The sequence below is a fragment of the Pseudomonas sp. R28(2017) genome (genome assembly GCF_002112505.1).
In the GTDB taxonomy this organism is placed as follows: Bacteria; Pseudomonadota; Gammaproteobacteria; order Pseudomonadales; family Pseudomonadaceae; genus Aquipseudomonas.
The window spans coordinates 168,208-223,736 of record NZ_NEHW01000009.1 but is presented as its reverse complement, the minus strand read 5'-3'; the positions used below and the strand labels follow the sequence as shown (position 1 = coordinate 223,736).

Below are 55,529 nucleotides of genomic sequence, written 5' to 3'. Positions count from 1 at the left end.
CTGATGCCGGCGAACTGCAGGGTGGCGATGGCAGTGACCAGGTACAGGCCGAGGATCAGCAGCACCGTCCAGGTTGCCGCCTTGCCCGGCACTTCGTCGCTGCCGATCGACTCTTCGCTGACGGTCAGGCAGACGTCCCAGCCCCAGAAAATGAAGATCGACAGTGACAGCCCGGCGGCAAAGGCCGAGAACGACTCGACACCGAACGGGTTGAACCAGGCGAAATCGAACTCCAGCGGTGGCGGCGCGGTGGTGCCGCCGAATGCCGCGAAGGCGAAGCCGAGCAATACCATGAGCTGCAGCGCCACCAGGCCGTACTGCACAGTCATGGTGGTGGCCATGCCACGGCAGCAGATCCACACGGCCATGGCAATGAACACGCAGCAGGTGGTGATATTGATCAACAGGTTGTCGGCCAGGGCCGCCAGTTCATGGTGGCCGGTGATCTGGCTGAGGAACAGATAGAAGAAGTCGACGGCGACACCCGCCAGGTTGGACAGCACGATGGTGGTGGCAACGACCAGCCCCCAACCACCGATCCAGCCGATCATCGGGCCAAAGGCACGGGCCGACCAGGTAAACGAAGTGCCGCTGTCCGGCTCCGCCGAATTCAGCTCGCGGTAGCCCAGGGCAACCAGCAGCATCGGCAGGAAGCCGACGATGAACACGGCGGGAAGGTGAGCACCGACCTCACGTACTGTCGGGCCAAGGGCGCCGGTCAGGGTGTAGACCGGGGCGATGGTGGAAATGCCCAGCACCACGCTGGCCAGCAGGCCAAGGCGGCCCTTGGCCAGGCCTTTGCTGCGCTGAGTGCTGCCCGAGTCGGCCACGTCGGGTGGGCGGCCGGCTTCTGTGTAATTGCTCATGAGTTTTTGCCGTAACTATTGGAATTGTTTTCACAGGCCCTGTTCCCAGGGCCTGCTTCCACTCATTGAAAGCGCGCTGCCGGGGGTGAGTCATCCCGGACTTTTGGCTGACGTGCTGTCAGGCCTCCCGTGCAGCATGGGCGATGCAGGCCTCGCGGAACGCCTGGAACAGGCTCCGGGAGACCGGGTTGTCGGCGAAACGCCATTCCGGGTGCCACTGCACGCCAAGCACAAAGCCCGGCGCGTCAGGCATCGACACGGCTTCGATCAGGCCATCCGGGGCCCTTGCTTCGACCCGCAGGCCAGGGGCCAGGCGGTCGATGCCCTGGCTGTGCAACGAGTTGACCTCGAATTGCGCAGCCAGGCCCAGGCGCTCGAACAGCCCGCCAGGCGCAACGCTGACGGGATGACGAGGGCCATATTGCACCTCCAGGGGTGCGTCCTCCGGTTCACGGTGGTCTTGGTAGCCGGGCAGTTCCTGCACGCGCTGGTGCAGGCTGCCGCCCAGGGCCACGTTCAGTTCCTGGAAGCCACGGCAGATGCAGAATACCGGCACACCGGCGGCAATCGCCGCCTGCAGCAGCGGCAGGGTCAGGCGGTCACGGGCAAGGTCGTGCCGGGTCCCTTCGACGCTGGCGGCGCCATTGTAATGATGCGGCTCGATATTTGAAGGCGAGCCGGTAAAAACAATGCCGTCGAGCCGGCCCAGAAGCGCACGGGTGTCGCTGCCGCCATCGCGGGCAGGCAGTATCAGTGGCAATCCGGCGAAGCCGGCGGCCTCCACATACTTGTCGCCCACCGTGTGCGACGAATTCTTCCCCACCTGCTGGCGGCAGGCGCTGATACCGATCAAGGGGACCGCAATTGCGCTCATGGGCTTACACCGTGTGCAGGTACCAGTTGTACTCGAGGTCGGAAATCGAAACTTCGAACTCGGCCAGCTCGCTTTCCTTGCAGGCCACGAAGATATCGATGTAGTCCGGGCTGATGTATTGGTTGAGGACTTCGCTGTCATCCAGCGCACGCAGGGCGTCGCGCAGGTTGTTCGGCAGGCTCTGCTCCAGCTGCTCGTAGGAGTTGCCTTCGATCGGAGCACCCGGCTCGATCTGGCTGGTCAGGCCGTGGTGGATGCCGGCCAGGATCGCCGCCAGCATCAGGTACGGGTTGGCATCGGCGCCGGCCACGCGGTGCTCGATGCGCACGTTGTCGCTGCTGTCGGTCGGTACGCGCACGGCTACGGTGCGGTTGTCCAGGCCCCAGCTCGGCGCGTTCGGCACGTAGAACTGCGCACCGAAGCGGCGGTAGGAGTTGATGTTCGGGCACAGGAAGGCCATCGATGCCGGCATGGTCTCCAGCACGCCGCCAATGGCGTGGCGCAGGGCGTCGCTTTGCAGCGGGTCTTCGTGGGCGAAGATGTTCTTGCCGGTTTTCTTGTCGAGCAGCGAGATGTGCACGTGCAGGCCATTACCCGCCTGACCCGGATAGGGCTTGGCCATGAACGTGGTGTCCATTTCATGGTCGTAGGCGACGTTCTTGATCAGGCGCTTGAGCAGGATCGCGTAGTCGCAGGCCTTCATCGGGTCGGCAACGTGGTGCAGGTTGACCTCGAACTGCGCCGGGGCGCTTTCCTTGACGATGGCATCGGCTGGCAGGCCTTGCTCCTTGGCCGCTTCGAGCATGTCCTGCAGGCAGTCGGCGTATTCGTCGAGGTCGTCGATCAGGTACACCTGGGTCGACTGCGGGCGCTTGCCCGAAGTGGGCGAGCGTGGCGGTTGCGGGCGGCCGTTGAGGTTGTCCTGGTCGATCAGGTAGAACTCCAGCTCGAACGCGGCGCAGATATCCAGGCCCATGGCGTCGAACTTGCTCACCACCTGGCGCAGCACTTCGCGCGGGTCGGCGAAGAACGGCTCACCGTCCAGCTCGTGCATGGTCATCAGCAACTGCGCGGTCGGGCGCTTCTGCCATGGCTCGTCGCACAGCGTGCCGGCAATCGGGTAGCAGATGCGGTCGGCGTCGCCGATGTCCAGGCCAAGGCCAGTGCTTTCCACGGTCGAGCCATTGATGTCGAGGGCGAACAACGAGGCCGGCAGGTTGATGCCCTTCTCGTACACCTTGTGCAGGCTGGCGCGCTCGATGCGCTTGCCGCGTACCACGCCGTTCATGTCGGAAATCAGCAGATCGACGTACTGCGTATCCGGATGGGCCTGAAGGAAGTCATTCATCTCGCTGGAAGTACTGGCGCACGGGGTGACCGACGTCATGGCTTACATCCTATGATTTGCTGCGGCGATGTGGGGGATACGGCTGGCGCCTCACGGGCGACGATGGTTGCAGCTGTTGTTTTTTTCACTTTCCCATCGTGGGGATTGGTTACCCGACCGGGCGCATTGATTCCCGGGGGCCGTTTCACTATAAAATGGCCCTCACGCAACAGACATTGGCAATTCGGCAAGCAGAGCGTGCACCAATGCAATATCAAATTACCCACGCCGACCTCTCCCTGGTCCTGGCACTGGAACGCGGGCGCTCACTGGCCAAGGCCGCCGAACTGCTCAAGGTCGACGTTTCGACCGTGTTCCGCTCGATCCGCCGGCTGGAGTCGGCGCTCGGCACCGCGCTGTTCGTGAAAAGCCGCAAAGGCTACCTGCCAACCGACACTGCCCAGGCCCTGGCCGAGCAGGCCGAGCGTGCCGAGCAGGCGCTGGATGCCGCACGCATCGCCATGACCAGCGGCGAGCAGGTGGTCAGCGGCACCGTGCGCCTGACCTGCACCGAGGCGGTGATGCACAGCCTGCTGCTGCCGGCGCTGGCGGCGTTCATGCCGAACTACCCGGCGTTGTCGCTGGAAATGGGCACCTCCAACACCTTCGCCAACCTCAGCCGGCGCGATGCCGACATCGCCCTGCGCCTGACCAATACGCCGCCGGAACATCTGGTGGGGCGTTGCCTGGGCTCCACCTCTTATGTGATCTGCGGTCAGCCGCAGTGGCGCGAGCGCTTGAACGCATCCGCCAGCAGCGTGCCGTGGATCGCCCCGGACGACTCGATGCAGGACCACCCCACCGTGGTCTGGCGCAATCAGCAGTACCCGGGGCTGAGCCCGCGCTATCAGTGCAGCGGCATGTCGACCATCGCCCAGCTGGTGAGCACCGGGCTGGGCGTGGCGGCGCTGCCTGACTATATGGTGGACGCGCTGCCGGGTGTTGACGCCTTGAGCGGGCCGCTGCCGGGCTGCGATACCCAGTTGTGGCTGCTGACCCGGCCGGATTGCCGGGCGTTGCGTTCGGTGCAGACGCTGTTCGAGGAGCTGACGCCGCGGTTGCGGGATGCGATGCTCTGAGGTTATCGTCGGGGTCATGTATCGAGGGCGTCTGTTGCGGCCCTTTCGCGGGCAAGCCCGCTCCCACATGGTGAGCGCTGCTGATGAGAAATGCCATCATTCCTGTGGGAGCGGGCTTGCCCGCGAACAAACCAACACAGGGCTCGAAGGCGACCACCCGGTAAAACAGCGCTTCCCTATTGGCTGGTGATTTTTTAAACTATCGAGTCCGCCTGCCCATATTGGGCTGCACGCCTACCGCATTTGCTACTGAGGAAGACCATGGCCCGCGTAACTGTTGAAGACTGCCTGGAACACGTGGATAACCGTTTTGAGCTGGTCATGCTCTCGACCAAGCGCGCCCGTCAGCTGGCTACCGGCGGCAAAGAGCCACGCGTAGCGTGGGAAAACGACAAACCGACCGTGGTCGCCCTGCGCGAAATCGCCGAAGGTATCGTAACCCCTGAGTTCATCGCCGCCGAAGAGATCGTCACCGAGGATCCGGTCTTCGCCGCGTTCGAGGACGAGTCCAACGAGGCTGTCTGATCGATGCCCTGTCGACGTCGCGCGGCACAAGGCCCTCTTCCTCGGCAAGAGGTGAAACCATGCCGGGCATAGAAGCCTTAGCCGAACGGCTGTCGACCTACCTGGGCCCCGAACAGGTCAACCTGGTTCGCCGTGCCTATTTCTACGCCGAACAGGCACACGACGGGCAGCGCCGCCGCAGCGGCGAGCCCTACGTGACCCATCCGCTGGCAGTGGCCAGCATCCTCGCTGACATGCACATGGACCATCAGAGCCTGATGGCGGCCATGCTGCACGACGTGATCGAAGACACCGGCATCGCCAAGGAAGCCCTCTGCCAGCAGTTTGGCGAGACCGTGGCCGAACTGGTCGACGGGGTCAGCAAGCTGACCCAGATGAACTTCGAGACCAAGGCCGAGGCGCAGGCCGAAAACTTCCAGAAGATGGCCATGGCCATGGCCCGCGATATTCGCGTGATCCTGGTCAAGCTGGCCGACCGCCTGCACAACATGCGCACCCTGGAAGTGCTGTCGGGCGAAAAACGCCGGCGCATCGCCAAGGAAACCCTCGAGATCTACGCCCCCATCGCCAACCGCCTGGGCATGCACACCGTGCGCGTGGAGTTCGAGGACCTTGGCTTCAAGGCCATGCACCCGATGCGTTCGTCGCTGATCCACCGGGCGGTGAAGAGCGCACGTGGCAACCGTAAAGAGATCGTCGCCAAGATCGAGCACTCGCTGGCCAACTGCCTGGCCGCCGACGGCATCGAGGGCGAGGTCAGCGGCCGGCAGAAACACCTCTATGGCATCTACAAGAAGATGCGTGGCAAGCGCCGCGCCTTCAACGAGATCATGGACGTGTACGCCTTCCGCATCATCGTCGACAAGGTCGACACCTGCTACCGCGTGCTCGGCGCCGTGCACAACCTGTACAAACCGCTGCCCGGCCGCTTCAAGGATTACATCGCGATCCCCAAGGCCAACGGCTACCAGTCGTTGCACACCACGCTGTTCGGCATGCACGGCGTGCCCATCGAAATCCAGATCCGCACCCGCGAGATGGAAGAGATGGCCAACAACGGCATCGCCGCGCACTGGCTGTACAAGTCCAACGAGGACGAGCAGCCCAAGGGCAGCCATGCCCGGGCGCGTCAGTGGGTCAAGGGCATCCTCGAGCTGCAGCAGCGCGCTGGCAACTCGCTGGAATTCATCGAAAGCGTGAAGATCGACCTGTTCCCGGACGAGGTCTACGTGTTCACGCCCAAGGGCCGGATCATGGAGCTGCCCAAAGGCTCCACCGCCGTCGACTTCGCCTATGCGGTGCACACCGACGTCGGCAACAGCTGCATTGCCTGCCGTATCAACCGCCGCCTGGCACCACTGTCCGAACCGCTGCAGAGCGGCTCGACGGTGGAGATCGTCAGCGCCCCGGGCGCTCGGCCGAACCCGGCCTGGCTCAACTTCGTGGTCACCGGCAAGGCACGTACGCACATTCGCCACGCCCTCAAGCAGCAGCGCCGCTCCGAGTCGATCAGCCTTGGCGAGCGCCTGTTGAACAAGGTGCTGACCGGCTTCGACAGCAGCCTGGAGAAGATCCCGCAGGAACGTATCCAGGGCATTCTCGCCGAGTACCGCCTGGAGCTCATCGAGGACCTGCTCGAAGACATCGGCCTGGGCAACCGCATGGCCTACGTGGTCGCCCGCCGCCTGTTGTCGGCCGAAGGCGAACAGCTGCCGGCGCCGGAAGGCCCGCTGGCGATCCGCGGTACCGAAGGCCTGGTGCTGAGCTACGCCAAGTGCTGCACACCGATCCCGGGCGACCCGATCGTCGGCCACCTGTCAGCGGGCAAGGGCATGGTCGTGCACCTGGAAAACTGCCGCAACATCAGCGAAATCCGCCACAACCCGGAGAAGTGCGTGCAGCTCTCCTGGGCCAAGGACATCGCTGGCGAATTCAACGTCGAGCTGCGTGTCGAGCTTGAACACCAGCGCGGCCTGATCGCCTTGCTGGCCAGCAGCGTCAACGCTGCCGACGGTAACATCGAGAAGATCAGCATGGACGAACGCGACGGCCGTATCAGCGTGGTCCAACTGGTGGTCAGCGTGCACGACCGTGTGCACCTGGCGCGTGTGATCAAGAAGCTGCGTACCTTGACCGGCGTGGTCCGCATCACCCGCATGCGTACGTAGTCCGCCAACCGCAAGGAGTCATCATGAGCAAGACCGTCATCAACAGCGACAAGGCCCCTGCCGCTATCGGCACCTACTCCCAGGCGATCAAGGCCGGCAACACCGTCTACATGTCGGGCCAGATCCCGCTGGACCCGAAGACCATGGAGCTGGTCGAAGGCTTCGAAGCCCAGACCGTACAGGTGTTCGAGAACCTCAAGTCCGTGGCTGAAGCCGCTGGCGGTTCGTTCAAGGACATCGTCAAGCTGAACATCTTCCTCACCGACCTGAGCCACTTCGCCAAGGTCAACGAGGTGATGGGCCGCTACTTCGAACAGCCATACCCAGCCCGCGCCGCCATCGGCGTCGCCGCGCTGCCAAAAGGCGCCCAGGTCGAAATGGACGCCATCCTGGTCATCGAATGATGCCCCTGGTGACGGGCGCCCTGCCCGTCACCCTCCTCTGCAAGGTTATCCCGTCATGCGTCAAGCACTGCCCCTCGCGCTGGCAGCCCTGCTTCTGGGCGGCTGCGCCAGCCACAAACCCGAAGATTTCAACGGCACCTGGATCAACCAGGCTGCCATCAAGGCCGCCAGCAAAGGCGGCAGCCTGCGCCAGGCCCTGAACGAGCATGGCCCGGTGTTCGAGTGGAAGCTCGATGTCGCCCACCAGCAGGCCAGCTTCAGCAATGGCTTCGAAGCGGCCGACGGCCAGCTGAGCGCCAACCAGAAACAATGGCAGGCCAGCTTCGAAGGCGGCCAGACCGAACAGCTCGAACTTGATGGCGATGAACTGAAAGCCACCACCCAGAGCGGTGCCGAGCAGACCTTTGTACGCGCCAAGCAGCCCGGCAACGCGCCATTGGGCGGTAGCTTCGAGAAGGCGCTGTACCAGGCGTACCTCGGTGGCGACTGGAAGATCATCGAAGGCCAGGGCAAAGGCGGCACCGTACGCTTCAGCGATACCGGCAACGTCACCGGCCTGCCAGGCCCTGACCGTTTCGCCCTGTGCCTGGCCGGCGACTGCGCCAGCATGGGTGGCAACAACGACAGCCTGTGGCTTGAGCGCAACCAGCGCGGCGCGCCGTTCATCTTCAAGCGTGATGGCGACAAGCTGGCGATCTTCCAGGCGGTGAACACTGCCCAGGCAGACGAGATTCCGCAATTGGCGGCGGGTACTCAGCAGTGGGTGCTGGAGCGCGACTGAAGCCCGCCCCCAGGCGTACGCTGTACTTGTAGGAGCGGGCTTGCCCGCGAACACGGGCGAAGCCCGTGCCATACACCGCGGTGTCTTCTTCGCGGGTAAACCCGCTCCCACAGAAGATCACCGCGCGGGCCTATGGATCAGTGCTTGCCTTCCAAGATGGCCGCATAGCCTTCCTTGTAGCTCGGATACGCCGGCGCCCAACCCAACGCCCGCACCCGTGCATTGCTGCAACGCTTGCTGCCGGTACGCCGCACCCGCTGGTCTTCGGACCACTCGCTAACGCCCATGTACGCCCGCAGCCAGGCCACCACGTCGGCCAGCGGCGCCGGATCGTCATCGACGCCGATGTAGCAATCCTCCAGCGCCACGCCATCGGCATCGGCCTGCAGCAGGTACGCCATCAGGCTTGCAGCATCCTCGGCATGAATCCGGTTGCCATACAGCGGCGGCTCCTCGGCCACCCGATAGCCTTGTCGCACCTGGCTCAGCAGCCACTCGCGACCTGGGCCGTAGATGCCGGTCAGGCGAATCACGCTGGCAGGTAAGCCGCTCGCCAGCGCCAACCTTTCGGCCTCCAGCATCACCTTCCCGGAATAACCTTCAGGCTCGGTGACGGCGGTTTCGTCGATCCATTCGCCATCCTTTTGCGCGAACACGCTGCTGCTGGAGACGAACAGCAAGCGCCGCGGGCGCTGGCCGCGCTCGGCAAGCCACGCCAGCACGTGGCGCAAGCCGTCGACGTAAGCGGCCTGATAGCCCGCCTCGTCATGCTGGCTGGCGGCTACGCAATACACCAGATAGTCCGGCGAGCGCTGCGGCCAGGCTTGCGGGATGGCAGGGTCGGACAGCTCGGCAGCGATGGGCGCGACCCCCTCGGGCAGCTGCCCGACCGAGCGACGCAAGCCGCTGACTTGCCAGCCTTTGGCCAGCAGCTGGCGGGCCAAACGGCCGCCTACATCACCACATCCCACGATAATTGCGGAAAGGTCTGACATCACAAAACTCCCTAGACCAAAGGATCAGGCTAGCCGTATTACACGATAGGCGGCTAGACCATAGGTGAAAAAAGCAACAAGATTACTTTTGTTAACAAGAATTACTTGCAATAATGGCACCCCTATCTGTTCTCGGCCTATCTCGAGGCCTTGGAGAACGCTCACTTTCTTCTTCATCAGGTCCGGCCAGCATGACACGTACTCAACCTTCCGCTTCGCCAAACCCGTCGCGCGCCTGGCGCGCCATCGCCGCGCTGATGTTCAGCCTGGTGCTGGCCCCGATGGCCATGGCCGATGAGCCTGCTGCCCAAGCCGCCACCCCGGCTGCTGCAGCCGCCCCGGCCTCCCCGGCTCCGGCTGCTGCCGAAGGCCAGGCCGCTACCCCGGTCGATGCACCTGCTGCCACCGACCCGGCCGTTCAGGAACTGGTTGAAGACACCTCGCTGGGCATGGCCCACGACCTGTCCCCGTGGGGCATGTACAAGAACGCCGACATCGTCGTGAAAATCGTGATGATCGGCCTGGCCATCGCCTCGATCATCACCTGGACCATCTGGATCGCCAAGGGCTTCGAGCTGATGGGTGCCAAGCGCCGCCTGCGTGGCGAAATCGCCGCGCTGAAGCAGTCGGTAAGCCTGAAGGAAGCCAGCGCCGTCTCCAATAAAGAAGGCACCCTGGCCCACACCCTGGTCCACGATGCCCTCGAAGAGATGCGCCTGTCGGCCAACGCCCGTGAGAAAGAAGGCATCAAGGAACGCGTCAGCTTCCGCCTGGAGCGCCTGGTGGCCGCCAGCGGCCGCACCATGAGCAGCGGCACCGGCGTGCTTGCCACCATCGGCTCCACCGCACCGTTCGTGGGCCTGTTCGGTACCGTATGGGGCATCATGAACAGCTTCATCGGCATCGCCAAGACCCAGACCACCAACCTGGCCGTGGTCGCCCCGGGCATCGCCGAAGCCCTGCTGGCCACCGCCCTGGGCCTGGTCGCGGCAATCCCGGCCGTGGTCATCTACAACGTCTTCGCCCGCTCCATTGCCGGTTACAAGGCACAGGTGTCCGACGCCTCCGCCCAGGTACTGCTGCTGGTCAGCCGTGACCTGGACCACCAGGGCAGCGACCGCGCCGCCCCGCACATGGTGAAAGTGGGGTAAACCATGGGCCTGCATCTCAACGAAGGTGGCGACGACCTCGCCGAGAACCACGAAATCAACGTTACGCCGTTCATCGACGTGATGCTGGTGCTGCTGATCATCTTCATGGTCGCAGCCCCGCTGGCCACGGTCGACATCAAGGTCGACCTGCCGGCCTCGACTGCCAAGCCGGCACCGAGGCCCGAGAAACCGGTGTTCGTCAGCGTCAAGGCCGACCAGAAGCTGTATGTCGGCGACGATCAGGTAGCGACCCCTGAACAGCTTGGCCCGATGCTCGACGCCAAGACCAAGGGCGACAAGGAAACCACCATCTTCTTCCAGGCCGACAAGGGCGTGGATTACGGTGACCTGATGGAAGTGATGAACAACATGCGCGCGGCCGGCTACCTCAAGGTCGGTCTGGTAGGTCTCGAGACGGCAGCCAAGAAATGACGAAACCGCGCTCAAACGTGGCGCGCTACGGTGGCAGCCTGGCGATCGTGCTGGGCGTGCACGTGGTCGCCGTGCTGCTGACGCTCAACTGGTCGGTACCTCAGGCCATCGAGCTGCCCCCGGCAGCCATGATGGTCGAGCTGGCACCCCTGCCCGAGCCCGCGCCGCCGCCACCACCGAAAGCCGCCCCACAGCCACCGGCACCGGTCGAAGAACCGCCGCTGCCGAAGCTGGTCGAGGCGCCAAAACCGAAGATCGCCATCGCCAAGCCGCCCAAGCCGAAGCCCAAGCCTCAGCCACCGAAGCCTGAGAAGAAGCCTGAGCCGCCGAAGGATGAGCCGGCCAAGGAACAGGTAGCCGACACACCGCCAAGCAACACGCCACCGCAGAAGTCGGCGGCACCGGCGCCAAGCATCGCCGCCAACAGCCAGGCGCTGCCCACCTGGCAGAGCGACCTGCTGCGCCACCTGGCGAAGTACAAGCGCTACCCCGAGGACGCTCGCCGTCGTGGCCTGCAAGGCATCAACCGTCTGCGCTTCGTGGTCGACGCCGAAGGCAAGGTGGTGTCGTACTCCATGGCAGGCGGCTCCGGCAGTGCGGCCCTGGACCGTGCGACCATGGAAATGATCCGCCGCGCCGGCACGGTACCCAAGCCGCCAGCCGAGTTGCTGACCAATGGCACGATCGAAGTAGTGGCACCGTTCGTCTACTCGCTGGACCGTCGCTGATACTTTTGTTTCTGTCACAAATCGGCAAGTCTGATAACGTGCGTCTATCGATTGCAGCCGCTATGCTGGGCCCGCAACTTCATGGACGCACGTTATGACCCTCACAGAATTACGCTACATCGTCACGCTCGCCCAGGAGCAGCACTTCGGCCATGCTGCCGAGCGCTGCCACGTCAGCCAGCCGACCCTGTCGGTCGGGGTGAAGAAGCTTGAGGACGAGCTTGGCGTGTTGATCTTCGAGCGCAGCAAGAGCGCGGTGCGCCTGACCCCGGTCGGTGAAAGCATCGTGGCCCAGGCGCAGAAGGTGCTGGAGCAGGCCCAGGGCATTCGCGAACTGGCCCAGGCCGGCAAGAACCAGCTGACCGCCCCGCTCAAGGTCGGCGCCATCTATACCGTCGGCCCGTATCTGTTCCCGCACCTGATCCCGCAGTTGCATCGGGTGGCGCCGCAGATGCCGCTGTACATCGAAGAAAACTTCACCCATGTGCTGCGCGAAAAACTGCGCAACGGCGAACTGGACGCGGTGATCATCGCCTTGCCGTTCAACGAAGCCGACGTGCTGACCCTGCCGCTGTACGACGAGCCCTTCTGTGCGTTGATGCCGGCCGACCACCCGTGGACGGCGAAGAAGACCATCGACACCGCCATGCTCAATGACAAGAGCCTGCTGCTGCTCGGCGAGGGCCACTGCTTCCGTGACCAGGTGCTGGAAGCCTGCCCGACGCTGAACAAAGGTGGCGAAGGCTCCAAGCACACCACGGTCGAATCCAGCTCGCTGGAAACCATCCGCCACATGGTCGCGTCCGGCCTGGGTGTGTCGATCCTGCCGCTGTCGGCCGTACACAGCCATCACTATGCGCCAGGGGTGATCGAAGTGCGGCCGCTGACCCCGCCTGCACCGTTCCGCACCGTGGCCATTGCCTGGCGCGCCAGCTTCCCGCGGCCGAAGGCGATCGAGATCCTTGCCGACTCGATCCGCCTCTGCTCGGTGGCCAAGCCGGCCGTGGAACAAACGGCCTGATCCATGACTGAGCTGTCGAAGGTCTCGGTCACGGCGCTCAAGGGCGTAGGCGATGCCATGGCGGAGAAGCTCGCCAAGGTCGGCCTGGAGAACCTCCAGGACGTGCTGTTCCACCTGCCCCTGCGCTACCAGGATCGCACCCGTGTGGTACCGATCGGCCAGCTGCGCCCGGGCCAGGACGCGGTGATCGAGGGCGTGGTCAGCGGTGCCGACGTGACCATGGGCAAGCGCCGCAGCCTGGTGGTGCGCCTGGGTGACGGCACCGGCGTGCTGAGCCTGCGTTTCTATCATTTCAGCAATGCGCAGAAGGAAGGCCTCAAGCGTGGCACCCACCTGCGCTGCTACGGCGAAGCCCGCCCCGGCGCCTCGGGCCTGGAGATCTACCACCCGGAGTACCGAGCGCTCAATGGCGACGAGCCCGCGCCACCGGTCGAACAGACACTGACGCCGATCTACCCCTCCACCGAAGGCCTCACCCAGCAGCGCCTGCGCCTGCTCTGCCAGCAGAGCCTGGGCATGCTCGGCCCGCGCAGCCTGCCAGACTGGCTGCCCGACGAGCTGGCCCGCGACTACCACCTGGCGCCGTTGGACGATGCCATCCGCTACCTGCACAACCCGCCCGCCGATGCCGACCTCGACGAGCTCGCCGAAGGCCAGCACTGGGCCCAGCACCGCCTGGCCTTCGAAGAGCTGCTGACCCACCAGCTGTCGCAGCAACGCCTGCGCGAGAGCCTGCGCAGCCTGCGGGCGCCGGTATTGCCCAAGGCCAGGCGCCTGCAGGCGCAATACCTGGCCAACCTGGGTTTCCAGCCGACCGGGGCGCAGCAGCGGGTGGCCAACGAAATCGCCTATGACCTCAGCCAGCACGAGCCCATGATGCGCCTGGTGCAGGGCGATGTCGGTGCCGGCAAGACCGTGGTCGCCGCCCTTGCCGCACTGCAGGCCCTGGAAGCCGGCTACCAGGTGGCGCTGATGGCGCCTACCGAGATCCTTGCCGAACAGCACTACATCACCTTCAAGCGCTGGCTGGAGCCGCTGGGCATCGAAGTCGCCTGGCTGGCCGGCAAGCTCAAGGGCAAGGCCCGCGCCAGCGCCCTGGAGCAGATTGCCGGCGGCGCGCCCATGGTGGTCGGCACCCACGCGCTGTTCCAGGAAGAAGTCCGCTTCAAGCACCTGGCCCTGGCGATCATCGACGAGCAGCACCGCTTCGGCGTACAGCAGCGCCTGGCCCTGCGCAAGAAAGGCGTGGCCGGCGAACTGTGCCCGCACCAGCTGATCATGACCGCCACGCCAATCCCGCGCACCCTGGCCATGAGCGCCTATGCCGACCTCGATACCTCGGTGCTCGACGAGCTGCCACCAGGGCGCACGCCGGTGAACACCGTGCTGGTCGCCGACAGCCGTCGCTTCGAAGTGGTCGAGCGGGTCCGCGCTGCCTGCGCCGAGGGGCGCCAGGCCTACTGGGTGTGCACGCTGATCGAAGAATCCGAAGAACTGACCTGCCAGGCGGCCGAGAGCACCTTCGAGGAGCTGGGCAGCGCACTTGGCGAACTGCGCGTGGGCCTGATCCACGGCCGCATGAAGCCTGCCGAAAAGGCCGAGGTCATGGCCGAGTTCAAGCAAGGCAACCTGCAACTGCTGGTCGCCACCACGGTGATCGAGGTCGGCGTGGATGTGCCCAACGCCAGCCTGATGATCATCGAGAACCCCGAGCGCCTGGGCCTGGCCCAGCTGCACCAGCTGCGTGGCCGGGTTGGCCGGGGCAGCGCGGTAAGCCACTGCGTGCTGCTGTATCACCCACCGCTGTCGCAGATCGGCCGGGAACGCCTGGGTATCATGCGGGAAACCAACGATGGCTTCATCATCGCGGAGAAAGACCTGGAGTTGCGTGGCCCGGGCGAGATGCTTGGCACGCGTCAGACCGGCCTGTTGCAGTTCAAGGTCGCCGACCTGATGCGCGATGCCGACCTGCTGCCCGCCGTACGCGACGCGGCACAGGCACTGCTGGCACGCTGGCCGGATCATGTCAGCCCGCTGCTCGATCGATGGCTGCGCCACGGCCAGCAATATGGCCAAGTGTGACGACAGTCCCAGAATGGATCCAGTCTTGCCAACAGACTGGTTATACTTCGCATTTAAAAGAATTTGTGGATACAGACCATGACTGAAGTTGCCCTGGACACCGCAACCCCCCACGCACCGTCTGTCATCCGGCTGTTGCTCGAAAAACTGCACGTGGCCTTTGAAGAGGTAGCGGAACATCCAGAGCTGCCAGCCGCGTCGCGGGTACAGGCGATCCTGCTCGATGACGAAATTGGCGCTTTGCTGGTGCTGTTCCCGCAGAGCAAGCTACTGGACCTCAATCGCCTCGAAGAGCTGACCGGCCGCAAGCTCAAGGCAGTGCCGTTGCCACGCCTCAGGCAGATGCTCGACAAGCACCAGCTGAAGGCCTTGCCGGCCATTCCGGCGCTGACCAGCTCGCCCTGCCTGTACGAAGGCAAGCTGCTCGAGGCCGAACACCTGCTTATCCAGTCCGGCGAAGCCGGCCTGCTGCTGAAGGTGCACCGTGATGATTTCAAGCGCATGCTCGCCAAGGCCAGCGCCGGCAGTTTCGGCCAGCCTGTGCGCGACATTCGCCCCAACCTCGATCGCCCGGATGACGACCCCAAGGAAATCACCCTGGCGGTCCAGGCCTTTACGGCCCGGCGCATCCAGAAACGCCTGGAAGAGACCATCGAGATCCCGCCACTGGCCGACACCGCGCAGAAGATCATCAAGCTGCGGGTCGACCCCAACGCCAGCATCGACGACATCACCGGCGTGGTCGAAACCGACCCGGCCCTGGCCGCCCAGGTGGTCAGCTGGGCCGCTTCGCCCTACTACGCCTCACCCGGCAAGATCCGCTCGGTGGAGGACGCCATCGTCCGCGTACTGGGCTTCGACCTGGTGATCAACCTGGCCCTGGGCCTGGCGCTGGGCAAGACCCTGAGCCTGCCCAAGGACCATCCGCAGCAAGCCACGCCGTACTGGCAGCAGTCGATCTACACCGCCGCCATCATCGAAGGCCTGACCCGCGCCATGCCGCGCGCCGAACGCCCGGAGGCCGGCCTGACCTACCTGGCCGGGCTGCTGCACAACTTCGGCTACCTGCTGCTGGCGCACGTATTCCCGCCGCACTTCTCGCTGATCTGCCGCCATCTGGAGGTCAACCCGCACCTGTGCCACACCTACGTGGAACAGCACCTGCTGGGCATCAGCCGCGAGCAGATCGGCGCCTGGCTGATGAAGCTGTGGGACATGCCTGAAGAACTCTCGACTGCGCTGCGCTTCCAGCATGACCCCGCGTATGACGGCGAGTTTTCGGCCTACCCCAACCTGGTGTGCCTGGCGACCCGCCTGCTGCGCTCGCGGGGCATTGGCTCGGGGCCACAGGAGCAGATTCCGGATGAGCTGCTGGAGCGTCTGGGGATCACCCGGGACAAGGCCGAGGACGTGGTGAACAAGGTGCTCGAGGCCGAAGCCTTGCTGCGGGACCTGGCTTCGCAGCTCAACGCCCCGCATTAAGGCGGCCGACTAACCTGTGGGAGCGGGCTCGCCCGCGAAGCGGATATAGCGGTGCATGGCACCGGCTGCGCCGGTGTTCGCGGGCAAGCCCGCTCCCACAAAGTCGCGGATCAACCCAGGGAATGCATCAGCCTTTCTTCTTTGGTTTCAGGTACTTCATCAGCCCCTGGAACCACATCACCAGCGCCGGATTGCCCTTGATCTGGATGTGCTTGTCCTGAATGCCCTGCATGAACGCCAGCTGTTTGTTGCCTGCCTGCATCGTGGCAAAGCCGTAAGCCGCATCCTTGAAGGCAATGGCAAAGGCCGGCTGCGGATGGCTGCCTCCCTTGCTGCTGATGCGCTCGCCGCTGACGATGAAGTGCCGCGCCACCTTGCCGTCCAGCGTCTGCATCTGGAACACCAGGTCCTTGCCCTTGAGTTGCTGCTGGAACGCCGGGTTGTTGCGGCTGGCCCTGGCCATCAGCAGCCCCATGGCCCAGAGAAGAAAGCGAAACTTCATCAACGCGCCTCGAATGAAAAATGACTGAAGCGCGCAGTTTATCCTTTTCCTGAACTATTTACGCAAGTTCGCAACACTTCCCCTCCAGAATGCATAACGGGCGCCCTGGGGCGCCCGCTTGGATGACACTGGGGTCAGCAGTCGATCACTTTTTCTTGGCTGGCTTGGCGGGTGCGTTGACGCTGTCGCGCAGGTTCTTGCCAGGCTTGAAGGCAACGGTGTTGCTGGCCTTGATCTTCACCGGCTGACCGGTTTGCGGGTTCTTGCCAGTGCGGGCACCACGATGACGTTTTTCAAAGGTCCCGAAACCGACCAGGGTGACCGTGTCCTTGTCCAGGGCACCGGTGATGCTGTCGAGAATGGCGTTCAGCACCTGGTTGGCCTTTTCCTTGGTCAGGTCGGCCTTTTCGGCGATGACAGCGGCGAGTTCTGGTTTACGCATAGTGAAGCCTCTTTGACGGGATTTCTTGTTGTTATGCCGTGCTGCCATTGAAGCAGCGTTCAAGGCACCGCAGGCTCTAATCTGCGGCAGACGGAAGTGAGAATGGCACGCCCACCGAGGCCGCGCCAGTATCAGGGCGGCCATTGTGCTGGCAACAACAGGATAAATCCGACAGAACGCCCGCTATTCACGCCATCAGGGCGGGTAACTGCCGATTCAGCGCGAGTTTTTCCATGACCGCGCTGCCGGTCAGGGCATAGCCGAGCAACTGCCCGTCGGCGGCGTGGCAGAGCACTTTCAGGTCGCTGCCCTGCCCTTCGACCTGCCAGTTGCCTTCGCGGCCTGCTGGCGGCGGTGAGACCACCAGCGGGCACGCCGGGGTCTTCACGGTGATCGGCATCGGCCCGTAGCTGACCTGGGTCGGGTTGCCGGCCAGGGTCTGCGCCAAGGCACGGGCGCAGGCCATCAAGGGCATCACATACAGCAGGTTGATGCCGTCGACTTCGGCGCAGTCGCCCAGGGCGAAGATGTTGCTGTGCGAGGTGCGCAGCTGGCGGTCAACCACCACGCCGCGGTTGGTCTGCAACCCGGCGGCGGCGGCGAGGTCGGTTCGTGGACGCAGGCCGATGGCCGACACCACCAGATCGCAGGCGATCACTTGCCCATCGGACAGGTGTGCCTCTAGCCCTTCACCCGCCTGTTGCAAGCGGGTCAGCACCGGGCCGAGGTGAAAACGCACGCCCAGCCCTTCCAGGCCGCCTTGCACGGCAGCGGCGGCAGCCGGGTGCAGCAAGGTCGGCATGACCTGTTCGCAAGGCGCCACCACATCGACCTGGAAGCCGCCCAGGCGAATGTCGTTGGCAAATTCGCAGCCGATCAGGCCGGCGCCGAGAATCAGCACACGTTGCTTGCCCGCGGCAGCGGCACGGAAACGCGCATAGTCTTCCAGGTCGTTGATCGGGAACACTCGCTCGGCACCCTCGCCTTCGACCGGCACCTGCACGGTCTGCGCGCCCCAGGCCAGCACCAGGTCGCGATACTCGATCGCCTCTTCCCCGACCCACAGGCGCTTGTGGCCCGGATCGATGCCGCTGATGCGGGTATGGGTGCGGATCTCGGCCTTGAGCTGCTCGGCCATCACGCCAGGTTCGGCCATGCACAGGCCATCGGCATCCTTGTGTTTGGCAAAGCCGGTGGAAAGCATGGGCTTGGAATAGGAGCGGCCGTCATCGGCGGTAATCAGCAGCAGCGGCGTGTCGCCATCGAGCTTGCGAAATTCACGGGCCAGGTTATAGCCGGCCAGGCCGGTACCGATAATTACCACGGGGGACGTCATGCGCTGCATTCCTTTTTCAGCCAATGGCGATCATTTCGAAGTCGCTCTTGCCCACGCCGCAGTCAGGGCACAGCCAGTCTGCCGGCACATCTTCCCAGCGGGTACCCGGTGGGATGCCGTCGTCCGGCCAACCTTCGGCTTCGTCGTAGATCAGGCCACAGACAATACACTGCCACTTTTTCATCAGGTCTTCTTCCTCGGTGTTGCTCAGGCTTTGTTGTAGCCCGGCATTATGCAAGCAGTGAGGGCAATCATGCTAAGCTCGCCGCCTCTCTGGCTGTCATCAAGCATACCGACGTGTCGTACGAATCCCCGCAAGCAGCCGCTGTCGCGTGGCTGCCGTATTCACAGCTGGCCACTGAAATCGACCAGCCAACCCTGGACTGGCTGTTCGACGAAGGCTCCCTGACTCGCCGCCTCACCCGGCTGTCCCGGGACCACTTCAGTGTCACCCCCCTGTTCGAAGGCTGGCAACCGCTGCGCGAAGATGAATGCCTGGCCCTGAACATCGCACCGGGCGCCGAAGGCTGGGTGCGCGAGGTGTTCCTGCGCGGGCATGGGGAGCCTTGGGTATTCGCCCGCAGCGTGGCCAGCCGCAGCGCCCTGGAACGAGGTGGCCTGGACCTGGAAACCCTGGGCAGCCGCTCGCTGGGCGAGTTGCTGTTCTGCGACCAGGCGTTCATCCGCCACCCGATCGAGGTGTGCCGTTATCCACAGGCCTGGCTGCCGGCCAATGCCGCGCAAGACGCACTGTGGGGGCGGCGCTCACGCTTCGCCCGCGACGGTCTCGACCTGCTGGTGGCCGAGGTTTTCCTGCCTACCCTGTGGCAAGCGGCCAAGGAGGAAAACCGCTGATGTACCTGCAACTGCTCAAGTCGCTCAACCGCCTGCACCCTCGGGCCTGGGACTTCGTCCAGCTCAGCCGCATGGACCGGCCGATCGGCATCTATCTGCTGCTGTGGCCGACTCTGGCAGCGGTCTGGATCGCCGGGCACGGCTCGCCGACCCTGGCCAACGTGCTGATCTTCGGCCTGGGCGTGGTGCTGATGCGCGCCGCCGGCTGCTGCATCAACGATTTCGCCGACCGCAAGGTCGATGGCCACGTCAAACGTACCGCCGACCGCCCGCTTGCCAGTGGCCGGGTCGGACCGCGCGAGGCGCTGGCGTTGTTCGCCATCCTGGTCGGCGTCAGTTTTCTGCTGGTGCTGTGCACCAACAGCCGGACCGTGTGGCTGTCGTTCGGCGCGGTGGCGCTGGCGTCCTGCTACCCGTTCATGAAGCGCTACACCTACTACCCGCAGGTGGTGCTGGGTGCGGCGTATTCCTGGGGCATTCCCATGGCCTTCACTGCCGCCGGCGGCGAGCTGCCGGCCAGTGCCTGGCTGCTGTACATCGCCAACCTGCTGTGGACGGTGGGTTACGACACCTATTACGCCATGGTCGACCGCGATGACGACCTGAAGATCGGGGTGAAATCGACTGCGATCCTGTTCGGCGAGGCGGACCGGGCGATCATTCTGACCTTGCAGATGCTGTCGCTGGGCTGCCTGCTGCTGGCGGGTAGCCGCTTCGAGCTGGGTGGCTGGTTCCACCTGGGCTTGCTGGGGGCTGCGGTGTGCTTTGCCTGGGAATACTGGTCGACGCGCAAACTGGACCGCGAGTCGTGCTTCAAGGCGTTTCTGCACAATCACTGGGCGGGGTTGCTGGTGTTCATCGGGGTGGTGCTGGATTACGCCATGCGCTGACACTTGCCTCCCCTGTGGGAGCGGGTTCACCCGCGAATGCTGCGGTGCAGCCACCATCGCATTCGCGGGTGAACCCGCTCCCACAGGGTCAGACGGCGTTCTTACGGCTTGGCGACGTGCCAGACGTCCTTCATGCCGTCACCGGTCATGTCACCGGCTTTCTTGTCCTTGACGAAGGTGTACAGCGGCTTGCCGTCATAGGCCCACTGCATCTTGCCGTCGTCACGCTTGATCTGCGTCCACTTGCCTTCAGCCTTCTCGCCCTTCTCGACCATCAGTGGCGGCCAGTTCATCGCACAATCACCGTTGCACATCGACTTGCCACCGGCATCCTTGTCGAAGGTGTACAAGGTCATGCCTTTGTGATCGACCCACATGCCGTCTTTTTCCATGGCATGGTGGGCGGACGCCACCCCCGGCAGCGCCAGTGCAGCGAAAAGGGCCATCCAGCTCAGCGTGTGTCGTGTCATTGGAATCACCATGAATTCGGGGGTGGATTTGCATTCTGTTTACCGCCGTGGCGGCCCTGTGAAGCCTAGCCCAGTCATGGAATGTCGCCAGAACGGCCAACGCCCTGTCACACAGCTGCAATAATTCCGTTATCTAATGCGGGCCAAGACACGATTCCTGGGAGAGGTTTTGAGCATGGTTGGCAGAAACATTCTGATCGTCGACGACGAAGCACCTATTCGCGAGATGATCGCCGTTGCCTTGGAAATGGCCGGCTATGACTGCCTCGAAGCGGAGAATTCCCAGCAGGCCCACGCGATCATCGTCGACCGCAAACCGGACCTGATCCTGCTCGACTGGATGCTCCCTGGCACCTCCGGCATCGAGCTGGCACGCCGCCTCAAGCGCGACGAGCTGACCGGCGACATTCCGATCATCATGCTCACCGCCAAGGGTGAAGAGGACAACAAGATCCAGGGCCTGGAAGTCGGCGCCGACGACTACATCACCAAGCCGTTCTCGCCCCGCGAGCTGGTCGCCCGCCTGAAGGCCGTGCTGCGTCGCACCGGCCCGAGCGACAGCGAAGCGCCGATCGAAGTCGGCGGCCTGCTGCTCGACCCGATCAGCCACCGCGTGACCATCGACGGCAAACCAGCCGAGATGGGCCCCACCGAATACCGCCTGCTGCAGTTCTTCATGACTCACCAGGAGCGTGCCTACACCCGCGGCCAGCTGCTCGACCAGGTGTGGGGCGGCAACGTGTATGTCGAGGAGCGCACCGTCGACGTGCACATCCGTCGCCTGCGCAAGGCACTGGGTGAAGCCTACGAAAATCTGGTACAAACCGTCCGGGGCACTGGCTACCGCTTCTCGACCAAGAGCTGATCGAGCCTACAAGCGCCAAGCTGCACGTCGTTGTACAAGGACCGTCAATTGAACCAGAACTGGCACGCGACCCTGATTCGCCACCTGTTGCTGCTGATCACCGTCTGCCTGATCGGCGGCCTGGTGAGCGGCTATTACGGCTGGAGCCTGGCCATCGGCCTGGCGCTCTACCTGGGCTGGACCCTCAAGCAGCTGCTGCGCCTGCACGACTGGCTGCGCAACCACCAACCCGACGAAGCACCGCCCGATGGCTATGGCCTGTGGGGTGAAGTATTCGACAGCATCTACCACCTGCAGCGCCGCGACCAGCGCGTACGCGGGCGCCTGCAGGCCGTCATCGACCGGGTCCAGGAGTCCACTGCGGCGCTGCGGGACGCGGTGATCATGCTCGACAGCGACGGCAACCTGGAATGGTGGAACCGCGCCGCAGAAACGCTGCTGGGCTTCAAGACCCCACAGGACGGCGGCCAGCCGGTGACCAACCTGGTGCGCCACCCGCGCTTCAAGGAATACTTCGAGGCGGAGAACTACGTCGAACCGCTGGAAATCCCCTCGCCGATCAACGACCGCCTGCGCGTGCAGTTGCACATCACCCGCTACGGCAACAACGAGCACCTGATGCTGGTGCGCGATGTCACCCGCATTCACCAGCTCGAGCAGATGCGCAAGGACTTCGTCGCCAACGTCTCCCACGAGCTGCGCACGCCGCTGACGGTGATCACCGGTTACCTGGAAACCTTGCTGGACAACGTCGAGGACGTGAACCCACGCTGGGCCCGGGCGCTGCAGCAGATGACCCAGCAAGGCTCGCGCATGCAGACGCTGCTCAACGACCTGTTGCTGCTGGCCAAGCTGGAGGCCACTGACTACCCCTCCGACAACCAGCCGGTGGCGGTCGATGCCTTGCTCACCGCGATCAAGCACGATGCCCAGGCACTGTCCGGGCCGCGCAACCAGAAGATCACCCTGGAAGCCGCGCCGGGCCTGCGCCTGAAAGGCAGCGAGTCGGAACTGCGCAGCGCCTTCTCCAACCTGGTGTTCAATGCGGTCAAGTACACCCAGGATGAAGGCAGCATCCGTATCCGCTGGTGGGGCGATGAACACGGCGCGCACCTGTCGGTGCAGGATTCCGGGGTCGGTATCGACGCCAAGCACCTGCCGCGGCTGACCGAACGCTTCTACCGGGTCGACTCGAGCCGCGCGTCGAATACCGGCGGCACCGGCCTGGGGCTGGCGATCGTCAAGCACGTGCTCATGCGCCACCGCGGCAAGCTGGAAATCAGCAGCGTGCCGGGGCATGGCAGTACCTTTACCTGCCACTTTGGGCCGGCACAATTGGCCAACGGCAAGGCCTGAGGTACCAGGGGCTGCTTTGCAGCCCTTTGCTTTTGCTGCACCAGCCGCTACATTGGATCCCCTGTGCCAGCAAGAGCTGGCACTTTTTTTCTCTCTATCTCAAAGACGGACCCCGTAAAAACTCCATCATGGACCCTTCCCCTGGTATCAGCCTCGCCTCGTTATTCGCCGATTTCGGCATGATCATCTTTGCCTTCCTGCTGGTGCTGCTCAACGGCTTCTTCGTTGCCGCCGAGTTCGCCATGGTCAAACTGCGCGCCACCCGCGTCGAGTCCATCGCCGAACTGCATGGCTGGCGCGGCAGCATCCTGCGCAAGGTGCACAACCAGCTCGACGCCTACCTGTCGGCCTGCCAGCTGGGCATCACCCTCGCCTCGCTGGGCCTGGGCTGGGTCGGTGAGCCGGCCTTCGCCCACCTGCTCGAGCCGCTGCTGGCCTACCTGGGCGTGGACAGCGCCGAACTGGTCAAGGCGGTGTCGTTCTTCGTCGCCTTCTTCGTCATTTCGTACCTGCACATCGTGGTCGGCGAACTGGCGCCCAAGTCGTGGGCGATCCGCAAACCCGAACTGCTGTCGCTGTGGACCGCCGTGCCGCTGTACCTGTTCTACTGGGTGATGTACCCGGCCATCTACCTGCTCAACGCCAGCGCCAACACCATCCTGCGCATCGCCGGCCAGGGTGAGCCCGGGCCGCACCATGAGCACCACTACAGCCGCGAAGAGCTCAAGCTGATCCTGCACTCCAGCCGTGGCCAGGACCCGAGCGACCAGGGCATGCGCGTGCTCGCTTCGGCCGTGGAGATGGGCGAACTGGAAGTGGTGGACTGGGCCAACTCGCGTGAGGACATGGTCAGCATCGACGCCCATGCGCCGCTCAAAGAGATCCTGGCGCTGGTGCGCCGGCACAAGTTCAGCCGCTACCCGGTGTACGACGCCGAGCGCGAGGAATTCACCGGCCTGCTGCACATCAAGGATTTGCTGCTGGAGCTGGCCGAACTCGAACACCTGCCCGAAACCATCGACCTCGACGACCTGGCCCGCCCGCTGGAGCGTGTTTCGCGGCACATGCCGCTGTCGCAGCTGCTGGAGCAGTTCCGCAAGGGTGGCGCGCACTTCGTGCTGGTGGAGGAAGCCGATGGCAAGGTGATCGGCTACCTGACCATGGAAGACGTGCTGGAAGTATTGGTGGGCGACATCCAGGACGAACACCGCAAGACCGAACGCGGCATCCTCGCCTACCAGCCGGGCAAGCTGCTGGTACGGGGCGATACGCCACTGTTCAAGGTCGAGCGCCTGCTCGGTGTCGACCTCGACCACATCGAGGCAGAAACCCTCGCCGGCCTGGTCTACGAGACGCTCAAGCGCGTACCTGAAGAAGAGGAAGTGCTGGAGGTCGAAGGCCTGCGCATCATCATCAAGAAGATGAAAGGGCCGAAGATCGTCCTGGCCAAGGTGCTCAAGCTCGATTGAACCTACGGGTTGCCGGCAGTGAAGTCCGGCAGCCCGCCAAGCGGCCGGTCGAACTGGAACGGTATCGACTCCAGCGCCAGCCCCACATTGCGCTGCACCACGAAGTGCAGGTGGGGCCCGGTGCTGTTACCGGTATTGCCCGACTTGGCCAGAGCCTGCCCGACCACCACCTGCTGGCCTTCGCGCACCACCACCGAACCGCGCATCAGGTGCAGGTACACACCCATGGTGCCGTCGGGGTGCAGGACCCGCACGAAATTTCCCCCCGGGTTGCTGCCCCGACCAGTCTGGCCATTCTCGACCTTCACCACCATCCCGCCTCGCGCAGCAATGATCGGCGTGCCCTCCGGCATGGCGATGTCCATCGCATAGCGGCTTCTGGGGCCGAAGTGGCTGAAGCGGCCGTTGGGCCCCTGGGTCAGGCGGAACGGCCCACCCTTCCAGGGAAACGGGTAGCGGTAAGCCAACGAGCGCTGGCCAGGGTCGCCCATGGCGTACTGGAAACGGGTGGCGTATTGCAGCTGGCCACCGGGCGCAGCCAGCACCGAACTCAGCACCTTGCTTGAACGCGGCCCCACCACGGTGCGGATGTTGCGCGGCTGGTTGCCACCGAAGGCGTTGGTCAGCTTGTCGATGCGCAACTCGACCTGCATCGGCACGTACAAATCGTTGCGCACCATGAAGCGCACACCGCCAGGGAAGGTTTCGGCCTGCAGGCGCACCTTGCCATCGATGTGATCGAGGATCGGCTCGCTGAGCTCGAAGGTTTTCGCCCCCGGGCTGTAGCGATCCGAGTACGAGACCACGCCGGTGTTGTCGACGGTCTTGTAGATAGTCATGCCCATGCTCGACGCCGAGGCCGAAAGCAAGGCACAGAAAAGCAGCAAGCGGGCGGCGGCTGGCATGATGGTGGCTTTTTGACAGGTATGGTCTGTCGAAGACTAGCAGCGGGATTGGCGGGGGGTATTGCAGCTGGTCGGAAGAACCCGGCAGGTTGATGCGAACCTTGTGGGAGCGGGCAAGCCCGCGAACACCGGCGGAGCCGGTGCCATGCACCGCGGTGCCAGCTTCGCGGGCAAGCCCGCTCCCACAGGGTTCTGTGTATGGCTTTGATCAGGCGCCGGGGGTGAAGTGCTTCTGCTGGGTACCACGGGCGATCAGGCGCGACAGGTAGTCGAGTTTCTGTGCATCCTGGTCGACGAACTTGAAGGTCAGCTGCAGCCAGTCGCTTTCTGGTTTGGGCTCCAGCGCCGCGATGGCGTGCAGATAGCCGTTCAGGCGCGCCACTTCGGCATTCTCACCCTGCTCCAGGTCGAGCACTGCGCCCTCCAGCACCTGTGGCAGCGCCGCGCTGCGACGCACCACCAACAATGCTTCCTTGAGGCTCAGCGCCTTGATCACGCAGGGCTGGGTACCGCTGGCCAGGCGCAACTGGCCCTGCCCCCGCCCCACCTGGGCCGCAGCCGCCGCAGTCTGCGGCTTCGGTGCATTGAGCAAAGGCTTGGTCGGCGCAGCGGCAGCAGGCGCCGCCACCTTGGCCGCTTCAGGCTTGCCGCCGGTCAGCGCACTCAGCGAGTCGTTGGCGAACGCCGAATTCACCCGTGCCGGCGCACCGGCCATCAGGCTTTCCAGCTTGCCGATCTTGCTAAGGGCTTTCTTCACCTTGGTCAGTAACTGCTCATTGGTGAACGGCTTGCCGACGAAGTCGGAGACGCCGGCCTGGATGGCCTGGATGACGTTCTCCTTGTCACCACGGCTGGTCACCATGATGAATTGCAGGTCCTTCATCTCGGGCTGCTGACGGCACCAGGTCAGCAATTCCAGGCCGGACATTTCCGGCATCTCCCAGTCGCACAGGACCAGGTCGAACGGCTCCTTGGCCAGCATGGCCATGGCCTTGCGGCCGTTGACCGCGTCTTCGATGACCATGCCCGGGAAGGCATTGCGCAGGCACTTCCTTACCAGGTCACGAATGAACGGCGCGTCATCCACGACCAGCACATTGACTTTACTCATCGATACTCCTCTTGAACCCGACTAGCCTACCGCGCAATGGTGGCCACTTGCCAACTCTAGGGTCACGCCGGGACTTCTTCGCATCGTTCGCGGGTGCCTGCTGATGCTCTGCCACACACGAAAACGCCCGGCACAGGCCGGGCGTCGATGCTCGCGAGCAATCTTATTTATCGTCAGGTTTGCCCGGAACATTAGCGTTTTCGGCCAGTTCGCCCGCGGTGCCTTCGACTTCTGCCTTCATGCGCTTGAGGCCCATGTGACGTACGTCGGTACCGCGCACCAGGTAGATCACCAGCTCCGAGATGTTGCGCGCGTGGTCGCCAATCCGCTCCAGCGAGCGCAGCACCCAGATCACGCTGAGCACACGCGAGATCGAACGCGGGTCTTCCATCATGTAGGTGACCAGTTCGCGCAGGGCAGTCTTGTACTCGCGGTCGATGGTCTTGTCGTACTGGGCCACCGCCAGCGCCAGGTCGGCGTCGAAGCGGGCGAAGGCATCGAGGGCGTCGCGCACCATGTTGCGCACCTGGTCGCCGATGTGGCGCACCTCGACATAGCCACGCGGCGACTCGCCTTCCTCGCACAGCTGGATGGCGCGGCGGGCGATCTTGGTCGATTCGTCACCAATACGCTCAAGGTCGATCACCGACTTGGAGATGCTGATGATCAGGCGCAGGTCGGAGGCCGCCGGCTGGCGGCGGGCGAGGATGCGCAGGCATTCCTCGTCGATGTTGCGCTCCATCTGGTTGATCTGCTCGTCGACTTCACGCACCTGCTGGGCCAGGCCCGAGTCGGCTTCGATCAGCGCGGTCACGGCATCGTTGACCTGCTTCTCGACCAGGCCACCCATGGCCAGCAAGTGGCTGCGCACCTCTTCGAGTTCGGCGTTGAACTGCTGGGAAATATGGTGCGTCAGGCTTTCTTTGTTGATCATCGTTTCGCTCCGCGAAGCTGCAAGCTGCAAGCTTCAAGTGGTTCGTGTCATTCCCTGTGGGTGCGGGCATGCCCGCGAACACCGGCAAAGCCGGTGCCACACACCGCAGCGCCTGCTTCGCGGGCACGCCCGCTCCCACAGGGGCCGCAGGCTGCTAGCCGTAACGACCGGTGATGTAGTCTTCGGTCTGTTTCTTCGCCGGGTTGGTGAACAGGGTGTCGGTATCACCGAATTCGACCAGTTTGCCCATGTACATGAACGCGGTGTAGTCCGAAACACGGGCTGCCTGCTGCATGTTGTGGGTCACGATGACGATGGTGTACTTGGATTTCAGTTCGTAGATCAGCTCTTCGACCTTCAGCGTCGAGATCGGGTCCAGCGCCGAGCACGGTTCGTCGAGCAGCAGTACCTCAGGCTCGACGGCGATGGTACGGGCGATCACCAGACGCTGCTGCTGGCCACCAGACAGGCCCAGGGCAGACTCATGCAGGCGGTCCTTGACCTCGTCCCACAGGGCAGCGCCCTTCAGTGCCCACTCCACGGCTTCATCGAGCACGCGTTTCTTGTTGATGCCCTGGATACGCAGGCCGTAGACCACGTTCTCGTAGATGGTCTTGGGGAACGGGTTGGGCTTCTGGAACACCATGCCCACCCGGCGACGCAGCTCGGCCACGTCTTCGCCCTTGCGGTAGATGTTGTTGCCATACAGGTTGATGGCGCCCTCCACGCGGCAGCCGTCGACCAGGTCGTTCATGCGGTTGAAGGTGCGCAGCAAGGTCGACTTGCCGCAGCCGGACGGGCCGATGAAGGCGGTCACGCGCTGCTTGGGAATGTTCATCTGCACGTCGAACAGCGCTTGTTTGTCGCCGTAGAACAGGCTCAGGCCCGGCACTTCGATGGCCACGGTTTCTTCGGCCAGGCGCAGGCCCTGCTTGTCGCGACCCAGGGCAGACATGTCGATGCCGTGGGTATGGGAATCATGCTGCATGGTCAACTCCATACGCTATCAATACGTTTCAAAGGGCCGCCCGGCTGGCAGGCGGCACGCTTGCAAGTCAGGCTCAGCTGTCGAGCGCCTTGTACTTCTCGCGCAGGTGGTTACGGATCCACACCGCCGACAGGTTGAGGGTGGCGATCACCAGCACCAGCAGCAGCGCGGTGGCGTACACCAGCGGTCGCGCGGCTTCGACGTTCGGGCTCTGGAAGCCGACGTCGTAGATGTGGAAGCCCAGGTGCATGATCTTCTGGTCCAGGTGCAGGTACGGGTAGTTGCCGTCCAGCGGCAGCGATGGCGCCAGCTTCACCACACCCACCAGCATCAGCGGCGCCACTTCACCGGCGGCGCGGGCCACGGCGAGGATCATGCCGGTCATCATGGCCGGGCTGGCCATCGGCAGGACGATCTTCCACAGGGTTTCGGCCTTGGTCGCGCCCAGGGCCAGGGAGCCTTCGCGCACGGTCCGCGGAATCCGCGCCAGGCCTTCTTCGGTGGCCACGATCACCACCGGCACGGCCAGCAGCGCCAGGGTCAGCGAAGCCCACAGCAAGCCTGGGGTGCCCAGGGTCGGTGCCGGCAGCGCTTCGGGGAAGAACAGGCGGTCGATCGAACCGCCCAGCACGTAGACGAAGAAGCCCAGGCCGAACACGCCGTAGACGATCGCCGGTACGCCTGCCAGGTTGTTCACCGCAATGCGGATCAGGCGGGTCACCGGGCCCTGGCGGGCGTACTCGCGCAGGTAGACCGCGGCCAGCACGCCGAATGGCGTGACGATAACGGCCATGATCAGGGTCATCATCACGGTACCGAAGATGGCCGGGAAGATACCGCCCTCGGTGTTGGCTTCACGCGGGTCGTCGCTGAGGAATTCCCAGACCTTGGCGAAGTAGGTACCCAGCTTGCTCATGCCGGACATGCCGTTCGGCTGGACGGCATGCACCACCTTGCTCAGGTTGATTTCCACTTCGCGGCCGTTGCCGTCGCGGGCCACCAGGCTGTCGCGGGCAAAGGCCTGGTGCAGGCCCAGCAGGCGGTCTTCGATGGCCTTGTAACGGCTGTTCAGCTCGGCGCGCTCGGCGTCCATGTCGGCCTGGGCAGTGGCGTCCAGCTTGCCGTCCAGCTCCAGCTTGCGGCCGTGCAGGCGCAGGCGCTCGAGGCCATGGTTGATGGCACCGATGTCCTTCTTCTCGAGGGTTTGCAGTTCGCTGTTGAGCTGGCTGGCGCGCTTGAGACGGGCTTGCAGCTCGTTCCAGGCCGCCGGGCCTTGGGCAACCACCCGGCCTTCTTCCTTGACGCTGACCAGGTAGCCGTAGAAGTTGCCCCACTCGCGGCGCTCCAGGGCGATCAGGTCGGCCGGGCGCTGCTCATCGACCAGCCAGTCGCCGACCACCCAGGTGAAGTCGCTGCCGTTGAGGTCGCGGTTACCCACCTTGACCAGCTCGCGGGTCATGAACTCCGGGCCATCGTCCGGTACCGGCAGGCCGGCGCCCTTGAGGCGGGCACGCGGGACCTCTTCCTTCTGCACCACTTCGCCGATGACCACGTGGTCGGCCTGGCCCGGCACCTTGTAGGTGGCCTGGATCAGGTCGGCCGGCCAGAAGTGGCCCAGGCCGCGCACGGCGATCACCGCCAGCAGGCCAACGGTCATGATCACCGCCATGGCCACCGCGCCACCGCTGATCCAGACGCCTGGGGCGCCGCTCTTGAACCAGCCTTTGAGGGAATCCTTTTTCACGGATCGCTACCTTTCTATCAAAGCGACGAGTATTTCTTGCGCAGACGCTGGCGAATCAGCTCGGCCAAGGTGTTCATGACGAAGGTGAACATCAGCAGCACGAGGGCGGCGAGGAACAGCACACGATAGTGGCTGCCGCCGACTTCCGATTCGGGCATTTCCACCGCCACGTTGGCGGCCAGGGTGCGCATGCCTTCGAACAGGTTCAGTTCCATCACCGGGGTGTTGCCGGTGGCCATCAGCACGATCATGGTTTCGCCCACCGCACGCCCCATGCCGATCATCAGCGCCGAGAAGATACCCGGGCTGGCGGTGAGGATGACCACGCGGGTCAGGGTCTGCCACGGCGTTGCCCCCAGGGCCAGGGAGCCCAGGGTCAGGCTGCGCGGCACGCTGAACACGGCGTCTTCGGCGATCGAGTAGATGTTCGGGATGACCGCAAAGCCCATGGCAATACCCACCACCAGGGCGTTGCGCTGGTCGTAGCGCAGGCCGAGCGTGTGCTCGATCCACAGTCGCATGTCGCCACCGAAGAACCAGCTTTCGAGGTACGGGCTGACCGACAGAGCAAACCAGCCGATGGCGAGGATCACCGGGATCAGTATCGCCGCTTCCCAGCCATCCGGGACACGCAGGCGGATCGACTCCGGCAGGCGGCTCCAGGTGAAGCCCGTGAGCAAGATACCGATGGGCATGATCAGGAACAGGCTGAACACGCCTGGCAGGTGGCCTTCCAGGTAGGGTGCGAGGAACAGGCCGGCGAAGAAGCCGAGGATCACCGTCGGCATCGCTTCCATCAGTTCGATCACCGGCTTGACCTTGCGGCGCATGCCCGGCGCCATGAAATAGGCGGTGTAGATGGCGGCGGCAATGGCCAGCGGGGCGGCCAGGATCATCGCGTAGAACGCCGCCTTGAGGGTACCGAAGGTCAGCGGCGAGAGGCTCAGCTTGGGTTCGAAGTCAGTGTTCGAGGCGGTCGACTGCCAGACGTACTTGGGCTCGTCGTAGTTTTCGTACCAGACCTTGCCCCACAGCGCGCTGAAGGAGATTTCCGGGTGCGGGTTGCGCAGGCTCAACGGCAGCAGCTTGCCGCCTTCTTCGATGATGATGCGGTTGGCGCGTGGCGACAGGGCCAGGATGCCTGGGCCTTCGGCGGCCTGTTCGACCAGCAGGGTACGGTGCGCGGTGCTGTGGAACACGCCGAGCTTGCCGTCGCTATCCAAGGCGATGAAGCCCTTGCGGCGCTCTTCGGCATCGATCTGGACGATAGGCGCCTTGCCCAGCTGGAAGGTACGGATCTGCTTGAGGCGCTGCTCGCCATCCGGGTCACGGGCCATGAACCACTGGGCGAGGCCGCCCTTGGAGTCACCGATGATCAGCGAAATGCCACCCACCAGCTGGGCGGTGGCGGTGATTTCGGTGTCGGCACTCTCGGCCAGCTTGTAGCGGCCATTGAGGCTCTTGTCGCGGAGGCTGAAGACATCCGCAGTGGCGCGCCCGTTGATCACGTACAGCCACTGCTGGCGCGGGTCGATGAAGATGTTCTTCACCACTTCGGTCATCTGCGGCAATTCGATGCGGTTCTGCTCGGTGCTGGTCTCGCCGGTCAGCATGTTTTCCGTACGCGACAGCTCGACCACCTGCAGGTGCGCACCCGTGGAGCCGGCCAGCACCAGGGTATCGCCATTGACGTTAACGCTCACGTGCTCAAGCGCGCGGCCCTGCTCATCGAGCACGAACGGCGACTGGCCGTACGGGTAGTCGATGCCTGGGGTGATGGTCTTCTTGTTGTCCGGGTAGGTGATCTTGTAGGTGTGGTGGAACACCAGCGCCTGACCATTGGACAAACCGAGCACAACCAGCGGGCTGCCCGGCTGGTCGGCGCTGATTGAAGTGACCTCGGTGCCTGCCGGCAGTGGCAAGTCGACACGGCTGAGCTCGTTACCGCGCTTGGTGTCGAAGAAAATGGCCTGCCCCTTGTCCGAAACGCGCATGCCGACCAGGTTCTGCTCTTCAAGGGCGATCATCAGTGGCTTGCCGGCATCCTGTTGCAGCCAGGTCGGCTCCAGGGCCTTCTTGCTGGTCAGTTCGGCGCCCTGGAACAGCGGCAGCACCACGTAAGCCAGGTAGAAGAAGATCAGCGTAATGGCTGCCAATACAGCCAGCCCGCCCACCAGTACGTACCAGCGGGTCAGGCGATCCTTGAGGGCGCGCATCCGGCGCTTGCGTTGCAACTCGGGCGTATTGAAGTCAATCCGCACGGGAGGGGAGTTTGGGGTCATTGTGGAATTGGCCAGATCATTCATGCGCACACCCTAGCGGTCCCGTATGACAAAAACATGACAGTGAGTTGACGCAAAAAAGCCCGCCGCTCAGGAACCCTGGCACCGGACTGGAAAGTCGTGGAAGAGGCCGGGCATCAGCACCGGCCTCATCCTCAGTCAGTTACTTCTTTGCAACGTTACCCGCGTGGGACAGGCCCAGGTCAGCCAGGGTCTTGTCGACCACTTTGGCTGGCAGCGGGATGTAGCCATCCTTCACCACGACCTGCTGGCCCGCTTGCGACAGCACCAGCTTGACGAACTCGGCTTCCAGCGGGGCTAGAGGCTTGTTCGGCGCCTTGTTGACGTAGACGTACAGGAAGCGCGACAGCGGGTAGGTGCCGTTCAAGGCGTTGGTTTCGTTGTCTTCAACGAACTCGCCGCCTTCTTTCTTGGCCAGGGCCACGGTCTTGACGCTGGCCGTCTTGTAGCCGATGCCCGAGTAGCCGATGCCGTTCAGCGAGGAGCTGATCGACTGCACGACCGAAGCCGAGCCGGGCTGTTCGTTGACGCTAGGCTTGAAGTCGCCTTTGCACAGGGCTTCTTCCTTGAAGTAGCCGTAGGTACCCGATACCGAGTTGCGGCCGAACAGCTGAACCGGCTTGTTGGCCAGGTCGCCGGTCACGCCCAGGTCGCCCCAGGTCTTGACGTCGGCTTTGGCGCCGCACAGGCGGGTGGACGAGAAGATGGCATCGACCTGGGCCATGGTCAGGCCCTTGATCGGGTTGTCCTTGTGCACGAACACGGCCAGGGCGTCGACGGCGACCGGGATGGCGGTCGGCTTGTAGCCGTACTTCTGCTCGAAGGCCTGCAGCTCGACGTCCTTCATCTTGCGGCTCATCGGGCCGAGGTTGGCGGTGCCTTCGGTCAGCGCGGGTGGCGCGGTGGAGGAGCCGGCCGCCTGGATCTGGATGTTTACGTTCGGATATTCCTTCTTGTAGGCCTCGGCCCACAGAGTCATCAGGTTCGCGAGGGTGTCGGAACCGACGCTGGAGAGGTTGCCCGACACACCGGTGGTCTTGGTGTAGGTCGGGATCGCAGGGTCGACAGCGGCTACCGCGTTGGCGGCTGCAACGCCAGCGGCGGCAAAGGTGAGGGCCGCCATCAAACGCTTCAGTTTCATGCCTTGCTCCTAGCAGGAATATGGGGGTGTTGGATGGAACGGGGCCAAGTATCTGCAGGCCGCATGAATACGATATGACTTGAATGTGACAAATGGATGAAAGGCCATCATGAGTTGCTGGCATCCAATCAGCAGCCAGCACCCATCCCTGTGGGAGCGGGCTAGCCCGCGAACACGGGCGAAGCCCGTGCCATGCACCGCGGCGCCTGCTTCGCGGGCTCGCCCGCTCCCACAGGGATCATGCCAGCCGTCAGATCAGCGCTTGTTGGCGAGCAGGTACAGGCCCACGGCCAGACCGACGGCGCACAGGCCTGCCACGTAGTAGGCAGGCGCCATCGGGCTCACCTTGAGCAGCGCCGTCACCACCATCGGCGTGAGGCCGCCGAAGATGGCGTAGGCAACGTTGTAGGAAAACGACAGCCCGCTGAAGCGCACCACCGCCGGGAAAGCCTTGACCATCACGTATGGCACAGCGCCGATGACACCCACGCACAACCCGGTCACCGCATACAGCGGGAACAACAGCTCAGGATGGGTCGGCAGGCTGTGGTAGAAGGTCCAGGAACTGGCCAGCAGCAGCAGGCTGCCGATCACGAACACCCGGCCCGCCCCGAAGCGGTCGGCCAGGCTGCCGGCACCGATGCAGCCGAAGCTGAGCAGCACGATCGCCAGGCTGTTGGCCTTGAGCGAATCGGTGGGGCTGACGTGGTAGAGGCTCTGCAGCAGTGCCGGGGTCATCAGGATCACCACCACGATGCCTGCTGAAAGCATCCAGGTCAGCAGCATCGACAGGATGATCGGGCCACGGTGGTCACGCAGCACCGCGCGCAGCGGCAGCTCTTCGGCCAGGGCCTTGCGCTGCTGCATCTCGGCGAACACCGGGGTTTCATGCAGCCAGCGGCGCAGGTACACCGAGAACAGGCCGAACACACCGCCAAGCAGGAACGGGATCCGCCAGGCGTAGTCAGCCACTTCTTCAGCGCTGTAAAGGGTGTTGATCAGGGTCGCCACCAGCGAACCGAGCAGGATGCCCGCCGTCAGGCCGGCGGTCAGGGTGCCGCAGGCGTAGCCGGTGTTGCGCGCCGGCACGTGCTCGGAGACGAACACCCAGGCGCCCGGCACTTCACCACCGATGGCCGCGCCCTGGATCACCCGCATCAGCAGCAACAGGATCGGCGCCAACAGGCCGACCTGTGCATACGTCGGCAGCAGGCCCATGATCAGGGTCGGCAGGGCCATCATGAAGATGCTCAGTGTGAACATCTTCTTGCGCCCGAGCAGGTCACCAAAGTGGGCCATGACGATGCCACCCAGCGGCCGGGCCAGGTAACCGGCGGCGAAGATGCCGAAGGTCTGCATCAGGCGTAGCCATTCCGGCATGTCGGCGGGGAAGAACAGCTTGCCGACCACCGTGGCGAAGAACACGAAGATGATGAAGTCGTAGAACTCAAGGGCTCCGCCCAGCGCGGACAGTGAGAGGGTCTTGTAGTCACTGCGGGTCAGCGGCCGCGAGGGCTGCTCGATACTGCTCGGCACGGAGGTCATCGCTCGTCGTTCTCTTGTAGGGCATGCAGGCCGCTTGTTGCGCGGCTTCTGGATTGGGGCGAGGAGCGAAGATAGCAAATTGCCGAGCTGCGCTGAAAGCGATACAAAATCCATACAGATATTCATGAATGCGCGGTCGTCGCGTAGCGATTGGCTATATATACTGGCCGCTCGTAGGAAAAGGTTGCTTTAACCGCGGGAAGTTGTGCGAAAACGCCGGTCGTGATGTCAGACGGTTTCGCAGAGTTTCCCTATGGCCGCCCAGCAAAGCGGAATCAGCGTAGTATGTTGTCAGCTGAATCGTTTTCCCGGCCTTGAGCCACACCAACGAAAGCGTCACGGGTCAGAGGCCCCATCGCATGATTGAGCTCGAACAAGAAGATCCTATCCCGCAAGGCGACCTGGCCTTGCAGATCACCGCGCTACCGCGCGAAACCAACGGCTTCGGCGACATCTTCGGCGGCTGGCTGGTCGCGCAGATGGACCTGGCCGGCACCGCCATGGCCAGCCGCGTCGCGGGCGGCCGGGTGGCCACGGTATCCATCGACCGCATGGCATTCCTGGTGCCGGTGGCCGTGGGCGCGCAGCTGTCGTTCTATACCCAGACCCTGGAAATCGGCCGCAGCTCGATCCGCATGATGGTCGAGGTGTGGAGCGACGACCCGCTGTCCAGCGAATGGCGCAAGGTCACCGAAGCGACGTTCGTGTTCGTCGCCATCGACGGCAGCGGCCGCACCCGCTCGGTGCCTCGTCGCTGAGCCTCGCGAGCGGTAAACTCATTGCACGTCATCGGGTCCAAGGGCCCACAGGCAATCAATGAGACGAGCGCAATGGCTACCTTCAAGGTCGAATCCGAGCAACACGGCGAACTCAACTGCTGGCGCATCAGCAGCGGCCACGCCGAACTACTGATCGCCCAGCAAGGCGCGCAGATTCTCAGCTACCAACGTGTTGGCGAACCACCGCTGCTGTGGCTGAGCGACCAGGCCATCTTCCGCCAGGGCAAATCGGTACGTGCCGGTGTGCCGGTGTGCTGGCCGTGGTTTGGCAACCTGCAGCGCAACCCCGCATCGGTGCAGGCCATGTACCGTGGCGAGCAGGCGCCCGCCCACGGCCTGGCGCGCACGCGTGACTGGCAGCTGCTGGGCGTCGAAGAAAAAGGCGATGACCTGTACATCGAATTCGAGCTGCCGGAGGCCCAGGGCGATCTGCCGGGCTGGCCGCATGATGTCGAGCTGAAGCTGCAGATCGTGCTCGGTTGCGAGCTCACCGTGTCCCTGAACAGCCGCAACATGGGCAACAGCCTCGTGACCATCAGCCAGGCGCTGCACAGTTACTTCGCCGTCAGCGACGTGCGCCAGGCGCGGGTCGAAGGGGTCGAGGGGCTGCAGTACATCGAGACACTGGCGGATTGGGAACAGCGCAAGCAGCAGGGTGCATTGGCGTTTGCCGGGGAAACCGACCGGATCTACCTGGGTACGCCGCAGACGCTGAGCATTGTCGACCCGCACTGGGAGCGGCGGATCATCCTGACCTGCAGCGGGTCGCGTTCAGCGGTGATCTGGAACCCCTGGACCGAGCGGGCCAAGGAGCTGGCAGACATGGCCGATGATGGCTGGCAGCGAATGCTGTGCATCGAAACGGCGAATGTCTGGGATGATGTGGTGGAACTCAAGCCGGGCTCCAGCCATTCGTTGCAGGTCAGGATTGGCAGCGAAAAGATCTGAACCTGGCGGCAGCCTCTTCGCGGGCAAGCCCGCTCTCACAGGTACTTCACAGCATTCAGAACCGTGCAGATCCTGTGGGAGAGGGCTTGCCCGCGAAGAGGCCGGCACAGGCGATCAGAGGTCGGCGTCTTCCACCACCCTCACCTGCCCCGCATCCAGCGCATAGGCCGCATCGGCCAGGTCGTTGCTGACCTTCTCCACCTTCAGCTTGCCGCTGACCCACAGCGGTGTGTAGATGTCATCGATCTTCAACCCCTTCGGATAACGCACCAGTACCAACTGGTTGGGCGGCGGCGGCGGCACGTGGATGCAGGCGCCAGGGTAAGGCACCAGGAAGAACAAGGTGCTGTTGCCCTTGGCATCGCTCTCCAGCGGCACCGGGTAGCCACCCAGGCGGATGTCCTTGCCGTTCATGGTGGCCACGGTCTTGGTCGAATACATCACCGCCGGCAGGCCTTTGCTCTGCTTCAGGCCGCCCTTGGCAGTGAAGGTGCCATTGGCTTCCGGCGAGTTGTGATCGATTTCGGGCATCTCTTCGAGGGCCTTCTGGTCCGACTTGGGCATCAGCTCCAGCCAGTCGGTCTCGGGCAGTTCGGCATGGGCCAGGGTGCTGGCCAGAAGCAACGGAATGAGAAAAAAGGCACGCATGAAAATGCTCGGCAACTCGGGATGAATTGCCGGGCATTCTAACCAGTATTCAGCGTTTCTTGATGAATCCGTAGATCACCAGAAGGATGATCGCACCGATCAGCGCACCGATGAATCCAGCAGCCTGGCCCGCCTGGTAGATCCCCAGAGCCTGGCCGCCATAAGTGGCGAGCAGGGAGCCGGCAATACCCAGCAGAATGGTCATGATCCAGCCCATGCTGTCGTCGCCCGGCTTGAGGAAGCGGGCCAGCAGGCCGACGATGAGGCCGATGAAGATGGTTCCAATGATGCCCATGGCAGTCCCTCTGAAGTGAAGATGGAACACGCCAAAGCCTAGACGGGCTTTGGCGTGTTGCCATGTTCAGAGGGCAAGCTGCTTGCAGAAGTTCGATCCGGCGCTCGATCAGTTGCTGATCAGAGCCTCTACTTCAGCAATCTTGCGCTCGAGGGTGGCCATGTCCGGGCAGCGCAGGGTGGCGTGGCCGACCTTGCGCCCGACCTTGAAGGCCTTGCCGTAGTGGTGCAGGTGGCAGCCCTCGATGGCCACGACCTTGTCCACCGCCGGCACTTCGCCGATGAAGTTGAGCATGGCGCTCTCGCCGACCTTGGCGGTCGAACCCAGCGGCAGGCCGGCTACGGCGCGCAGGTGGTTCTCGAACTGGCTGCACTCGGCGCCTTCGATGGTCCAGTGCCCGGAATTGTGCACACGCGGGGCGATTTCGTTGGCCTTCAGGCCACCGTCGACTTCGAAGAACTCGAAGGCCATCACGCCGACGTAATCCAGCTGCTTGAGCACACGGCCGACGTAGTCTTCGGCCAGGCCCTGCAGCGGATGCGCTTCGCTGGCCACCGACAGGCGCAGAATGCCGCTCTCGTGGGTGTTGTGCACCAGCGGGTAGAAGCGGGTTTCGCCATCACGGGCACGCACGGCCACCAGCGACACTTCGCCCGTGAACGGTACGAAGCCTTCCAGCAGGCAAGGCACGCTGCCCAGTTCGGCGAAGGTACCCACCACGTCTTCCGGCGTGCGCAAAACCTTCTGGCCCTTGCCGTCGTAGCCCAGGGTGCGGGTCTTGAGCACGGCCGGCAGGCCAATGCTGGCAACCGCTGCGTCGAGGTCTGCCTGCGAGAGGATGTCGGCGAAGGCTGGGGTCGGGATGCCCAGGTCGCGGAACATGCTTTTTTCGAACAGGCGGTCGCGGGCGATGCGCAGCGCTTCGGCACTCGGATAGACCGGGACGAATTGCGACAGGAACGCCACGGTTTCGGCCGGGACGCTTTCGAATTCGAAGGTCACCAGATCGACTTCGTCGGCCAGCTGGCGCAGGTGGTCCTGATCGCCGTAGTCGGCACGCAGGTGCTCGCCCAGTGGGGCGGCACAGGCGTCTGGCGCCGGGTCGAGGAAGGCGAAGTTCATGCCCAGCGGGGTACCCGCCAGGGCCAGCATGCGGCCCAGTTGGCCGCCACCGATTACACCGATCTTCATGGGTTCAACCTCAAGCCTGGCGCGGGTCTGGATTGTCCAGCACGGTGTCGGTCTGCTCGGTGCGGAACTGCTTGAGCGCCGCGTGGTACTGCGGGTACTTGGCGCCCAGGATGCTCGCCGACAGCAGTGCGGCGTTGACGGCGCCAGCGCGGCCGATGGCCAGGGTGGCAACCGGCACACCGGCAGGCATCTGCACGATCGACAGCAGCGAATCGACGCCCGACAGCATCGACGACTGCACGGGTACGCCCAGCACCGGCAGGTGGGTCTTGGCGGCACACATGCCTGGCAGGTGGGCAGCGCCACCGGCACCCGCAATGATCACCTCGATGCCACGCCCTTCGGCCTCTTCGGCGTACTGGAACAGCAAGTCCGGGGTGCGGTGGGCGGAAACCACCTTCACTTCGTAGGGAATGCCGAGTTTTTCCAGCATATCGGCGGTGTGGCTAAGGGTGGACCAATCGGACTTGGAGCCCATGATCACGCCAACCAGTGCACTCATCGTCGAGCCTCTCCTGCAAGCGCCTTCTGGCGCGCTAAAAGCAACAAGCCACGCAGGTGGACCGGCGTGGCTTGTCATACGGATTCTGAATCGACCGGGTCGGCCGAAGGCGCGGGATTGTAGCGTATTTCTGGGCGGGCCGCCCACCCCTGCAAGCACATGTCGGATCAAAGGGCAAGCTGTCTCGCGGGACAACTTTTCCTGCTGGTCGAAGGCATGCCCACGCCAGAGAATCCGCACCCTGTCTGCCTGCCGCTAGAGAAGGACGCCAAAATGCTCAAACACCGCTGCATCGCCCTTGCAGTCAGCCTCGTCTGCAGCGTGGTCCTGCCTTCAGCCTGGGCCGCCAGATCATTGGTGATCACGGTCTATCCACACGATGAACTGGCCAGCATCAGCGACAAGCAGCTGCATGACGACTTCTTCCAGGCGTGGCTGGACGAGATGCGCAGCTTCACGCAGCACCCGATCGAGGTGATCTTTCAACGCGCCATCCCGGGGCTGACCGACATCGACTATGGCGCGATGACATCCATTGAGATCCTCGATGCCTTCACCCATGAGATCGACAACCAGCGCTCGGTAAGGCCTTTTTCGTTCATGAACAAAGACCTGTTACTGACACGGGAGAGTTATGACCAAAGCGGGTTGACCTTCGTTGCCGGCCTCGCCCAGCCGAGCGGCAACACGGCTATCGCGTCGATGACCAGCCATGCAGTGCCCGGCCATGAAATTGGTCATATGCTTTCCGCCACCCACGAAAACGCAGAAACCCACTTCAACGGCTGGTTCTGCGAAACCTACATGGTGCCCAACCGTGTCGCGCTACGCTCCAACTGTTACCGATACAGCGACCAGAACCGTGCGGCCATAGCCGATTACCTGAAGTACAACTCAAACTGACCCCTCGCCCGGCCCCCCAGCCGACTCCAGCTTGCGCCACAGCAGGCGCACGTTGGCCTTGCGCACCAGGGCGCAGCGGTAAAGGCGGATTTCCAGCGGTACATGCCACTGGCTGCCTCCGCAGATCACCAGCTCACCGCGCTCCAGCTCACCCCGCATGGACAGGCGCGGCACCCAGGCAATCCCCATCCCCTCCAGTGCCATGCTCTTGAGGCTGTCAGCCATGGCCGTTTCATAAACAGTGGTGTAGCGCAGGTTGCGCTGGCGCAGCAGCAAGTTCACCGAACGCCCGAGAAACGCGCCGGCACTGTAGGCCAGCAACGGCACGCTGGCATCACCCTCCAGGTCGAACATGGGCTTGCCGTCGCTCCCCACGGCGCACACCGGCAGCATCTCGGTGGTGCCCATGTGCAGCGACGGGAAGATCTCGGCGTCCATCTGCAGCGCCGCATCCGGGTCGTAGAACGCCAGCATCAGGTCGCAGCCACCTTCACGCAGGGCGTGCACGGCATCTCCGACGTTAGTCGCCACCAGGCGGGTGGCGATGTTCAATCCATCGTTGCGCAGCTGGGCCACCCAACGCGGGAAAAAGCCTGATGCCAGGGAATGTGCGGCGGCCACCTGGATCACCTCGCCCTGGCCACCTTCGAGGTGGTGCAAATGGCGGAGAACTTCGCTCAACTGGTCGACAACTGTACGCGCGGTGACGAGAAACAGCTGGCCTGCCTCGGTCAGTTCTATCGGCGTGCGGGAACGATTCACCAAGGTCAGCCCCAGCGCTGCTTCCAAACTGCGTATACGCCGGCTGAAGGCCGGTTGCGTGACGAAACGCCGCTCGGCCGCCTGGGAAAAACTGCGGGTGGAGGCCAGGGCGCTGAAGTCCTCCAGCCACTTGCTTTCGAGGTTCATGAAGCAGATCTCCCGGCGTGCACCAAAATGGAACACGCTCGAATATCAATTGGCGTCACATGAAACACTATGCCGTTTGTGCATAGGTTAGCGTGCAACAGCATTGGCCGCAAAATCCCCTTCAGGCCTAGGATTGTCGCCATTCCGGCATGTGCCGGGTCAAAATCGAGATGATATCCATCATGTCCTCCGCTGCATCGTTCCGCGTCGAAAAAGATCTGCTTGGTACCCTTGAAGTCCCTGCCGATGCCTACTACGGCATCCAGACCCTGCGCGCTGCCAACAACTTCCACCTCTCCGGTGTTCCGCTGTCGCACTACCCGAAGCTGGTCGTGGCCCTGGCCATGGTCAAGCAGGCTGCTGCCGACGCCAACCGTGAGCTGGGTCACCTGAGCGATGCCAAGCATGCTGCCATCAGTGCAGCCTGCGCCCGCCTGATCAAAGGCGATTACCACGACCAGTTCGTGGTGGACATGATCCAGGGTGGTGCCGGTACTTCCACCAACATGAACGCGAACGAAGTCATCGCCAACGTCGCGCTGGAGGCCATGGGCCACCAGAAGGGTGAGTACCAGTACCTGCACCCGAACAACGACGTGAACATGGCGCAGTCGACCAACGACGCCTACCCGACCGCCATCCGCCTGGGCCTGCTGCTCGGCCACGACGCCCTGCTGGCCAGCCTCGACAGCCTGATCCAGGCCTTCGCTGCCAAAGGCAAGGAATTCGACCACGTACTGAAGATGGGCCGTACCCAGCTGCAGGACGCCGTACCGATGACCCTGGGCCAGGAATTCCGCGCCTTCGCCACCACCATGACCGAAGACCTGCAGCGCCTGCGCTCGCTGGCTCCGGAACTGCTGACCGAAATCAACCTGGGTGGTACTGCCATCGGTACCGGCATCAACGCCGACCCTGGCTACCAGGCCCTGGCCGTACAACGCCTGGCCACCATCAGCGGCCAACCGCTGGTACCGGCTGCCGACCTGATCGAAGCCACCTCCGACATGGGCGCCTTCGTGCTGTTCTCCGGCATGCTCAAGCGTACCGCGGTCAAGCTGTCGAAGATCTGCAACGACCTGCGCTTGCTGTCCAGCGGCCCGCGCACCGGCATCAACGAGATCAACCTGCCAGCGCGTCAGCCAGGCAGCTCGATCATGCCAGGCAAGGTCAACCCTGTTATCCCTGAGGCCGTCAACCAGGTGGCCTTCGCCATCATGGGCAACGACCTGGCCCTGACCGTCGCCGCCGAAGGTGGCCAGCTGCAGCTGAACGTGATGGAGCCGCTGATCGCCTACAAGATCTTCGACTCGATCCGCCTGCTCCAGCGCGCCATGGACATGCTGCGCGAGCACTGCATCGTCGGCATCACCGCCAACGAACAGCGCTGCCGCGAACTGGTCGAGCACTCGATCGGCCTGGTCACCGCCCTGAACCCGTACATCGGCTACGAAAACGCCACCCGCATCGCCCGCGTTGCCCTGGAAACCGGCCGCGGCGTACTGGAACTGGTGCGTGAAGAAAAGCTGCTGGACGACGCGATGCTCGACGACATCCTGCGTCCGGAAAACATGATCGCTCCACGTCTGGTTCCGCTGAAGGCGTAACTCAGGCCGCTGCAAACAGTCTCACCAGGTCGAGGGACTAGACACCTCTCAACCTTTCAAAGGCCCGAGCGCACGCTCCGGGCCTTTTTTTTCGCCTCACGAATGCCACGACAGCCATGCCATACCGGTATCGGCACACAACTTGCTCCATAATGCCTCCCAGGCCCACGGGATGACCGAGCATGCTGCACAGCCACCTGACCACCCTCAACGCGGTTTCGCTGATCCTCAACCTGTTCCAGGAAGAAGGCTGCGAGGCGACAACGTTGCTCGCCGGCAGCGGCATAGGCCCGGCCGACCTGGGCCATAGCGATGCACGCATCACCACCCAGCAAGAGCTGCAGGTGTGCGCCAATGCCGTGGCCCGACGCGAGGAGATTGGCCTGGAACTGGGCCGGCGCATGCATGTGTCGTGCTACGGCATGCTCGGTTACGCCCTGCTCTCCAGTGCCACTTTGGGTGACGCCCTGCGCCTGGCGCTGCACTATCCGGCACTGCTGGGAACAGTCTTCAAGCTGCGCCTGGTCGACGATGGCCAGCGCGTCTGGTTCAGCGCCAGCGAATACCACGACAGCCCGGCACTCGCCGCCTTCAATGCCGAATTCTGCCTGGTGTCGTTGAAAGTGATCTGCGATGACCTGCTCGGTCGCACCCTGCCGCTGCTCGGCGCCCGCTTCGAGCACCCACGGCCGGGCTACCACAGCCTCTACACCGGCGCCTTCCAGTGCCCACTGGCTTTCGACGCCGAGGACAACGCCTTTGCCTTCGAGCGGCGCTGGCTGGACATGCCATTGCCGCTGGCCGACCCGATTACCCACAAGGCCATGAGTGAGCGCTGCCGGCGCCTGAACCTGGAGTTCACCGGGCGCCAGGCCTGGCTTGGGCGGATCCGCCAGCTGTTGCTGCAACAGCTGGACGCGGCGCCGGGCCTGGAGGGGCTGGCACGGCAGATGAACTGTTCGTCGCGGACCTTGCGCCGGCACCTGCAGGCGCTGGGTTGCAGTTATCAACAACTGCTCGATGAGCTGCGCTTCGATCAAGCCAAGCAATTGCTGGCTGACGAGCAGATGCCGATCTACCGGATCGCCGAAACCTTGGGGTTCAGCGAGACCGCGAGTTTCCGCCATGCATTCCAGCGTTGGAGCGGAGTCGCCCCCAGCCACTTCCGCGGTTGACCTGCAGTGGCCAACGAGCTTGGCCACATCGATCCCCTTTTGGCCGTTTGCGTCGTTCTCTGCCACCTGCCCGCCCGTGAAAATGGGCCCACGCCAGTACCCCCGGAGAACAACAAATGCTGACGATCTATTCCGATGATCACCGCCTGCACCATGGCCGCTGCGAGCTGATCGACGGCAAGCTGATGCCGTGCTTCGAAATGCCCTCTCGGGCCGACCACGTCCTTGAACAAGTGAAAAAGCGCAACCTCGGCGACGTCCAGGGCCCAACCGATTTCGGCCGTGCGCCGTTGCAGCGCATCCACAGCGCCGCCTACCTCGACTTCTTCCAGGGTGCCTGGGCACGCTGGGCCGCGCTGGGCCACGACGGTGACCTGCTGCCCTTCACCTGGCCGGCACGTACCCTGCGCCAGGTCAAGCCAACCGGCCTGCATGGCGAACTGGGCTACTACAGCTTCGACGCCGGCGCACCGATCACCGCCGGCACCTGGCAGGCCGCCTACAGCGCTGCGCAGGTCGCCCTGACCGCCCAGGCTGCCATCCAGCAAGGCGCTCACTCGGCCTTCGCCCTGTGCCGCCCACCAGGGCACCACGCCGCCGCAGAAGTCATGGGCGGCTATTGCTACCTGAACAATGCCGCGATTGCCGCCCAGGCTTTCCTCGACCAGGGCCGCGCCAAGGTGGCCATCCTCGATGTCGATTACCACCACGGCAACGGCACCCAGGACATCTTCTACCAGCGCAGCGACGTGTTCTTCGCCTCGATCCACGGCGACCCACAAGATGAATTCCCGTTCTTCCTCGGCTATGCCGACGAAACCGGTGAGGGCGCCGGCGAAGGTTGCAACATCAACTACCCACTACCCGCCGGCAGCGACTGGGCGGCCTGGAGCGCCGCACTGGAAGACGCCTGCCAGCGCATTGCCGCCTATGATGCCGACGTGCTGGTGATCTCCCTGGGCGTGGACACCTTCAAGGACGACCCGATCTCCCAGTTCAAGCTGGACAGCCCGGATTACCTGGAAATGGGCCAGCGCATCGCCCAGCTCGGCAAGCCAACCCTGTTCGTGATGGAAGGTGGCTACGCTGTGGAAGAAATCGGTATCAACGCGGTCAATGTGCTGGAAGGCTTCCAGCGCGCCCAACCAGGAGCCCGGTAATGGTCCGACTCAAGCGTCTGCTCGCCCCGTTCATCGCTGCCACCCTGTTCACCGGTGCCCTGCACGCTCAAGCCGAGCAGCGCACCCTGCGTGTGTATAACTGGTTCGATTACATCACCCCGCAGACCTTGAGCGACTTCCAGAAGGACAGTGGCGTCAAGCTGATCTACGACATCTTCGACACCAACGAAGCGCTCGAGGCCAAGCTGCTCACCGGCAACTCCGGCTACGACGTGGTCGTGCCGTCCAACGTGTTCCTCGCCAAGCAGATCGAAGCGGGGGTGTTCCAGCCGCTGGACCGCAGCAAGCTGCCGAACTGGCAACACCTGGATCCGGCACTGATGAAGCTGATCGAAGCCAACGATCCGGGCAACAAGTTTGCCGTGCCGTACATGTACGGCACCATTCTGATCGGCTTCAACCCGGACAAGGTCAAGGCCGTGCTCGGCGACAAGGCCCCGGTCGACAGCTGGGACCTGATCTTCAAGGAAGAGAACATCGCCAAGCTCAAGCAGTGCGGCGTGGCGCTGCTCGACTCGCCCTCGGAGATCCTGCCACTGGCCCTGCAACACCTGGGTCTGCCGCCGAACAGCGACAAGCCGGACGACTACAAGAAGGCCGAGGCGCTGTTGCTGAAGATCCGCCCGTACATCACCTATTTCCATTCCTCCAAGTACATGGCCGACATCGCCAATGGCGACATCTGCGTGGCGGTGGGCTACAGCGGCAGCTTCTCGCAGGCTGCCAACCGTGCGAAGGATGCGAAGAACGGCGTGGTGGTGGACATGCGCCTGCCCAAGGAAGGCGCACCGATCTGGTTCGACATGCTGGCGATCCCGAAGAACGCGGCCAACCCGGAAGATGCCCATGCCTTCATCAACTACCTGCTGCGGCCTGAGGTGATCGCGCCGATCAGCGACTTCGTCGGCTACCCGAACCCGAACAAGGATGCCACCGACAAGGTCAGCCCGGCGATTCGCAACAACCCGAACCTGTACCCGACGGCAGAGGCGATGACCAAGCTGTATACGCTGAAACCGTTGACGCGTGAGGCTGAACGGGCACGAACTCGGGCCTGGACCCGGATCAAGTCCGGTACCTGAGGCAAGCCAGGGGCTGCTTCGCAGTCCCATTCACGCCCTCCAGGCCTTGCGCAAACGCATCAAGGCTTCGGCGATCTGCCCTTCCGGCACCGCCGCAAACCCCAGCACCAGCCCTGCCCGCTTATCCACAGGCACCTCGCTTTCCTCCAGCCAGTAACTGCTCAGCGCGTTCACTTCGACGCCTACCGCCTCGGCCCGGGCCACCAGGTCCTGCTCGCGCGCAAAGTTATCCACATCCACCTTCACATGCAGCCCGGCCGCTACCTCCGGCATCGCACCAAGCCCCGGCACATCCGCAGGCCATCCCGCCTTGAGTACATCGCGCCGGCTCAAGGCTGCCTTGCGCATGCGCCGGATGTGCCGCTGGAAATGCCCCTGTGCCATGAACTCGGCCATCACGCACTGGGTGCCCACCTCCGAATGCCGCACCGCCAGTGCCCGGCCCTGGCTGAACGCCTGCACCAGCCGTGGCGGCAGCACCAGGTAGCCCAGGCGCAAAGCCGGAAAGGCGATCTTGCCGAAGGTACCGACGTACAGCACCCGCCCCTGGCGGTCGAGCGCCGCCAGCGGGGCCAAGGGCGCACCGCTGTAGCGGTACTCGCCGTCGTAGTCATCCTCGATGATCCAGCCGTCGTTGCGCTCGGCCCAGGCCAGCAAGGCCAAGCGCCGAGGCAGGCTCATGGTCACGCCGGTCGGGTACTGGTGCGCCGGGGTGACGTAGGCCAGCCGGCAGCCTGTCACCTGCTCCAGGCGCTGGCAATCCATGCCCTCCTCGTCCACCGCGACGCCGGTCACCTTGCCACCGGCTACAGCGAAGGTATGCCCGGCCGCCCGGTAACCTGGGTTTTCCACAGCCACCCCGTCGCCCGGCTGCAACAGCAACTGTGCACAAAGGCTGATCGCCTGCTGTGCGCCGCTGGTGATCACAATTTGTTCAGCCGTGCAGGACAGGCCGCGTGAACGCCGCAAGTAGGCGGCAATCAGCTCGCGTAGCACAGGTTCACCCGCCGGGTCGCCATAACCCAGCTGCGCCAGGGCCGGATTGCGCCAGAAACCCGCCTGCAGCTTGGCCCAGACGTCGAAAGGGAATAGATCGAATGCCGGAATCCCGACTCGGAATGCCCTCGGGGCACCGCTTTTTGGCGGCGGCAGGTGGTTATTTTTCAGACGTTCCAACGGCTCACTGGATAGTGTGTTGCTGGATAAATCCTCAGTATTTTTGACCAAAAATGTGGATAAGTCTGTTGATAAACCCCGGGATAACCCTGTGGACAGTTGTGTGGATAGTTTTGCCACTCGGCTCACATAAGTGCCGTCACCGACCCGGCTTTCGATAAAGCCCTCGGCATACAACTGGTCATAGGCACGCACCACGCTGTTACGCGACAGCGCCAGCACATTCGCCAGCTCGCGCGTGGCCGGCAACCGGGTACCGCTGCTCAGGCGGCCATCCAGCACCCGCGCACGCAAGGCCTGGTACAGCTGCTGACTGAGCCCGCGACGGCGATCGAGAACGATACCGGCAGGATCGAAAGGCAATACGAGGGGGCGTTCGCTCATGGCATTGGACCTATCAAAACAGTCATTAATGGCTCTTACCCAGAACCAATAGCCTGCCTAGGATGGAGCCATTCGACAAGGACCCTGCGCATGTACAACAGCAAACCCCACCAGGAACATGACCTTGAGCGCTTGCACCAGCACATGCTCGACACCCGCCTGGCCGTGCTGGTCAGCCACGGGGAACAGGGCCTGCTGGCCACGCACCTGCCGGTGTTGCTCGCCACCGACGAGGGAGAGTTCGGCACCGTCTACGCCCACCTGGCGCGCGCCAACCTCCAATGGCAGGCGCTGGAGCAAGGCGCCGAAGCATTGCTGGTGTTCCCAGGTGCCGACGCCTACGTCAGCCCCAGCTATTACCCGAGCAAGGCCGAAAACCCGAAAGTGGTGCCGACCTGGAACTACCTTGCCGTGCACGCTTACGGCACCGCCGAAGTGATCCACGATGCCGCAGCGCTGCTGCAGATCGTCAGCCGCCTGACTGACCGCCACGAACAGGGCCGCAGCCAACCCTGGAAAGTCGCCGACGCCCCCGCCGACTACCTCGACAGCATGCTCCGCGCCATCGTTGGCATCCGCCTGCCCATCGCCCGCCTGCAAGGCGCGCGCAAGCTCAGCCAGAACCGCTCGGCGCAGGATATCGCCGGCGTGCGCGATGGCCTGGGCGCCAGCCCGGACTACCTGGACAACCAACTTGCGGCGCACATGCGCCAACTCTGAAGGAAAAGCCCATGCCCAGCGTTACCCTGCGCCCTGTCAGCGCCCAAGACCACGCCGCCTGGCTCGCCCTGTGGCAAGCCTACCTGCGCTTCTACCAGACCGAACTCGCCGAAGCGGTCAGCCTCAGCACCTGGCAACGCCTGCTCGACCCGAACGAACCGACCCATTCGACCCTGGCCTGGGTCGATGGCAAGGCGGTGGGCATGGTCAACTTCATCTACCATCGTTCCAATTGGAGCATCGAGAACTCCTGCTACCTGCAGGACCTCTACGTCGACAGCAGCCAGCGCGGCCTGGGCATCGGCCGCCAGCTGATCGAGCACGTGTATGCCACGGCAAAGGCCGCCGGCTGCATCAAGGTGCACTGGCTGACCCATGAAACCAACGCCACCGCCATCAGCCTGTACGAGCAGGTTGCCGAGCGCCCGGGCTTCATCCAATTCCGCAAAGGGTTGTAGGCCGCACATGACTGACGCATTGAACTGGACACCTGCCGCTACGCCCAAGGCCGAGCCCATTGAAGGCCGCTTCATCCGCCTGGAGAAACTCGACCCGGCGCGCCACGGCGACGACCTCTGGACGGCCCTGCAAGGCCCGGATTCCGACCCGGTGCTGTGGGACTACCTGCCCTACGGCCCGTTCACCGAGCGCGCTGCCTTCGACCGCTGGCTGCAAGGCAACGCTGCCGGCCACGACCCGCTGTATTACACCGTGATCGACCGCGCCAACGGCCAGGCCCAGGGCATTCTCACCCTGATGTCGATCGTGCCGGACCATGGCCGTATCGAGATCGGCCACATCGCCTTCGGCGCCCCCATGCAGCGCACGCCTAAAAGCACCGAAGCCGTCTACTTGCTGGCCAAGCTTGGCTTCGAGCTGGGCAACCGTCGGCTGGAGTGGAAGTGCAACAACGCCAACGCCCGCTCCAAGCGTGCGGCAGAGCGCTTCGGCTTCGTTTTCGAGGGCGTGTTCCGCAAACACCTGGTGGTCAAGGACCACAACCGCGATACGGCGTGGTACTCGATTACCGATGATGAGTGGTCGCAGGTGGCTGCCGGGTTCGAGCGGTGGTTGAGTGAAGCGAACCAGCAGCCGAAAGGCCAGGTAGAAACGCTCGAGGCATGTCGCAAAGGCTGAAAGATTTTCTGGATTTACCGGCCTCTTCGCGGGCAAGCCCGCTCCCACAGAGATCGCGCCAAGCCTGAGGGCAGCGCTGTACCTGTGGGAGCGGGTGCCCGCGAAGAGGCCGGCAAATCCAACACAAAAAAAGGGGAGCATCCGCTCCCCAGAGGTTAACCGCTTGTAGATGAGGGCTTATCTCAGCCTTCGATCTCGATCAGGATCTCGCCCGGCGTCACGCGGTCGCCCTTGGCCACGTGGATGGCCACGACCTTGCCGGCGATGGCCGCCTGCACTTCGGTCTCCATCTTCATCGCCTCGGTGATCAGCACCGCCTGGCCGGCCTTGACCACATCGCCCTCCTTGACCAGCACATCGACGATGTTGCCCGGCATGGTGGTGCTGACGTGGCCCGGTGCACTGGCCTGCTTGCGCTTGCTGCCACCGCCGCCGACGAACTCGTTGAGCGGCTCGAACACCACTTCTTCCGGCATGCCGTCGATCGACAGGTAGAAGTGACGCTTGCCTTCGGCCTTGACGCCCACACCGGTGATGTCGACGCGGTAGGTTTCACCGTGCACGTCGATGACAAACTCGGTCGGTACGCCCTCGCCACCATGGGACGCCACAGCACCGGCTTCAGGAATCGGCAGCAGGGCCTCGGGGGTCAGGGTGCCGGCTTCGCGTTCTTCGAGGAACTTGCGGCCAATGTCCGGGAACATGGCGAAGGTCAGCACGTCTTCTTCGCAACGGGCCAGGGCACCGATGTCGCCACGCAGCTTGGCCATCTCTGGCTTGAGCAGGTCGGCCGGGCGCACGTCGATCACTTCTTCGCTGCCGATCGCCTGGCGGCGCAGCTGCTCGTTGACCACACCTGGGGCCTTGCCGTAACCGCCTTGCAGGTACAGCTTCACCTCGTTGGTGATGGTCTTGTAGCGCTCACCGGCCAGCACGTTGAAGAACGCCTGGGTACCGACGATCTGCGAGGTCGGGGTCACCAGCGGCGGGAAGCCGAGGTCTTCACGCACCCGCGGGATCTCGGCCAGCACCTCGTTCATGCGGCTCAGCGCGCCCTGCTCCTTGAGCTGGTTGGCCAGGTTGGAAATCATCCCGCCCGGCACCTGGTTGACCTGCACGCGGGTGTCCACGGCGGTGAACTCGCTCTCGAACTGGTGGTACTTCTTGCGCACGGCGTAGAAGTACAGGCCGATTTCCTGGAGCAGTTCCAGGTCCAGGCCGGTGTCGAACTCGCTGCCCTTGAGCGCGGCGACCATCGACTCGGTGCCCGGGTGGCTGGTGCCCCAGGCGAAGCTGGAGATCGCGGTGTCGATGTGGTCGGCACCGTTTTCCACGGCCTTGAGCTGGCACATCGCGGCCAGGCCGGCGGTGTCGTGGGAGTGGATGAACACCGGCAGCGACTGCTCGGCCTTCAGCGCCCGGACCAACTCGCCGGTGGCGAACGGGGTCAGCAAGCCAGCCATGTCCTTGATCGCAATCGAGTCGCAACCCATGGCTTCCATCTGCTTGGCCTGGGCAACGAAGGCGTCGATGGTGTGCACGGGGCTGACGGTGTAGGCGATGGTGCCCTGGGCGTGTTTGCCAGCAGCCTTCACCGCTTCGATGGCGACACGCAGGTTACGCACGTCGTTCATCGCGTCGAAGATACGGAACACGTCGATGCCGTTGACCGCGGCCTTGGCGACGAAGGCCTTGACCACGTCGTCGCTGTAATGGCGGTAGCCCAGCAGGTTCTGGCCGCGCAGCAGCATTTGCAGACGGGTGTTGGGCAGGGCCGCACGCAATTTGCGCAGGCGCTCCCACGGGTCTTCCTTGAGGAAGCGCACGCAGGCGTCGAAGGTGGCGCCACCCCAGACCTCCAGCGACCAGTAGCCGACCTTGTCGAGCTTGTCGCAGATCGGCAGCATGTCTTCGGTACGCATGCGGGTAGCCAGCAGGGACTGGTGGGCGTCGCGCAGGATCGTGTCGGTTACGTGAATTTTCTTGGACATTATAGGGTTCCTCACAGGCCTGCGTGGGCGGCGATGGCGGCGGCGATGGCCAGGGCCAGCTCTTCGGGTTTGCGCTTGATCGAGTAGTTGGTCAGTTCGGGGTGGCTTTCGACGAAGCTGGTATTGAACTGGCCGCTACGGAATTCCGGATTGCGCAGGATTTCCTGGTAGTACGCGGCGGTGGTCTTCACCCCTTGCACGCGCATGTCGTCCAGGGCCCGCAGGCCGCGGTCCATGGCTTCTTCCCAGGTCAACGCCCAGACCACGAGCTTCAGGCACATGGAGTCGTAGAACGGCGGAATGGTGTAGCCGGTGTAGATCGCCGTGTCGGTACGCACGCCTGGGCCGCCGGGGGCGTAGTAACGGGTGATCTTGCCGAAGCTGGGCAGGAAGTTGTTCTTCGGGTCTTCGGCGTTGATACGGAACTGCAACGCGTAGCCACGGTGCTGGATGTCTTCCTGTTTCACCGACAGCGGCAGGCCCGAAGCGATGCGGATCTGCTCACGGACGATGTCGATCCCGGTGATTTCCTCGGTGATGGTGTGTTCCACCTGCACCCGGGTGTTCATCTCCATGAAGTACACCTCGCCATCGGCGAGCAGGAACTCCACGGTACCGGCGTTCTCGTAGTTCACCGCCTTGGCCGCACGCACCGCCAGGTCGCCGATGTAGGCGCGCTGCTCGGGGGTGAGCTGTGGGCTCGGGGCGATTTCGATGAGTTTCTGGTTGCGGCGCTGGATCGAGCAATCGCGCTCGAACAGGTGCACGACGTTGCCGAAGCTGTCACCGAGGATCTGCGCCTCGATGTGCTTGGGGTTGACGATGCACTTTTCCAGGAACACTTCTGCCGAACCGAAGGCCTTGGTGGCCTCGGAAATCACCCGTGGGAAGTTCTGTTCCAGCTCTTCACGGCTGTTGCAGCGGCGGATACCACGGCCGCCACCGCCGGACGTGGCCTTGAGCATCACCGGGTAACCGATGCGGTCGCCTTCGCTCAGGGCTTCATGGATATCGGCGACGTTGCCTTCGGTGCCGGGGGTGACCGGCACACCCGCCTGGATCATGGTGCGACGCGCTTCGGTCTTGTCGCCCATGCGGCGAATGACGTCGGCGGCCGGGCCGATGAACTTGATCCCGCGCTCGGCGCAGATCTCCGCCAGCTCGGCATTTTCCGACAGGAAACCGTAACCCGGGTGCAGGGCGTCACAGCCGGTTTCCACAGCAAGGTTGACCAGCTTGCGCGGGTTCAGGTAGCCGGCCAACGGCTCGGCACCAATGCTGTAGGCCTCGTCGGCGCGCTTGACGTGCAAGGCATGACGGTCGGCATCGGAATAGATCGCGACAGAGCGAATGCCCATCTCGGCGCAGGCACGGACGATCCGAACTGCGATTTCACCCCGGTTGGCGATCAGGATTTTTTTTATCACTGGTTTCTTCCCAAAGCCCGTAGGAACAGACGATCCGGTTTTACCGGTCGGCGCGTGACCAGACGTTGCTGGCCAGTCGCACATTCACCCTAGCGCTGAAGGTCGATAAACAAAAATCAATATTTGTTAGAGGCTGTATTAGCAAAAGCTTATAGTTCAGTAACAAGGTATTGCCGAAGAGCCGATAAAAATGCGTAAGTCCTTGATGCGTATGACATTGCGTCAATTGCAGATCTTCAACGAGGTGTGCGATTTGCGCTCGTACAGCCGTGCGGCGGAGGAGATGGCACTGACGCAACCCGCCGTTAGTCTACAGATCCGTCAGCTTGAAGAGCTGATCGGCCAGCCGCTGTTCGAGTACGTCGGCAAGAAGCTCTACCTGACCGAGGCCGCCGAAGCCCTGCAGCGGGCCAGCCGCGACATCTTCGGGCGCCTGGAAAGCCTCGACATGCAGCTGTCGGACATGCAGGGTTCATTGCAAGGGCAGCTGAAACTGGCGATCGAGTCCAGTGCCAAGTACTTCGTGCCACACCTGTTCGCCGCCTTCAAGCAGCGTCACCCGGAGGTCAACCTGACCCTCACCGTGGTCAATCGGGCCCAGGCGATCCGCCGGCTTTCCGACAACCGCGACGACCTGATCATCATGTCGATGGTGCCGCAGGACATGGGCCTGGAGTTCCTGCCGTTTCTCAACAACCCGATCGTGGCGGTGGCCCCGCCGGAACACCCGCTGTGCAAGCTCGAACAGCTGCGCCTGCAGGACCTGGAGCCTCATACCCTGCTGGTCCGCGAGCAAGGTTCGGGAACGCGCAAGGCCTGCGAGGAGTACTTCAAGGACAAGCGCGTGCATTTCACCCAGACGCTGGAGGTGGCTTCAGCCGATGCCCAGCGCGAATGCGTGATCGCCGGCCTGGGGATCGCCCTGCTGACCCGCCACGCCGTGAACCTGGAGTTGGCCACGGGAGTACTGAGGGAGCTGCCGGTGGAAGAGTTGCCGCTGTACCGCAGCTGGTGCGTGGTGCAGGCCAAGGCCAAGCGGCAATCGCCGGTAGCCTTGGCCTTTCTTGCGTTCATCCGCAGCGAACGTGCGTTGATCAGCGCGCTTGTTGAGCGCTTCTCGGGGAAGCTGCCGCCGACGCCTGCCATACCGTGAGCTCTTGCAACTCGGGGTAATCCACAAGGTCACGGAGCAGTTGACGTTGGTCGCAATAGCTCTCGATCGCGCGGCGGTATTCCATGCGGCGCTGATCCTTTTCCTGCTGCTTGCGAGCCTTGGCGCTGGGTTGGTACGTACCGTCGAAGTCACGAGCCATTGCCTGTCTCCCAGTTAGGATGCGGGAGTTTCAGACTGGCCTCGGCGGTTTACGGTTTGGCTGTGGAATGGTGACAGAACCGTGAAATCTGCTTTGCCTGTGCCGGCCTCTTCGCGGGCAAGCCCGCTCCCACAGGTACTGTATGCTTCTTGAAGGCAGTGCAATTCCTGTGGGAGCGGGCTTGCCCGCGAAGAGGCCGGTACAGGCTGATCTCAGTCGTCGGTAGCCTTGATCGACTTGGGCGACAAACGCAGGCTGCGCAAGCTGCGCTTCACGCTCTTCAGGTGATTGACCAGGCTCGGCCCACGGGCCATGGCCACGCCCATGGCCAACACATCGATGACTACCAGGTGAGCGATACGCGAGGTCAGCGGGGTGTAGATCTCGGTATCTTCATGCACGTCGATCGCCAGGTTGACCGTCGACAGTTCCGCCAGCGGTGTGGCGCTCGGGCACAGGGTAATCAGGTTGGCACCGCTTTCACGCACCAGGTTGGCAGTAATCAGCAAGTCCTTGGAACGCCCCGACTGGGAAATGCACACCGCCACGTCACCCGGCTTCAACGTCACCGCCGACATGGCCTGCATGTGCGGGTCGGAGTAGGCCGCGGCGCTGAGCAGCAGGCGGAAGAACTTGTGCTGGGCGTCGGCGGCTACCGCGCCGGACGCGCCAAAGCCGTAGAACTCCACGCGTTGCGCCTGGGCCATGGCGCTCACGGCCTGTTGCAGGGCCTGCGGGTCGAGGTGCTCACGCACTTCCATCAGCGTGTGCAGGGTGGTGTCGAAAATCTTCAGGCTGTAGTCGGCAACCGAGTCGTCTTCATGAATCGCGAACTGGCCGAAACTGGCACCGGCCGCCAGGCTTTGCGCCAGCTTGAGCTTGAGATCCTGGAAGCCGGAACAACCGATCGCCCGGCAGAAACGCACGATGGTCGGTTCGCTGATGCCCACGCTGTGCGCCAGGTCGGCCATGGAGCTGTGCATCACGGCAGCCGGGTCGAGCAGCACGTGGTCGGCCACTTTGAGTTCCGATTTGCGCAGCAGGTGGCGCGATTGGGCGATATGTTGCAACAGATTCACGGGCTGGACTCGGTTATGATCGGCTGGCCGGGATGTAGCTTTCTTGTAGTTATACTACATGGACGCCAACCCGCCCAGTTAAACGAACGTGGAGAGTGGTGGTTTGACTATTCCTTGCGACATTCTGGTGTTCGGTGGCACCGGTGACTTGGCCCTGCACAAACTGCTGCCGGCGCTCTACCACCTGTATCGCGAGGCACGCCTGAACAACGCGGTGCGCATCATTGCCCTCGCCCGCCGCCACATAAGCC

At 63.6% G+C, this 55,529-nt stretch carries 55 protein-coding genes (2 of these 55 only partly in view); 28 read left to right on the top strand and 27 right to left on the bottom strand.

The genetic code is table 11. The features are described from left to right. The 3 genes from CAF78_RS17620 to CAF78_RS17610 all read right to left on the bottom strand — a co-directional run. Positions 1-866: the 5' portion of an APC family permease gene (locus CAF78_RS17620; RefSeq protein ID WP_085676484.1), read on the bottom strand. Its footprint begins 673 nt before the window's first position; the window shows 866 of its 1,539 coding nt (coding positions 1-866); its start codon is at positions 864-866; its stop codon lies beyond the left edge, outside the window. Positions 867-984: 118 nt separating this feature from the next. After that, positions 985-1,740 (bottom strand): gamma-glutamyl-gamma-aminobutyrate hydrolase family protein, encoded by a 756-nt coding sequence (locus tag CAF78_RS17615; RefSeq protein ID WP_085676485.1) that lies wholly within the window; start codon positions 1,738-1,740, stop codon positions 985-987. 4 nt (positions 1,741-1,744) lie between these two features. After that, positions 1,745-3,127, bottom strand: a complete 1,383-nt coding sequence (locus tag CAF78_RS17610) for a glutamine synthetase family protein (RefSeq protein ID WP_085676486.1) — start codon at positions 3,125-3,127, stop codon at positions 1,745-1,747. 206 nt (positions 3,128-3,333) lie between these two features. Between CAF78_RS17610 and CAF78_RS17605 the strand changes: the two genes are divergently transcribed. The 5 genes from CAF78_RS17605 to CAF78_RS17585 all read left to right on the top strand — a co-directional run bounded on the left by CAF78_RS17605 (position 3,334) and on the right by CAF78_RS17585 (position 8,084). Next, positions 3,334-4,206 carry a LysR family transcriptional regulator gene (locus CAF78_RS17605; RefSeq protein ID WP_079230321.1) on the top strand — a complete coding sequence of 291 codons (873 nt, stop codon included), beginning with the start codon at positions 3,334-3,336 and terminating at the stop codon, positions 4,204-4,206. Positions 4,207-4,467: 261 nt separating this feature from the next. Beyond that, on the top strand, positions 4,468-4,731 hold the full coding sequence (rpoZ, locus tag CAF78_RS17600) for a DNA-directed RNA polymerase subunit omega (RefSeq protein WP_016394025.1): 264 nt from the start codon (positions 4,468-4,470) through the stop codon (positions 4,729-4,731). A gap of 59 nt (positions 4,732-4,790) precedes the next feature. Further along, positions 4,791-6,899: a bifunctional GTP diphosphokinase/guanosine-3',5'-bis pyrophosphate 3'-pyrophosphohydrolase gene (gene spoT, locus CAF78_RS17595; RefSeq protein ID WP_085676487.1), complete on the top strand. Its 2,109-nt coding sequence runs from the start codon at positions 4,791-4,793 to the stop codon at positions 6,897-6,899. Positions 6,900-6,922: 23 nt separating this feature from the next. Then, the gene (locus tag CAF78_RS17590) at positions 6,923-7,303 is read left to right on the top strand and encodes a RidA family protein (protein ID WP_043199829.1); all 381 of its coding nucleotides are present in this window, start codon (positions 6,923-6,925) and stop codon (positions 7,301-7,303) included. A gap of 55 nt (positions 7,304-7,358) precedes the next feature. Further along, positions 7,359-8,084 (top strand): hypothetical protein, encoded by a 726-nt coding sequence (locus CAF78_RS17585; protein ID WP_085676488.1) that lies wholly within the window; start codon positions 7,359-7,361, stop codon positions 8,082-8,084. 137 nt (positions 8,085-8,221) lie between these two features. On the opposite strand, the gene CAF78_RS17575 is transcribed toward CAF78_RS17585, so the two are convergent. Then, the gene (locus CAF78_RS17575; RefSeq protein ID WP_085676489.1) at positions 8,222-9,079 is read right to left on the bottom strand and encodes an SDR family oxidoreductase; all 858 of its coding nucleotides are present in this window, start codon (positions 9,077-9,079) and stop codon (positions 8,222-8,224) included. 191 nt (positions 9,080-9,270) lie between these two features. Here CAF78_RS17575 and exbB point away from each other — a divergent pair, with 191 nt between their 5' ends. From exbB to CAF78_RS17545, 6 genes are all read left to right on the top strand, one after another. Further along, complete coding sequence (exbB, locus tag CAF78_RS17570; protein WP_085676490.1) at positions 9,271-10,230, top strand: tonB-system energizer ExbB; 960 nt, start codon at positions 9,271-9,273, stop codon at positions 10,228-10,230. A gap of 3 nt (positions 10,231-10,233) precedes the next feature. Continuing rightward, positions 10,234-10,662 carry a TonB system transport protein ExbD gene (exbD, locus tag CAF78_RS17565; RefSeq protein ID WP_085676491.1) on the top strand — a complete coding sequence of 143 codons (429 nt, stop codon included), beginning with the start codon at positions 10,234-10,236 and terminating at the stop codon, positions 10,660-10,662. Continuing rightward, positions 10,659-11,390 carry an energy transducer TonB gene (locus CAF78_RS17560; protein WP_085676492.1) on the top strand — a complete coding sequence of 244 codons (732 nt, stop codon included), beginning with the start codon at positions 10,659-10,661 and terminating at the stop codon, positions 11,388-11,390. The genes exbD and CAF78_RS17560 overlap by 4 nt, the downstream gene beginning before the upstream one ends. Before the next feature lie 94 nt (positions 11,391-11,484). After that, a complete protein-coding gene (locus CAF78_RS17555; protein WP_085676493.1) occupies positions 11,485-12,411 on the top strand; it encodes a hydrogen peroxide-inducible genes activator in 927 nt (308 codons plus the stop codon). A 3-nt stretch (positions 12,412-12,414) separates the two neighbouring features. Beyond that, complete coding sequence (recG, locus tag CAF78_RS17550; protein WP_085676494.1) at positions 12,415-14,493, top strand: ATP-dependent DNA helicase RecG; 2,079 nt, start codon at positions 12,415-12,417, stop codon at positions 14,491-14,493. A gap of 78 nt (positions 14,494-14,571) precedes the next feature. Then, positions 14,572-15,975 carry an aminoacyl-tRNA deacylase and HDOD domain-containing protein gene (locus CAF78_RS17545; RefSeq protein WP_085676495.1) on the top strand — a complete coding sequence of 468 codons (1,404 nt, stop codon included), beginning with the start codon at positions 14,572-14,574 and terminating at the stop codon, positions 15,973-15,975. A gap of 127 nt (positions 15,976-16,102) precedes the next feature. Here CAF78_RS17545 and CAF78_RS17540 read toward each other — a convergent pair whose 3' ends face one another. The 4 genes from CAF78_RS17540 to CAF78_RS17525 form a co-directional block, all read right to left on the bottom strand. Then, the gene (locus CAF78_RS17540) at positions 16,103-16,477 is read right to left on the bottom strand and encodes a helicase (protein ID WP_085676496.1); all 375 of its coding nucleotides are present in this window, start codon (positions 16,475-16,477) and stop codon (positions 16,103-16,105) included. Between the two features lie 145 nt (positions 16,478-16,622). Beyond that, positions 16,623-16,919, bottom strand: a complete 297-nt coding sequence (locus CAF78_RS17535) for an HU family DNA-binding protein (protein ID WP_050707543.1) — start codon at positions 16,917-16,919, stop codon at positions 16,623-16,625. A 187-nt stretch (positions 16,920-17,106) separates the two neighbouring features. Further along, positions 17,107-18,255, bottom strand: coding sequence for an NAD(P)/FAD-dependent oxidoreductase (locus CAF78_RS17530; protein WP_085676497.1), 1,149 nt, complete (start codon positions 18,253-18,255; stop codon positions 17,107-17,109). Between the two features lie 16 nt (positions 18,256-18,271). After that, a complete protein-coding gene (locus tag CAF78_RS17525) occupies positions 18,272-18,439 on the bottom strand; it encodes a rubredoxin (protein WP_054884848.1) in 168 nt (55 codons plus the stop codon). A gap of 113 nt (positions 18,440-18,552) precedes the next feature. Between CAF78_RS17525 and CAF78_RS17520 the strand changes: the two genes are divergently transcribed. Both CAF78_RS17520 and ubiA read left to right on the top strand, forming a co-directional pair. Next, on the top strand, positions 18,553-19,110 hold the full coding sequence (locus tag CAF78_RS17520; RefSeq protein ID WP_085676498.1) for a chorismate lyase: 558 nt from the start codon (positions 18,553-18,555) through the stop codon (positions 19,108-19,110). Further along, positions 19,110-20,000: a 4-hydroxybenzoate octaprenyltransferase gene (gene ubiA, locus CAF78_RS17515; protein ID WP_085676499.1), complete on the top strand. Its 891-nt coding sequence runs from the start codon at positions 19,110-19,112 to the stop codon at positions 19,998-20,000. The genes CAF78_RS17520 and ubiA overlap by 1 nt, the downstream gene beginning before the upstream one ends. 101 nt (positions 20,001-20,101) lie before the next feature. Here ubiA and CAF78_RS17510 read toward each other — a convergent pair whose 3' ends face one another. After that, complete coding sequence (locus CAF78_RS17510) at positions 20,102-20,470, bottom strand: hypothetical protein (protein ID WP_085676500.1); 369 nt, start codon at positions 20,468-20,470, stop codon at positions 20,102-20,104. Between the two features lie 175 nt (positions 20,471-20,645). Between CAF78_RS17510 and phoB the strand changes: the two genes are divergently transcribed. From phoB to CAF78_RS17495, 3 genes are all read left to right on the top strand, one after another. Then, a complete protein-coding gene (phoB, locus tag CAF78_RS17505; protein ID WP_003253341.1) occupies positions 20,646-21,335 on the top strand; it encodes a phosphate regulon transcriptional regulator PhoB in 690 nt (229 codons plus the stop codon). Between the two features lie 48 nt (positions 21,336-21,383). Next, a complete protein-coding gene (gene phoR / locus CAF78_RS17500) occupies positions 21,384-22,691 on the top strand; it encodes a phosphate regulon sensor histidine kinase PhoR (protein ID WP_085676501.1) in 1,308 nt (435 codons plus the stop codon). 128 nt (positions 22,692-22,819) lie between these two features. After that, a complete protein-coding gene (locus CAF78_RS17495; protein ID WP_085676502.1) occupies positions 22,820-24,160 on the top strand; it encodes a hemolysin family protein in 1,341 nt (446 codons plus the stop codon). Positions 24,161-24,162: 2 nt separating this feature from the next. Here CAF78_RS17495 and CAF78_RS17490 read toward each other — a convergent pair whose 3' ends face one another. The 8 genes from CAF78_RS17490 to CAF78_RS17455 form a co-directional block, all read right to left on the bottom strand. Continuing rightward, positions 24,163-25,065 (bottom strand): peptidoglycan DD-metalloendopeptidase family protein, encoded by a 903-nt coding sequence (locus CAF78_RS17490; RefSeq protein ID WP_085676503.1) that lies wholly within the window; start codon positions 25,063-25,065, stop codon positions 24,163-24,165. 208 nt (positions 25,066-25,273) lie between these two features. After that, positions 25,274-26,176, bottom strand: a complete 903-nt coding sequence (locus CAF78_RS17485) for a response regulator (protein WP_085676504.1) — start codon at positions 26,174-26,176, stop codon at positions 25,274-25,276. Positions 26,177-26,339: 163 nt separating this feature from the next. Continuing rightward, positions 26,340-27,110 carry a phosphate signaling complex protein PhoU gene (gene phoU / locus CAF78_RS17480; protein ID WP_085676505.1) on the bottom strand — a complete coding sequence of 257 codons (771 nt, stop codon included), beginning with the start codon at positions 27,108-27,110 and terminating at the stop codon, positions 26,340-26,342. 154 nt (positions 27,111-27,264) lie between these two features. Next, entirely contained in the window at positions 27,265-28,098 is an 834-nt protein-coding gene (gene pstB, locus CAF78_RS17475; RefSeq protein WP_054884758.1) for a phosphate ABC transporter ATP-binding protein PstB, read from the bottom strand. Positions 28,099-28,171: 73 nt separating this feature from the next. Continuing rightward, complete coding sequence (gene pstA, locus CAF78_RS17470) at positions 28,172-29,842, bottom strand: phosphate ABC transporter permease PstA (RefSeq protein ID WP_085676506.1); 1,671 nt, start codon at positions 29,840-29,842, stop codon at positions 28,172-28,174. Positions 29,843-29,859: 17 nt separating this feature from the next. Continuing rightward, positions 29,860-32,148, bottom strand: a complete 2,289-nt coding sequence (locus tag CAF78_RS17465) for an ABC transporter permease subunit (RefSeq protein WP_085676507.1) — start codon at positions 32,146-32,148, stop codon at positions 29,860-29,862. Between the two features lie 139 nt (positions 32,149-32,287). Continuing rightward, positions 32,288-33,286 (bottom strand): phosphate ABC transporter substrate-binding protein PstS, encoded by a 999-nt coding sequence (locus CAF78_RS17460; protein WP_085676508.1) that lies wholly within the window; start codon positions 33,284-33,286, stop codon positions 32,288-32,290. Positions 33,287-33,541: 255 nt separating this feature from the next. Continuing rightward, a complete protein-coding gene (locus CAF78_RS17455) occupies positions 33,542-34,831 on the bottom strand; it encodes an MFS transporter (RefSeq protein WP_085676509.1) in 1,290 nt (429 codons plus the stop codon). Positions 34,832-35,190: 359 nt separating this feature from the next. Between CAF78_RS17455 and CAF78_RS17450 the strand changes: the two genes are divergently transcribed. Then, positions 35,191-35,589 (top strand): acyl-CoA thioesterase, encoded by a 399-nt coding sequence (locus tag CAF78_RS17450; protein WP_027917060.1) that lies wholly within the window; start codon positions 35,191-35,193, stop codon positions 35,587-35,589. A 72-nt stretch (positions 35,590-35,661) separates the two neighbouring features. Continuing rightward, positions 35,662-36,558, top strand: a complete 897-nt coding sequence (locus tag CAF78_RS17445) for a D-hexose-6-phosphate mutarotase (RefSeq protein WP_085676510.1) — start codon at positions 35,662-35,664, stop codon at positions 36,556-36,558. Positions 36,559-36,672: 114 nt separating this feature from the next. Here the strand turns inward: CAF78_RS17445 and CAF78_RS17440 are convergent, their stop codons facing one another. From CAF78_RS17440 to purE, 4 genes are all read right to left on the bottom strand, one after another. Further along, complete coding sequence (locus tag CAF78_RS17440; protein WP_085676511.1) at positions 36,673-37,206, bottom strand: DUF3299 domain-containing protein; 534 nt, start codon at positions 37,204-37,206, stop codon at positions 36,673-36,675. Between the two features lie 49 nt (positions 37,207-37,255). Further along, on the bottom strand, positions 37,256-37,501 hold the full coding sequence (locus tag CAF78_RS17435) for a GlsB/YeaQ/YmgE family stress response membrane protein (RefSeq protein ID WP_060477266.1): 246 nt from the start codon (positions 37,499-37,501) through the stop codon (positions 37,256-37,258). A gap of 108 nt (positions 37,502-37,609) precedes the next feature. After that, the gene (locus CAF78_RS17430) at positions 37,610-38,692 is read right to left on the bottom strand and encodes a 5-(carboxyamino)imidazole ribonucleotide synthase (protein WP_085676512.1); all 1,083 of its coding nucleotides are present in this window, start codon (positions 38,690-38,692) and stop codon (positions 37,610-37,612) included. A 10-nt stretch (positions 38,693-38,702) separates the two neighbouring features. Then, positions 38,703-39,194 (bottom strand): 5-(carboxyamino)imidazole ribonucleotide mutase, encoded by a 492-nt coding sequence (purE, locus tag CAF78_RS17425; RefSeq protein WP_003253304.1) that lies wholly within the window; start codon positions 39,192-39,194, stop codon positions 38,703-38,705. A gap of 273 nt (positions 39,195-39,467) precedes the next feature. On the opposite strand from purE, the gene CAF78_RS17420 reads away from it, so the two are divergent. Beyond that, complete coding sequence (locus CAF78_RS17420; RefSeq protein WP_085676513.1) at positions 39,468-40,097, top strand: hypothetical protein; 630 nt, start codon at positions 39,468-39,470, stop codon at positions 40,095-40,097. On the opposite strand, the gene CAF78_RS17415 is transcribed toward CAF78_RS17420, so the two are convergent. Then, entirely contained in the window at positions 40,089-41,006 is a 918-nt protein-coding gene (locus CAF78_RS17415; RefSeq protein WP_085676514.1) for a LysR substrate-binding domain-containing protein, read from the bottom strand. The genes CAF78_RS17420 and CAF78_RS17415 overlap by 9 nt on opposite strands. A gap of 182 nt (positions 41,007-41,188) precedes the next feature. On the opposite strand from CAF78_RS17415, the gene aspA reads away from it, so the two are divergent. The 4 genes from aspA to CAF78_RS17395 all read left to right on the top strand — a co-directional run bounded on the left by aspA (position 41,189) and on the right by CAF78_RS17395 (position 46,051). Beyond that, on the top strand, positions 41,189-42,613 hold the full coding sequence (gene aspA / locus CAF78_RS17410) for an aspartate ammonia-lyase (RefSeq protein WP_027917067.1): 1,425 nt from the start codon (positions 41,189-41,191) through the stop codon (positions 42,611-42,613). Positions 42,614-42,795: 182 nt separating this feature from the next. Beyond that, positions 42,796-43,788, top strand: coding sequence for an AraC family transcriptional regulator (locus tag CAF78_RS17405; protein ID WP_085676515.1), 993 nt, complete (start codon positions 42,796-42,798; stop codon positions 43,786-43,788). Positions 43,789-43,904: 116 nt separating this feature from the next. Next, positions 43,905-44,948 (top strand): histone deacetylase family protein, encoded by a 1,044-nt coding sequence (locus CAF78_RS17400; protein ID WP_085676516.1) that lies wholly within the window; start codon positions 43,905-43,907, stop codon positions 44,946-44,948. Then, positions 44,948-46,051: a polyamine ABC transporter substrate-binding protein gene (locus tag CAF78_RS17395; RefSeq protein WP_085676517.1), complete on the top strand. Its 1,104-nt coding sequence runs from the start codon at positions 44,948-44,950 to the stop codon at positions 46,049-46,051. The genes CAF78_RS17400 and CAF78_RS17395 overlap by 1 nt, the downstream gene beginning before the upstream one ends. Before the next feature lie 30 nt (positions 46,052-46,081). Here CAF78_RS17395 and CAF78_RS17390 read toward each other — a convergent pair whose 3' ends face one another. Continuing rightward, the gene (locus CAF78_RS17390; RefSeq protein ID WP_085676518.1) at positions 46,082-47,611 is read right to left on the bottom strand and encodes a PLP-dependent aminotransferase family protein; all 1,530 of its coding nucleotides are present in this window, start codon (positions 47,609-47,611) and stop codon (positions 46,082-46,084) included. 90 nt (positions 47,612-47,701) lie between these two features. Here CAF78_RS17390 and CAF78_RS17385 point away from each other — a divergent pair, with 90 nt between their 5' ends. The 3 genes from CAF78_RS17385 to CAF78_RS17375 are packed head-to-tail and all read left to right on the top strand — an operon-like array spanning position 47,702 to position 49,468. Further along, on the top strand, positions 47,702-48,331 hold the full coding sequence (locus CAF78_RS17385) for an FMN-binding negative transcriptional regulator (RefSeq protein WP_085676519.1): 630 nt from the start codon (positions 47,702-47,704) through the stop codon (positions 48,329-48,331). Between the two features lie 11 nt (positions 48,332-48,342). Then, positions 48,343-48,789, top strand: a complete 447-nt coding sequence (locus CAF78_RS17380) for a GNAT family N-acetyltransferase (RefSeq protein WP_085676520.1) — start codon at positions 48,343-48,345, stop codon at positions 48,787-48,789. 7 nt (positions 48,790-48,796) lie between these two features. Continuing rightward, a complete protein-coding gene (locus CAF78_RS17375; RefSeq protein WP_085676521.1) occupies positions 48,797-49,468 on the top strand; it encodes a GNAT family N-acetyltransferase in 672 nt (223 codons plus the stop codon). A 182-nt stretch (positions 49,469-49,650) separates the two neighbouring features. On the opposite strand, the gene oadA is transcribed toward CAF78_RS17375, so the two are convergent. Beyond that, positions 49,651-51,459, bottom strand: a complete 1,809-nt coding sequence (gene oadA / locus CAF78_RS17370) for a sodium-extruding oxaloacetate decarboxylase subunit alpha (RefSeq protein ID WP_085676522.1) — start codon at positions 51,457-51,459, stop codon at positions 49,651-49,653. A gap of 11 nt (positions 51,460-51,470) precedes the next feature. Continuing rightward, on the bottom strand, positions 51,471-52,886 hold the full coding sequence (locus CAF78_RS17365; RefSeq protein WP_054884776.1) for an acetyl-CoA carboxylase biotin carboxylase subunit: 1,416 nt from the start codon (positions 52,884-52,886) through the stop codon (positions 51,471-51,473). Positions 52,887-53,091: 205 nt separating this feature from the next. Here CAF78_RS17365 and CAF78_RS17360 point away from each other — a divergent pair, with 205 nt between their 5' ends. Beyond that, positions 53,092-54,039, top strand: coding sequence for a LysR family transcriptional regulator (locus tag CAF78_RS17360; protein WP_176247328.1), 948 nt, complete (start codon positions 53,092-53,094; stop codon positions 54,037-54,039). On the opposite strand, the gene CAF78_RS28770 is transcribed toward CAF78_RS17360, so the two are convergent. After that, a complete protein-coding gene (locus tag CAF78_RS28770; protein WP_085676524.1) occupies positions 53,981-54,199 on the bottom strand; it encodes a PA3496 family putative envelope integrity protein in 219 nt (72 codons plus the stop codon). The genes CAF78_RS17360 and CAF78_RS28770 overlap by 59 nt on opposite strands. A gap of 212 nt (positions 54,200-54,411) precedes the next feature. After that, positions 54,412-55,278 (bottom strand): transcriptional regulator HexR, encoded by an 867-nt coding sequence (hexR, locus tag CAF78_RS17350; protein WP_027917078.1) that lies wholly within the window; start codon positions 55,276-55,278, stop codon positions 54,412-54,414. Positions 55,279-55,381: 103 nt separating this feature from the next. Here hexR and zwf point away from each other — a divergent pair, with 103 nt between their 5' ends. Beyond that, a protein-coding gene (zwf, locus tag CAF78_RS17345) for a glucose-6-phosphate dehydrogenase (protein WP_085676525.1) crosses the window boundary here: on the top strand, positions 55,382-55,529 show its beginning. Its footprint extends 1,295 nt past the window's final position; 148 of the gene's 1,443 nt are visible here — the first part of the coding sequence; the start codon lies at positions 55,382-55,384; the stop codon falls past the right edge of the window.

What these genes read in the sequence shown, in the direction of transcription:
- CAF78_RS17440 (WP_085676511.1), bottom strand. Translation starts at nt 37,206, where the DNA reads ATGCGTGCCTTTTTTCTCATTCCGTTGCTTCTGGCCAGCACCCTGGCC.
- phoU (WP_085676505.1), bottom strand. Translation starts at nt 27,110, where the DNA reads ATGATCAACAAAGAAAGCCTGACGCACCATATTTCCCAGCAGTTCAAC.
- CAF78_RS17405 (WP_085676515.1), top strand. Translation starts at nt 42,796, where the DNA reads ATGCTGCACAGCCACCTGACCACCCTCAACGCGGTTTCGCTGATCCTC.
- spoT (WP_085676487.1), top strand. Translation starts at nt 4,791, where the DNA reads ATGCCGGGCATAGAAGCCTTAGCCGAACGGCTGTCGACCTACCTGGGC.
- CAF78_RS17545 (WP_085676495.1), top strand. Translation starts at nt 14,572, where the DNA reads ATGACTGAAGTTGCCCTGGACACCGCAACCCCCCACGCACCGTCTGTC.
- CAF78_RS17585 (WP_085676488.1), top strand. Translation starts at nt 7,359, where the DNA reads ATGCGTCAAGCACTGCCCCTCGCGCTGGCAGCCCTGCTTCTGGGCGGC.
- phoB (WP_003253341.1), top strand. Translation starts at nt 20,646, where the DNA reads ATGGTTGGCAGAAACATTCTGATCGTCGACGACGAAGCACCTATTCGC.
- CAF78_RS17590 (WP_043199829.1), top strand. Translation starts at nt 6,923, where the DNA reads ATGAGCAAGACCGTCATCAACAGCGACAAGGCCCCTGCCGCTATCGGC.
- CAF78_RS17415 (WP_085676514.1), bottom strand. Translation starts at nt 41,006, where the DNA reads ATGAACCTCGAAAGCAAGTGGCTGGAGGACTTCAGCGCCCTGGCCTCC.
- CAF78_RS17385 (WP_085676519.1), top strand. Translation starts at nt 47,702, where the DNA reads ATGTACAACAGCAAACCCCACCAGGAACATGACCTTGAGCGCTTGCAC.
- CAF78_RS17430 (WP_085676512.1), bottom strand. Translation starts at nt 38,692, where the DNA reads ATGAAGATCGGTGTAATCGGTGGCGGCCAACTGGGCCGCATGCTGGCC.
- CAF78_RS17575 (WP_085676489.1), bottom strand. Translation starts at nt 9,079, where the DNA reads ATGTCAGACCTTTCCGCAATTATCGTGGGATGTGGTGATGTAGGCGGC.
- CAF78_RS17605 (WP_079230321.1), top strand. Translation starts at nt 3,334, where the DNA reads ATGCAATATCAAATTACCCACGCCGACCTCTCCCTGGTCCTGGCACTG.
- CAF78_RS17375 (WP_085676521.1), top strand. Translation starts at nt 48,797, where the DNA reads ATGACTGACGCATTGAACTGGACACCTGCCGCTACGCCCAAGGCCGAG.
- CAF78_RS17400 (WP_085676516.1), top strand. Translation starts at nt 43,905, where the DNA reads ATGCTGACGATCTATTCCGATGATCACCGCCTGCACCATGGCCGCTGC.
- CAF78_RS17420 (WP_085676513.1), top strand. Translation starts at nt 39,468, where the DNA reads ATGCTCAAACACCGCTGCATCGCCCTTGCAGTCAGCCTCGTCTGCAGC.
- pstB (WP_054884758.1), bottom strand. Translation starts at nt 28,098, where the DNA reads ATGCAGCATGATTCCCATACCCACGGCATCGACATGTCTGCCCTGGGT.
- CAF78_RS17435 (WP_060477266.1), bottom strand. Translation starts at nt 37,501, where the DNA reads ATGGGCATCATTGGAACCATCTTCATCGGCCTCATCGTCGGCCTGCTG.
- CAF78_RS17610 (WP_085676486.1), bottom strand. Translation starts at nt 3,127, where the DNA reads ATGACGTCGGTCACCCCGTGCGCCAGTACTTCCAGCGAGATGAATGAC.
- CAF78_RS17540 (WP_085676496.1), bottom strand. Translation starts at nt 16,477, where the DNA reads ATGAAGTTTCGCTTTCTTCTCTGGGCCATGGGGCTGCTGATGGCCAGG.
- oadA (WP_085676522.1), bottom strand. Translation starts at nt 51,459, where the DNA reads ATGTCCAAGAAAATTCACGTAACCGACACGATCCTGCGCGACGCCCAC.
- CAF78_RS17455 (WP_085676509.1), bottom strand. Translation starts at nt 34,831, where the DNA reads ATGACCTCCGTGCCGAGCAGTATCGAGCAGCCCTCGCGGCCGCTGACC.
- CAF78_RS17465 (WP_085676507.1), bottom strand. Translation starts at nt 32,148, where the DNA reads ATGAATGATCTGGCCAATTCCACAATGACCCCAAACTCCCCTCCCGTG.
- CAF78_RS17485 (WP_085676504.1), bottom strand. Translation starts at nt 26,176, where the DNA reads ATGAGTAAAGTCAATGTGCTGGTCGTGGATGACGCGCCGTTCATTCGT.
- CAF78_RS17380 (WP_085676520.1), top strand. Translation starts at nt 48,343, where the DNA reads ATGCCCAGCGTTACCCTGCGCCCTGTCAGCGCCCAAGACCACGCCGCC.
- CAF78_RS17460 (WP_085676508.1), bottom strand. Translation starts at nt 33,286, where the DNA reads ATGAAACTGAAGCGTTTGATGGCGGCCCTCACCTTTGCCGCCGCTGGC.
- CAF78_RS17495 (WP_085676502.1), top strand. Translation starts at nt 22,820, where the DNA reads ATGGACCCTTCCCCTGGTATCAGCCTCGCCTCGTTATTCGCCGATTTC.
- CAF78_RS17525 (WP_054884848.1), bottom strand. Translation starts at nt 18,439, where the DNA reads ATGAAAAAGTGGCAGTGTATTGTCTGTGGCCTGATCTACGACGAAGCC.
- CAF78_RS17445 (WP_085676510.1), top strand. Translation starts at nt 35,662, where the DNA reads ATGGCTACCTTCAAGGTCGAATCCGAGCAACACGGCGAACTCAACTGC.
- purE (WP_003253304.1), bottom strand. Translation starts at nt 39,194, where the DNA reads ATGAGTGCACTGGTTGGCGTGATCATGGGCTCCAAGTCCGATTGGTCC.
- recG (WP_085676494.1), top strand. Translation starts at nt 12,415, where the DNA reads ATGACTGAGCTGTCGAAGGTCTCGGTCACGGCGCTCAAGGGCGTAGGC.
- CAF78_RS17360 (WP_176247328.1), top strand. Translation starts at nt 53,092, where the DNA reads ATGCGTATGACATTGCGTCAATTGCAGATCTTCAACGAGGTGTGCGAT.
- CAF78_RS17615 (WP_085676485.1), bottom strand. Translation starts at nt 1,740, where the DNA reads ATGAGCGCAATTGCGGTCCCCTTGATCGGTATCAGCGCCTGCCGCCAG.
- rpoZ (WP_016394025.1), top strand. Translation starts at nt 4,468, where the DNA reads ATGGCCCGCGTAACTGTTGAAGACTGCCTGGAACACGTGGATAACCGT.
- CAF78_RS17395 (WP_085676517.1), top strand. Translation starts at nt 44,948, where the DNA reads ATGGTCCGACTCAAGCGTCTGCTCGCCCCGTTCATCGCTGCCACCCTG.
- exbB (WP_085676490.1), top strand. Translation starts at nt 9,271, where the DNA reads ATGACACGTACTCAACCTTCCGCTTCGCCAAACCCGTCGCGCGCCTGG.
- ubiA (WP_085676499.1), top strand. Translation starts at nt 19,110, where the DNA reads ATGTACCTGCAACTGCTCAAGTCGCTCAACCGCCTGCACCCTCGGGCC.
- CAF78_RS17390 (WP_085676518.1), bottom strand. Translation starts at nt 47,611, where the DNA reads ATGAGCGAACGCCCCCTCGTATTGCCTTTCGATCCTGCCGGTATCGTT.
- CAF78_RS17560 (WP_085676492.1), top strand. Translation starts at nt 10,659, where the DNA reads ATGACGAAACCGCGCTCAAACGTGGCGCGCTACGGTGGCAGCCTGGCG.
- CAF78_RS17535 (WP_050707543.1), bottom strand. Translation starts at nt 16,919, where the DNA reads ATGCGTAAACCAGAACTCGCCGCTGTCATCGCCGAAAAGGCCGACCTG.
- CAF78_RS17530 (WP_085676497.1), bottom strand. Translation starts at nt 18,255, where the DNA reads ATGACGTCCCCCGTGGTAATTATCGGTACCGGCCTGGCCGGCTATAAC.
- exbD (WP_085676491.1), top strand. Translation starts at nt 10,234, where the DNA reads ATGGGCCTGCATCTCAACGAAGGTGGCGACGACCTCGCCGAGAACCAC.
- CAF78_RS17555 (WP_085676493.1), top strand. Translation starts at nt 11,485, where the DNA reads ATGACCCTCACAGAATTACGCTACATCGTCACGCTCGCCCAGGAGCAG.
- aspA (WP_027917067.1), top strand. Translation starts at nt 41,189, where the DNA reads ATGTCCTCCGCTGCATCGTTCCGCGTCGAAAAAGATCTGCTTGGTACC.
- CAF78_RS28770 (WP_085676524.1), bottom strand. Translation starts at nt 54,199, where the DNA reads ATGGCTCGTGACTTCGACGGTACGTACCAACCCAGCGCCAAGGCTCGC.
- CAF78_RS17490 (WP_085676503.1), bottom strand. Translation starts at nt 25,065, where the DNA reads ATGCCAGCCGCCGCCCGCTTGCTGCTTTTCTGTGCCTTGCTTTCGGCC.
- CAF78_RS17510 (WP_085676500.1), bottom strand. Translation starts at nt 20,470, where the DNA reads ATGACACGACACACGCTGAGCTGGATGGCCCTTTTCGCTGCACTGGCG.
- CAF78_RS17450 (WP_027917060.1), top strand. Translation starts at nt 35,191, where the DNA reads ATGATTGAGCTCGAACAAGAAGATCCTATCCCGCAAGGCGACCTGGCC.